Genomic DNA, 57,671 nt, shown 5'->3' on the forward strand with positions numbered 1-57,671 from the left:
GGTTCATCTCCCGTAGTGAATATTGATCCAAATATCTCTTAATGACGCTAAACCTTGTGAAGCTAAGTAATCATTGCCTAATGCAATGTTAATTCCTTTTGTTTTTGAGCTTCTACAAGGGCCTTTACTGGTGATACCACAGGCTATGGCGAGCCGTTCGCTGACACCCAATTTCATTAAACTGCGTACTTTAGTGCGTGCTATTCCTTATAAAGAGCGCCTTGCCGCCAGTAGCACATTCTTATCTTAAGGCGGATCCAGTGTTCTAAATCCACCGTTAGCTGATAAGCGTTGGCTATCAGGTAATAGTGTCCCCAGCCACGTAAATACTGCGTGAGTTTATGTATCTGTAGGGTCATTGAGATCCCCCAGTTGCGGTTAGTGAGCTCCCTGACGTTTGCTTTAAATTTCTTTAATACAACACATGACACACATTAGCCATAAGATGTCATCTGAAACTACTCCCCTTTTTCTAAAGGTGGAAGTGGATTATTTTTATGAAGAGTGCTATTTTGCCCTTTCAGAATTTAGTTATATTTAAACACGTTAATATCATTTAATCCTAAAACATAGCCAACCCACTGGTCTGACCACTAAACTCAAATAAATGTGTATACTTAAATATAACAACTAACCCTACTTTCACGCGCAGCATTGAGTCTCCTGAATATAGGGAGAAAAAGCCGACCTTAGTGTCGGTTTTTTTGTAACTGAAATAAGGAAGTTTGTTTGAAAACTCGTATTTATATTGATGGATACAACTTATATTACGGTTGCTTAAAACGAACACCTCATAAGTGGTTAGATTTGTGTAAGTTATTTTACAATCACATTTTACCAAGCTCTTCTCATCAGCCATATACATATAATGATTTAAGTATTAAGTACTTTACAGCAGATATTGTCGGTAAAGCCGCAATGTCTGAAGATTCTCTTAGAGATCAACAAACTTATCATCGAGCATTACAGTTTAATACGCAAGAAGCTCAACTTGAAATCATTAAGGGATATTACGCAATTAATAAAACACGTGCTTTTAAGGTTGATGAAAACAACTCTAAAAAGCCCCCGAAAGAGTGTGAGTATGTTGATATATGGAAGTTAGAAGAAAAGCAAACTGACGTAAATATTGCTGTTGAGTCATTATTTGATGTAATGACAGACGATAGTTTGGAGCAAGTAGTATTTGTCACAAATGATACTGATTTGTCTCGTGTCCTTGAAAAAATACAGTCCTTAAACAAAGTTAAGATAGGACTTGTTATACCTACAACAGACAGTGTACGGATGCCAAACGAAAAATTAGAGAAGTTTGCCGACTGGACACGAAAGAATATCTTGGAAGAAGAATTAAAAAGCTCTCAACTACCAAGAGCCGTTGAAGGTGGACGTAAACCTACAATTAAACCTATTGGCTGGTACGGGCAACCAGAGATCATAGAAGGTATTTTTGAAATACTATTAACTGTAGAAAAAAACCGCACTAAATGTTGGCGTTGGTTGGAAAAACAACCACCAAAATTTGAAGATCTACCAGATTTATTCGATATGCCAATCAACATGCTTGATGATGCAGCTTCGGCTAGAATTGTGTTGCTCTATGCCCAGAGATATGTCGAAATATCAAAAGCCAGAGTAGTCAAATCTTGACTTCACACATCAAGAATCATCAATGTCCGCTTCTACCACTAACTTGCCGAATGCTTTATCAGCCTTGTATCCCTGCCTCTAACCTCTTTGTGAATAATAAACTTAAAGTTCTTTTTCTATAATGTTTTGCAAGAGGACAAAGAAAATAGCGGTGGCAGCGTTTGTCACTTATGGCTTAAAACTTATCACTTAGAACTAAAAAAGCTAGCGGGGCTGTATCCGCCCTACTAGCTATATCAACAAGCTACAGGATAAAAGTGGCGACTTTTTCATTTAAGTCAGTGGCGCGGTCTTTCAGTACCTTTGCTTGGCTTAAATGCGTTGTTGCTGATGCCGTGATTTCATCAGTGACATCTTTAATTGCGACCGTATTTCGGGTTATCTCATTTGTTACTTGAGTTTGCTCTTCTGCTGCGACTGCAATTTGCCCCGCCATGTCGGAGATCTCATTCACTGCTTGAGTAATTTCTTCTAAAGCTTGTGCTGCGGCATTGACATCGTGAACACTGTTATTAGCTAAACTTTTACTGCTATCCATCAAGCTAACCGCTTTTTTAGTGGTATTTTGCAACGTTTCAATCGTGGTATAAATCTCTGCAGTAGAGTTTTGAGTACGATGTGATAACACGCGAACTTCGTCTGCGACAACAGCAAAACCACGGCCTTGCTCGCCGGCACGCGCCGCTTCAATCGCAGCATTTAATGCCAGTAAATTAGTTTGCTCTGCAATCTCCTGAATCGTCGTTAAAATACTTGAGATTGCTTGTGCATGCAGGCTCAGCTCACTGATCACAACTGTGGTTTCATCAATTTCTGATGCCAATGAGTTAATCGTGGTTCTGGTTTTATCAACTAAGCTTTTCCCCTGAATACTGCTTTGCGCCGACTGCTGGGATGCGGCAGCGGTATTTTCAGCGTTAGCTGCAATTTCATGAGTAGCACTGGACATCTCTGTAACTGCGGTAGCAACCATTGTAACTTCTTGCTGTTGGCGCTGTAGTTCATTAACGCTTGATTGATTGGTTAACAGACTTTTCTCTGCATCTGAGTCTAGATCAGTCGCTAGTTGACGAATATGACTGATCAGCTGATGTTGACTACTTACAAAACTATTAAAGCTATCAGCTAACATGCCGACTTCGTCTTGGCTGTCGACTGTAATACGCTGAGTTAAATCACCATTGCCTGCAGCAATACGAGATAACGCTTGCGACACGCGACTTAGTGGCCCTAGTAACAAACTTAACAACCAAGAAATAGATAATACACTAATGATCAGTGCTAACGTTGCCAGTCCTAACTGGGTGACCATCAAGCTAACTAATGGTGCCTCTAACGTTTGTTTGTCGAGTACAAAAACTAGCTGCCAATCTGTATTGGGGATTTTTTCACTCCAAATTAGCTTATCCCGAGCTTCAGTTTCAAAATAAACAGGCGTAAGTTGGCCTGTTTGGCTACTTGATTCGATTAGTCGGCTGCTTAATTTAGTCTCAATATTGGTGATTTTACCCATCAATTTACTTGAGTCTTTATAGGCGATCACAGTACCGTCTTCATGCATCATGATGGCATAACCGTTTGCCGGTAGAGACATATTGCTAACGCTATCGACAATACTCGCAATTGACACATCACCGCCAACCACACCATTACGCGCTGGATGAGCTATGGTAACGACCAATAGATTAAAGGCAACATCCAAATAAGGCTTGGTAATTATGCTGCTACGAGCTTGCTGTGACTGCTGATACCAAGGACGTGTTCTAGGATCATAACCTGAGCGGTCAATGCTGGGATCAGAGTCCACCATCAGCCCGTCGCGGTTACCAAAATAGGTTAATTGAAAATCGCCAGATACCTGTGCTTGCTGCAATGCATTAAGCGTATCACCTTCGACTTTAGTGGCGACAGAAGCGATCACTCGCTGACGATCGGTTAGCCATGCTTCGATACGCGCGGCTTGCTGTTTACCTGCTTGCCTCACACTATCAACACTGTTTTGCAGTAACAACGCTTTTTGCGTGGAGTAGCTATACCATGACAATAATACAACAACAATTACGAGGGCGAGAACAACCGATAATAATATTTTTTTCTTTAGTGAATATGAATTCATATTGAGTGCTAATACTGACTTTAATTAAATTGAAATACGGATATAAATACAGCTTGGGGTTAGCTTAATTTAGAGTATGAATTGAGAGACAATTCTCAATCTTGTTCTATTTTCGCATACAAGATTTGAATAATAAATTAAAATCAGTGATTTAAGTGAATATAAAAAGAATCATTATTAATTCAATGTAAAACTTAAATTAATAACCTAACGAGTGTAAATAAATAGCACGGTATAAATACTGCACGTATATTTTTATTTAAAATAATTGTAACGCCTAGGGTCTGTTGACCTTTGCGGATTAATATTTGTTCAAACTAGGGGCAATTTAATCGCGGCGCGAGGTTTGTAACCTAGTGGGCTAAGTAAAAATCGAGTAACAAAGAGTTAATTGCCCCTAGGCAGAACCCTTCGGGCAGCGCCTGTTTGGCATTGATGCTGCGTTATAGCCTATTTATGGGGAATAACCACACCACATAGACTCTGCCTTGCCTAAATACCAAACAGACTGCTGCAAATTCAACCTTGAAAGATCAACAGACCCTAGTCATTATATTAAATTAAGCAAAAGTAATAGCCGTGACGACGGAGCAGTCGCCCTGTATGAAATCCATATTATTTTTGCTACTTATGACTTATCGCTTAAAACTTATAGCTTCCCTAAACGCAAAAAGCCCCGCATTTTCATGCAGGGCTTTTAATAATTTTGTAAAACTGTGATTAACTCATTGCAGCTTGTAACTTTTTCATCGCTGTTTTTTCAAGTTGACGAACACGCTCTGCAGATACGCTGTATTTTTCAGCCAGTTCTTGCAGTGTTGCTTTATCGTCTGATAACCAACGAGCACTAACAATGTCTTGTGAACGTTCATCTAGGGTTTTTAACGCACTAAATAAACGTGTATGAGATTGCTCTTGATATTGTTGCTGTTCAACTTCTTCAGCTAAATCATTACTGCCATCAGTTAAGTATTGCACAGGCGAATAGGTACTAGTTGGTGAGTCATCGCTGTCGTCACCGGTTAAATCAAAACCCATGTCTTGGCCGCTCATGCGCGATTCCATTTCACGAACTTCTTTTTCACTCACACCTAGCTCACTCGCTACGGTAGCAACTTCAGCTTGGTTAAACCAACCTAAACGTTTTTTGTTTTTACGAAGATTAAAAAACAATTTACGCTGCGCTTTAGTGGTCGCAACTTTAACAATGCGCCAGTTTTTAAGTACAAATTCGTGTATTTCGGCTTTGATCCAATGCACTGCAAATGAAACCAAACGTACGCCCACTGATGGGTCAAAACGTTTTACTGCTTTCATCAGGCCGATATTGCCTTCTTGAATCAAATCAGCTTGCGGTAGACCGTAACCTGAGTAACCTTTAGCTATATGTGCAACAAAACGAAGGTGAGACATGATGAGTTGCTTTGCAGCGTTAAGATCGCCATCTTCCTGTAAGCGAGTCGCTAACTCTTTTTCTTGCTCAGCACCTAGCATAGGTATAGTGCTTACCGCTTGAAGGTAGCCGTCCATACTTGCGCTTTGCTGTCCAACTGTGAGTGCCATTGCGTATAAATCTTTACTCATTTTTCACCTCAGTGATAAACATTTGAAACCATCTTAGCACTCTTTCACTTAGAGTGCTAACTTCAATGTAAAACTTTTTTTCGATTGAAGCAAGTGGTTTTTTAGTGTTTTTTATTCTACTTTAAACGCCTGAATAAGCGATGAATTCTAGCTTTGCGGTCAGTTGGTTATGATAAAGCAATTCACCACAACCAACTTAATCAATGATTATAAACAATAATTGTTACACTTTATCGGGTTCGATTTCTTTTATATATCGATTAACAGATAAGTAAGAGCCAACAAACCCTAAGCTGGTTGCAAGTAGCACTAACGCGCCAAATTCGCCTAAGCTTAAGCCGATTAAATTAAAGTTAGTTTGATACACTCCAGCGACTTGGGTGACTGCAGATCCAAGCCACCACATCATGAGGGCCACACATATAAAAGCAAACAAACCACCAACAATGCCATACCAAATGCCGGTCCATAAAAATGGCGCATGAATAAAGGTATTGGTTGCACCGACTAGCTTCATCACTTGGATCTCTTCTTTCTTATCCATAATTGATAAGCGAATAGTGTTGCCTATGATCAAAGTTACCGAAGTCAGTAATAACAACGCGATGGTGATCACGCTTTCTTTTAACAGGCTTAATAATGCATTTAAGCGCTCAAGCCAGGCAATATCTAATTTACCAAAATCAACTTCACGCTCTGCTTCAAGCTTTTTTAATAATGCTTGCGCGGCGTTTGGTTGACGATGGCGAGAAGTCGGCGTGACGATAACAACATCTGGCAGAGGATTGCTATCTAAATATTCAAGTGCTTGGCCAAACCCTGATACTTCTTTAAATTCAATGAGCGCATTTTGTTTAGAAATAAAAGTGACATTATCAATTTCAGGGTAGAGTGCTAAGCGTTTAACAAGCGTTTGTGTTTCTTGTTCACTCATAGATTCTTTTACAAATAATGAAATCTCTGCAGCTTCTTCAAAGCCACTGCTGACCTGCTGCACATTTTTAACCACTAAATACAAGGTCGCTGGTAAGGTTAAACTTAAACCCAACACCGCAATGGTCATCATTGACGCCATCGGTGTGCGCCACATTTCGCCTAGGCTATATACACCTTGGCGAAATATATTCAGCACAAAGAAATAGCTGGCTGCAAAAACTGATTTTTTTACTCGTTCATTTTGGCTTTTTCGGCCTTTGAATAACAAACTCATAGTGTTGCCTCTGCCAATGGATCTTGACTCATGCGACCATCTTTTAAGGTTAAGCTACGGTATTTCATTCGCGAGATCAGCCCTAAATCATGGGTGGCAATTAAGACTGTAGTGCCATGATTATTAAATTCTTCAAACAAACGCAAGATATCCATGGAAAGCTCAGGATCTAGATTACCTGTTGGTTCATCTGCAAGTAATAATGGTGGAGAGTTTACAATTGCCCGGGCAATTCCAACTCGCTGTTGTTCACCACCAGAGAGTGTTGAAGGGTGGCATTTTACTTTATCTAGCAAGCCAACTTTATCAAGTGCGCCATGCACACGCTTTTCAATTTGCTTATGATGCGTACCTTCGATAATTAGCGGCAAGGCAACATTATCAAAAATAGTGTGGCGCTCTAATAAACGGTGGTTTTGAAATATGATACCAATATCACGGCGGACATAAGGAATTTGCCGCGATTTTACTGCATTTAAATCAACGCCATTAATAAAAACATGACCCGCCGACGGGCGTTCCATTAAACTAATGAGTTTAAGTAAGGTACTTTTACCAGCACCACTGTGACCTGTTAAAAAAGCCAATTCACCCGGTTTAACATGGAAATTAACTTTTTCCAGTGCTCGGTGACCACCGGGATATGTTTTGCTGACTTGCTGAAAATTTATCATTTTAGTTATCAATCATCCACAGCTGAAAAGGGAGCAAGCTCCCCTTTTAAATTTAAACTTCGCCCTCATCTTGGCTAAATAGCGCATCAATGAAGTCATTACTATTAAATGCACGTAAATCATCAATGCCTTCGCCCACACCAATATAGCGGATCGGAATATTAAATTTATCGGCGACGGCAAAAATAACCCCACCTTTGGCTGTACCATCTAACTTAGACAATGTAATACCGGTAAGGCCAACACACTGATTAAATAAGTTCACTTGGCTAATTGCATTTTGCCCTGTGCCAGCATCGATGGTTAGCATCACTTCATGCGGTGCATCGGGATCAATTTTCTTCATCACCCGGGCTATTTTTTCAAGCTCTTGCATCAAGTTGTCTTTATTTTGCAAGCGACCAGCTGTATCTGCAATTAACACATCAACGTTACGCGCTTTGGCAGCTTGAAATGCATCAAATATCACTGAGGCACTATCAGCACCGGTGTGCTGTGCAATTACTGGGATTTTATTACGCTCACCCCATACTTGTAATTGCTCAACCGCAGCTGCACGGAAAGTATCACCTGCAGCTAACATGACTGATTTACCTTGATCCTGAAATTGCTTAGCAAGTTTACCAATGGTCGTTGTTTTACCAACTCCATTAACACCCACCATTAAAATAACAAATGGTTTTTTATCAGCAGGAATTTCTAATGGCTGTTCTGCCGTTTTAAGCATCGCCGCCATTTCTTGCTTCATTAGCTCATATAATGCATCACCATCCTTTAACTGTTTGCGGTTAGCCGCATCAGTCAAACGATCGATCAGCTTCATGGTGGTATCAACACCTAAGTCGGCTGTTAATAGCTGAGTTTCAAGATCTTCAAATAATTCATCATCAATTTTCTTACCAGTGAAAATCGATGCAAAGCCAGAACCTAAGTTTACTTTGGTTTTTAATAAGCCTTTTTTAAGACGAGCAAAGAACCCTTCTTTCTTAGGCTTTTCAGCTGTTTTTGCTTCCTCGCTGGCAAGCTCGGCTGTTAATCGCTCTTGCTCTAAACGCTCAGCTTCCGCCTCTTCGGCAGCAATGCGTTGTTGCTCTACACGTTCAGCTTCAGCTTGCTCTGCGGCAATACGTTGTTGCTCTACACGCTCAGCTTCGGCCTGCTCTGTGGCAATGCGTTGTTGCTCTGCACGTTCAGCTTCGGCTTGCTCGGCAGCAATACGCTCTCGCTCTACACGTTCAGCTTCGGCTTGCTCTGCAGCAATACGCTCGCGTTCAACACGTTCAGCTTCCGCCTGTTCTGCGGCAATGCGTTGTTGCTCTACACGCTCAGCTTCGGCTTGCTCGGCAGCAATACGCTCTTGCTCTACACGTTCAGCTTCGGCTTGCTCGGCAGCAATACGCTCTTGCTCTACACGTTCAGCTTCGGCTTGCTCGGCAGCAATACGCTCTTGCTCTACACGTTCAGCTTCGGCTTGCTCCGCGGCAATACGCTCTTGCTCTAAACGCTCAGCTTCCGCTTGCTCAGTAACAATACGCTCTTGCTCTAAACGCTCAGCTTCGGCTTGCTCTGCTGCGATACGTTCTTGCTCTAAAAGCATTGCTTCTTCTTGCTGCACTAAACGAGCGGCTTCATCGCGGCGTTGTTGTTCTGCTTGTTCTGTTGCTGCTAATTCAGCATCTGTGATGGCTTGGCGTTCAGCATCACGTGCCTCAGCTTGCTCTACAGCAATACGCTGTTGTTCTAAGCGCTCTGCCTCAGCTTGCTCTGCAACAATGCGCTGTTGTTCTAAGCGCTCTGCTTCAGCTTGCTCTGCAACAATGCGCTGTTGTTCTAAGCGCTCAGCTTCCGCTTGCTCTGCAACAATGCGCTGTTGTTCTAAGCGCTCAGCTTCAGCTTGCTCTGCAACAATGCGCTGTTGTTCTAAGCGCTCAGCTTCCGCTTGCTCTGCAGCAATGCGCTGTTGCTCTGCGCGCTCAGCTTCCGCCTCTTCTGCAGCAATTCGTTGTTGCTCTAAACGCTCAGCTTCAGCTTGCTCTGCGGCAATACGCTGTTGTTCTAAGCGCTCAACTTCCGCTTGTTGGTTATCGGCCTCTTGGGCGGTCTGCTCTACTTGTTGGTTTTTATCTGACTTACCAAAACCAAACCAAGACAGGAATTTATTTTTTTTTGCCATACTTGCTAATAACCACTTATAAAAATCTGATAAACTAACGGTAATACTTTGTGTATTCGCTGCATTGCTTTAAAAGCACAGCCGCTAATAACCACAACATATTGTCTAAGATGCTCATAGTAACACTTTTAGCGCAGTTGAAAAATGACACGCTACTATATGATTGCAATATTATCTGAGCTGGATTCTAGATACCATTTTTTAGTGAGCTAAATGAGAAATAAATCACCACAAAAACAAGTGAGTAATAAAGCCAGCGATGGCGTTATTAGGATCATCAGCGGGCAATTTCGTGGCCGTAAATTACCAGTAAAAGATGTGCAAGGTCTTCGTCCAACCACAGATCGTATCAAAGAAACGGTATTTAACTGGTTAATGCAAGATACTCGCGATACTAAAGTACTCGATTGTTTTGCAGGTTCCGGTGGATTAGGTTTTGAAGCACTCTCTCGTTTAGCTCTCAGTGCACGCTTTTTAGAGATGGATAAACTAGCCGCCAACCAATTACAAACTAATATTGACACGTTAAAACTCACTAATGCTGAAGTAATTTGCACCGACAGTTTGCTTTATTTAAGTAACAATACTCAGCAACAACAGTTTAACTTAGTGTTTATTGATCCACCTTTTCGCCAAGGTTTAGCCCAAAAATGCTGTGACTTACTTACTGAAAATGACTGGCTAAGTAAAAATGCCCTCATTTATGTTGAAGTAGAAAGTGAGATGAGTGCGTTGCAAACGCCTAGCAATTGGCTGTTATTAAAAGAAAAAGCGGCGGGACAAGTATTTTGCCGCCTCTATGAACTACAGTAAAATTAGTAACATAGAAATATTTTTTGTTTCCACTTGGAGCAGACAATATTTATCCTTTACATGTGGTGCGGCTTCGGATTACAATACTGCACCATTTTTGAACCACTTGATCATTGTTTGATCAACTTGAGCAACGCTCATTATTTAGGTAGGTGAATTTTTAATGCCAGTAATTAAAGTAAGAGAGAACGAACCGTTTGACGTAGCACTTCGTCGCTTCAAGCGTTCATGTGAAAAAGCAGGTATCCTTTCAGAAGTTCGTCGTCGCGAGCACTATGAAAAGCCAACAGCTGAGCGTAAGCGTAAAAAAGCTGCAGCGGTTAAGCGTCACATGAAGAAGCTTTCTCGCGATAACGCACGTCGCGTTAAATTATATTGATCAGTATTGGTCTTGTATAAATGAGCCTTTTAATAAAGCTAAAAGATGCGCAAAAAGATGCGATGCGAGCGAAAGACAAATCTCGTCTTAACCCAATTCGTATGGTGCTTGCTGCAATCAAGCAGCGTGAAATTGACGAGCAAATAACACTTGATGATGACGGTATTACCGCAGTATTAGTGAAGCTTGTTAAACAACGCCGTGATTCTTACACTCAGTATACTGATGCTGGCCGTGAAGATTTAGCCGAAATTGAAGCCAATGAGATTACAGCTCTTGAAGAATTCTTACCTCAACAATTGAGTGAAGAAGAAATCATAGCTCTTATTGATGCGGCTATTGCTGATACTAACGCAGCAGGTATGCAAGATATGGGTAAAGTAATGGGTATAATCAAAAGCAAAGCTGAAGGTCGCGCCGATTTAGGTAAGATCTCTGGTTTAATTAAGCAACGATTAACTGCCTAATACTCCCACATACAGATGTATGATTTAAGCAAACCGAGCCATGTGCTCGGTTTCTTCGTTTTTCGCTTTAATAAAAATAGCATTTGTGTTCAAATCTAAATTGTAGAACTAAATTATCTGATATTTCGTTCACCTTATTTTCTATTTATCTCAGGACTACACTTTACTAATGGCTGGAAAGATCCCACGTAATTTTATAGATGATTTACTTGCCAGAACCGATATTGTTGAGCTAATTGACTCCAAAGTTGGCTTAAAAAAAGCGGGCAAAGATTACCAAGCCTGTTGCCCTTTTCATAACGAAAAATCCCCATCATTTACTGTATCTCAAGACAAGCAGTTTTATCATTGCTTTGGTTGTGGTGCGAACGGCAACGCTATTTCATTTGTTATGGAATACGACAAGCTTGAATTTGTTGATGCCATTGAAGAACTTGCAAGCATCCTAAATCTTGATGTACCTCGAGAGCAAGGCACCAGTAATGGTCCAGAGCGTACGGCTGAACAAAAACGCTCAGATTACGATTTAATGCTCCATAGTGCGCGTTTTTATCAACACCAGTTAAAACATCATGCTAATTCAGCAACCGTAATAGACTATGTAAAAGGCCGAGGCCTAAGTGGCGAAACAGTTAAAAAGTTTATGATTGGTTATGCCCCCAGTGAATGGGAAGGCCTTTGCCAACAACTTGGCCGCAATAAAGAACAAAAAGAGCAATTAGTTGAGCTAAAGCTGGCCTCAGAGAAAACCCCAGGCCGCCAATTTGACTTCTTTCGTGATCGCTTAATGTTCCCTATTCGCGATAAACGTGGTCGTGTTGTTGCCTTTGGTGGCCGTGTGATGCAAGCGGATCAAGGACCTAAATATTTAAACTCGCCAGAAACCCGCATCTTCCATAAAGGCTTTGAACTATATGGATTATATGAAGCAAAACAAGCGCATAAAAAGCTCGACCATGTACTCATAGTGGAAGGCTATATGGATGTTGTGGCACTGAGCGAGCAAGGTATTGAATATGCGGTAGCTGCGCTTGGTACTGCCACCACCACTGAACACATGCATACATTGTTTAGAACCACTGACCGGGTAATTTGTTGTTATGATGGTGACCGCGCTGGCCGAGATGCCGCTTGGCGTGCACTCGAAAATGCCCTGCCCTATTTAAATGATGGCAAAGCGCTACTGTTTGTATTTTTACCAGACGGTGAAGATCCCGATTCATTAGTACAAAAAGAAGGCAAAGAAGCGTTTGAACTACGTTTATCTCAAGCCGATGATTTTACTAAAGTGCTATTTAATAAACTCAGCCAAGAGATTGATTTAACTACCGATGCAGGTAAAGCTAAGCTTCTTAGTGCTGTGCTTCCGTTGGTTGAGAAAATCCCTAGTCAGTTTTATCAAGAAAACTTATTAGAGCACTTAGGTCGATTAATAGGCCGCACTAAAGAGCAGTTAAACAATCGCTTAAAAACACCTAAACAGCAGCATGCGATTGAGCGAAAATTTAAAATTACGCCAATGCGTCGCGCAATTGGGTTACTAATTCAGCACCCTAAATTAGCCAATACAGTGCCTTATTTAGCTGATTTAGCACAAATGAATATTGCCGGTATCGCCTTGCTTATTAGGTTGCAACATTGCGCTTTACAAAAAAGTGACATTACTACAGCGCAATTAATTGAATCATTTCGAGAAACACCCGAGTACGAGGCGCTCATTAAGCTCGCTACTTGGCGTCATGAGATCAATGACGACCGTTTAGAGGACGAATTTAAAAATACTTTCAGATTTATTGAAGATCAGTGTTTAAATTATCGACTCGAGACCTTATTAATAAAAGACAAGACCCAAGGACTTACGAGTGAAGAAAGACTAGAATGTTTAGCCCTTACTCAAGCGTTAAAAGGGTCGAAAAGACACTAACAGCTAGTCAAAAATGAATTATGCTGTTATACTGTGCTATTCACTGCGTCAAATAATACTTAGCTTGGCTTAATAAATAAGCAAGCTGGCGCCTGTTGTATCAACTTATCAGAGTGGAAGAAACAATCTCTATGGATCCAACTCCTCAGTCACAATTAAAACTTCTGATTCAAAAAGGTAAAGAGCAAGGTTACTTAACTTTTGCAGAAGTTAATGATCACCTTCCACAAGATATTATCGATTCAGATCAAGTAGAAGATATCATTAGTATGATCAATGATATGGGTATCAAGGTTAGCGAAAACGCGCCTGATGCCGATGAATTGATGATGCAAGAAACAACAACAGATGAAGACGCAGCGGAAGCTGCAGCCGCTGCGCTTGCTACTGTAGATAAAGAAATCGGCCGTACAACGGATCCGGTTCGTATGTACATGCGTGAAATGGGTACTGTTGAATTGCTTACCCGTGAAGGCGAAATTGTTATCGCTAAGCGTATTGAAGAAGGGATCAACCAAGTACAAATCTCGGTTGCAGAATACCCTGAAGCAATTACATACCTACTTGAGCAATGGGATAAGTTTGAAGCAGAAGAAATGCGCTTAAGCGACATTATCTCTGGTTTCTTCGATCCTAATGAAGATGCTGCGCCAATCTCTGCTACCCATATCGGTTCTGAATTAAGCGAAAAAGAACTTGATGATGAAGATGACGATGATACTGATAGCGATGATGAAGACGAAGAAGAAGTAGATACTGGCCCAGATCCTGAAGAGGCTCGTGTACACTTTGAAAACCTTCGCGATCTTTACAATAAAGCACGCGACACGTTTGATAGTAAAGGCCGTTCACATCCAGAATCGCAAGCTGCGATTTTTGAGATTGGTGAGCTGTTTAAAACCTTTAAACTAGTGCCGAAACAGTTTGATCGTATGGTTAACAACATGCGTGAAATGATGGACAGAGTTCGTGTTCAAGAACGTATCGTCATGAAACAAGCTGTACAAATCGCTAAGCTACCGAAGAAAACTTTTGTTAAGCACTTTGCTAATAATGAAACTGATGCTGCATGGATTGATCTTGAGATTGCTGCGAATGAAAAACATTCTGCAAAATTAGAAGAAATCAAACCAGAAATCATCCGCTGTATTAATAAACTATGTGTAATCGAAGAAAGCACAGGTTTAAGCATTGAGCGTATTAAAGACATCAACCGTCGTATGAGCATTGGTGAAGCAAAAGCGCGCCGTGCGAAAAAAGAAATGGTTGAAGCTAACTTACGTCTTGTGATCTCAATTGCGAAAAAATACACCAACCGTGGTTTACAATTTTTGGACTTAATCCAAGAAGGTAACATTGGTTTGATGAAAGCTGTTGATAAGTTTGAATATCGCCGTGGTTATAAGTTTTCAACTTATGCTACGTGGTGGATCCGTCAAGCAATCACCCGCTCTATCGCCGACCAAGCGCGTACAATCCGTATTCCGGTGCATATGATTGAAACGATTAATAAACTTAATCGTATTTCTCGTCAAATGCTGCAAGAAATGGGTCGTGAGCCAAATCCAGAAGAATTAGCAGAACGCATGATGATGCCTGAGGATAAAATCCGTAAGGTACTTAAGATTGCTAAAGAGCCAATTTCAATGGAAACGCCAATCGGTGATGATGAAGATTCGCACTTAGGTGACTTTATCGAAGATACCACTATTGATTCGCCAATCGACTCGGCAACAATGGAATCTCTTCGTGGCGCTACCAATGATGTGCTTGCTGGCTTAACAGCCCGCGAAGCTAAAGTATTACGTATGCGTTTTGGTATCGATATGAATACCGACCATACCCTAGAAGAAGTAGGTAAGCAGTTTGACGTAACGCGTGAGCGTATTCGTCAAATCGAAGCGAAGGCACTACGTAAATTACGCCACCCTTCACGCTCTGACTTATTGAAAAGCTTCTTAGATGCTAAGTAATTAGCAAATACAGATTTAAATTTAAAAGGCCGCTGTAGCGGCCTTTTTTCTATTTACAGGAAATAATTATGGCTTGGATCCAAATCCGTATCAATGCTAATGCTGCAACCGCAGATGCAGTAAGTGATCTATTAATGGAGGCAGGTAGTGCGTCTGTTACCTTTATTGATGCTAAAGACACCCCTATTTACGAACCAAAAATCGGCACTGTGGTGTTTTGGGCTGACACGACTGTAATTGGTTTATTCGAAGCTAACCACGATATGAATGCGGTGATAGCTCTATTACAGCGCCATGATGAGTTAAAAGACACCTTAGTGTACAAAATAGAGCAACTTGAAGACAAAGACTGGGAACGTGAATGGATGGATAACTTCCACCCAATTCAGTTTGGTGAAAAACTATGGATCTGCCCAAGCTGGCGTGATATTCCCGATCCTGATGCCGTCAATGTACTGCTTGACCCTGGCCTTGCTTTTGGCACTGGCACTCATGCTACCACCGCTTTGTGCTTAAAATGGCTTGAAAGCCAAGATTTGACCGGTAAAACTGTGGTCGACTTTGGTTGTGGCTCTGGAATTCTAGGTATCGCAGCTATCAAACTTGGCGCTGAGCGCATGATCGGCATCGATATAGACCCTCAAGCCCTTGAAGCAAGCTTAGATAACGCACAGCGTAACGGCGTTGCCGATAAACTCGAAGTATACCTGCCAGAAAATCAGCCTGAGTTTAGCGCCGATATCGTGGTGGCCAATATTTTAGCTGCGCCACTGCGTGAATTACACAGTGTGATATTAGGCTTGTTAAAACCAGGTGGTAAAATTGCCATGTCGGGAATTTTAGAAGAACAAGCGCAGTCGGTAGCAGATGTTTATGCCCCTTTTTTAGCGCTTGATGATATCGCTGTTGAAGGTGAATGGACACGAGTAAGTGGCATAAAAAAAGCTTAACTTACTGGGATCGGCAATTTAGAGTATTAACGTAAAACCTTCAGGTAAAGCCTGTAATTAACAGGCTTTACCTATTATTTACACGCCAAAAAACAGAATGATTTCTTACCACAAATTACTTCTGTATAAAATTCACACAAATAAAGCCATTCGTCAAACTGTTATCAAATGTCAATACGCAAAAGTCAAAAAAAAGTCACTTTTGTTCAATTTATAGCCTTTGATTTTTGCAAAAAAAACCGTAAACTTAGCGCCCCTTGAAAAGAGGCCTATTGAATACAGTGCGTATCGGAACATACCAATTAGAGAACAATGTAATTGTAGCGCCAATGGCGGGAATTACTGATAGACCATTTAGACAACTTTGTCGCCGCTTAGGTGCGGGGCTTGCCGTGTCTGAAATGCTCTCGTCGAATCCTTTGGTATGGAAAACCGAGAAATCGATGAACCGTATGGATCATAGTGGTGAATCGGGAATACGTGCGGTGCAAATCGCAGGAGCTGATCCCGAGCTTATGGCTCAGGCTGCACAATTCAATGTAACTAATGGTGCACAGATCATAGATATAAATATGGGGTGCCCAGCAAAGAAAGTGAACAAGAAACTCGCAGGCTCAGCCCTATTACAGTTTCCTGATTTAGTGGAAGAGATTATTGATGCAGTGGTTAGCGCTGTTGATGTACCTGTAACACTAAAAATCCGTACAGGATGGGATCAGGACAACCGTAACGGTGTCGAGATTGCGAGAATAGCTGAACGTTATGGCATAGCTTCATTGGCCGTACATGGGCGTACACGCGCATGTATGTACAAAGGTGAAGCTGAATACGCCACTATTAGGGATATTAAACGTTCAGTGTCGATACCTGTCGTTGCAAATGGAGATATAACGTCTCCTGAAAAAGCAAAACAGGTTTTGGACTATACGGGTGCAGATGCCATTATGATTGGTCGAGCCGCCCAAGGTCGCCCTTGGATTTTTAGGGAGATAGACCACTATTTGCGAACCGGTGAACATTTACCTGTGCCTCCAATTGAGGAAGTACGTGGTATTTTGATGGAACACTTAGTGAACCTTCATGCGTTTTACGGCGAACCAATGGGAGCGCGCATCGCTCGCAAACATGTATCTTGGTATTTGCAAACCCATGACAGTGACGGTCAGTTTAGGCGAGTATTTAATGCTCTCGATAATCCACAGGCACAAATCGAGACATTAGAGCAATACTTTAAAACACTAGCAGCTAACTAAGAAAGAAAGAGATATAAACAATGTTCGAACAAAACGTGACTTCTCCATTTATCACTAACCCTCATGTTCAGTCACACGAGAAACCGCAGCCATTACGCGATGCAGTGAAGAAAGCTGTTCATCACTATTTAAAACAGCTTAACGGTCAAGATGTGCAAGACGTTTACGACCTTGTTCTTTCAGAGCTAGAAGCACCATTACTTGAAGAAGTAATGACTTACACACGTGGCAACCAAACACGTGCGGCAATCTTACTAGGTATCAACCGCGGTACTTTACGTAAGAAACTAAAGAAATACGGCATGAACTAATACCGTGTTGTGATTTATCACAACATTCGTTTGAAAAAGCACCTTCGGGTGCTTTTTTTATATCTTTAAAAATCCTCAAAAAAGCGTCTAATTGCAAAATCCTCACTCTGTATACCCAAATGACTTGTGTATAAATATCGTTTTTTAAGCGATATTCAGTTAAAATAGCGCCTTTCTAAGCTAGCTCAAACACTGAGGTAATCAAACTACAATGGATACACATCGTCCAATTCGTCGCGCACTACTAAGTGTGTCAGATAAAACCGGTATTGTTGAATTTGCTCGCGCTCTTGAATCACAAGGCGTAGACATCTTATCAACTGGCGGTACTTGTAAATTACTTGCTGATAACGGCATTAAAGTCACTGAAGTATCTGACCACACAGGTCACCCTGAGATCATGGATGGTCGCGTAAAAACTCTTCACCCAAAAATTCATGGCGGCATTTTAGCGCGTCGTGGTCAAGATGAAGATGTAATGGACGCTCATAACATCTCAGCTATCGATATCGTTGTAGTTAACTTATACCCCTTTGCGAATACAGTCGCTCAAGAAAACTGCAGCCTTGAAGATGCCATTGAGAACATTGATATCGGCGGCCCAACGATGGTGCGTGCTGCGGCCAAAAACCACAAAGACGTGACTATTGTAGTAAACGCCAAAGATTACGACCGCGTGATCAGCGAAATGCAAAGCAACAATGGTTCAACTACATACAAAACACGTTTTGATCTTGCCATTGCAGCTTACGAGCACACCGCGCAGTACGATGGCATGATTGCTAACTACTTCGGTAAGATGGTTGCTGATTACACTGATGAAGCAGCTGAGGAAACTAAATTCCCACGCACTATCAATATGCAGTTTACTAAAAAACAAGACATGCGCTACGGTGAAAATTCACACCAAGATGCAGCTTTTTATGTTGAAAACGACGTTCAAGAAGCGTCTGTTGCAACTGCCATACAACTGCAAGGTAAAGCACTTTCTTTCAATAATATTGCTGATACAGATGCAGCTCTTGAATGTGTGAAAGAATTTGATGTACCAGCCTGTGTTATTGTTAAACATGCTAACCCTTGTGGCGTTTCAATCGGTGACAACATCCTTGAAGCCTATGATCGCGCATTCAAAACCGATCCTACGTCAGCATTTGGTGGCATCATCGCCTTTAACCAAGAGCTTGATGCTGATACCGCTGAAGCGATTGTGTCTCGTCAATTCGTTGAAGTGATCATTGCGCCTAAAGTATCAGAAGCTGCGGCACAAATTATTTCGGCTAAGCAAAATGTACGCTTACTAGAGTGTGGCCAATGGTCAGGCAAAGCGACAGGTCATGACATCAAACGCGTTAATGGCGGTGTACTCATCCAAGACCGTGATTTAGGTATGGTAACGCAAGGCGACTTAACGGTTGTGTCTAAGCGCCAGCCTACTGAGCAAGAACTTAAAGACTTATTATTCTGCTGGAAAGTGGCTAAATTTGTTAAATCAAACGCCATTGTTTATGCCCGTGACGGTATGACCATTGGTGTAGGCGCAGGCCAAATGAGCCGCGTTTACTCAGCTAAAATTGCCGGAATTAAAGCCGCTGATGAAAACCTTGAAGTTAAAGGTTCAGTAATGGCATCTGATGCGTTCTTCCCATTCCGTGATGGTATTGATGCAGCTGCAGAGGCTGGTATTACTGCGGTAATCCAACCAGGTGGTTCAATGCGCGATGAAGAAGTTATCGCTGCCGCTGACGAAGCTGGTATGGCAATGGTGTTTACTGGCATGCGTCACTTCCGCCATTAATCACACAAAGAGCTAACTGCATCAGTTAGCTCTTTTTGTTTGCTACAAATTCACGTATTCTGCTTATTCTATAACCTATTCTAAAAATATAATGTGAAGGAACAGACGATGAAATTTGCACTAAAATCTCTACTTGTTGCCACCCTTGCGATGACATCAACTATGGCTATTAGCCATGAGCATGGCCATGATTCAGCATTAAATAATGCAGTTAAATCAAGCGAGCGCAGCAGTGATCGCGATCAATACCGCCACCCTGTCGAAACATTAGAGTTTTTTGGTTTTAAACCAACTATGACTGTTGTTGAGATTGCGCCTGGCGGCGGCTGGTACAGTGAAATTTTAGCGCCAGCACTGAAAGAGCAAGGCACTTATTATGCCGCGCATTTCCCTGCTGACTCATCGGTGGGTTATTACCAACGAGCTCTAGCTGGCTTTAAAAAGAAAATTGCTGAAGATGAGCGATTCAATAAAGTAAAGCTGACTGAATTCGCCCCTTCAACACATTTAGACATTGCCCCGGCGAGCAGCGCAGACATGGTGTTAACCTTCCGCAATGTACATAATTGGTATATGAGCAAAGATAAAGACGCCGCAGCTAATGCATTTAAGTCTTTTTACAAAGCACTTAAACCAGGTGGTACTTTAGGTGTGGTTGAGCATCGCCTACCTGAAGCGCAAGCTGATGAAATGCAAAAGTCATCAGGTTATATGAAGCAAAGCGTGGTAATCGAACTTGCTAAACAAGCAGGCTTTGAACTTGCAGCAAGCAGTGACATAAATGCAAACTCACTTGATACAGCCGATCACCCACAGGGTGTATGGACCCTTCCACCAAGCCTTAAACTTGGCGAGCAAGATGCCGCTAAATATAAAGCTATTGGTGAAAGCGACCGCATGACGCTGAAATTTAAAAAACCGCTTTAAATAGGATATTCGCCATGAATGTATTAGTCATTGGCAGCGGCGGCCGCGAACACGCACTTGCGTTCAAAGCCGCTCAAAATACAAAAGTAAACACTGTTTATGTTGCACCAGGTAATGCCGGTACAGCGCTTGAACCCAAGCTTGAGAATGTTGCCATTAACGTTGAAGATCTCGATGGCCTACTTAGCTTTGCACAAAACAATAATGTTGAGCTAACCATTGTTGGACCTGAAGTACCATTAGTACTTGGCGTGGTAGATAAATTCCGTGAACACGGTTTAGCTATCTTTGGCCCAACAGCAGGCGCTGCGCAACTAGAAGGCTCTAAGTCATTCACTAAAGACTTTTTAGCCCGTCATGCTATCCCAACTGCGGATTATCAAACGTTTGAACAAATCGACCCTGCGCTTGCTTATTTAAAAGAAAAAGGCGCGCCGATTGTAATCAAAGCTGATGGTCTTGCCGCAGGTAAAGGCGTCATTGTTGCCATGACTGAAGTTGAGGCTGAAGATGCTATTCGCGATATGCTAGCCGGTAACGCTTTTGGTGAAGCTGGCAGCCGCGTGGTAATCGAAGAGTTCTTAGAAGGTGAAGAAGCCTCATTTATCGTGATGGTTGATGGTAAAAACGTATTACCTTTTGCTACCAGCCAAGACCACAAACGCGCTTATAATGGCGATCAAGGTCCGAACACTGGCGGTATGGGGGCATACTCACCAGCGCCAGTGGTAACCGATGAAATTCATCAGCGCATTATGAACGAAGTGATCTACCCAACAGTAGAAGGTATGGCAAGCGAAGGCCATCCTTACACTGGCTTCCTCTATGCTGGTTTGATGATCGATGACTCTGGGACCCCTAAAGTAATCGAATACAATTGCCGTTTTGGTGATCCTGAAACACAACCTATGATGCTTCGTTTACAGTCTGACTTAGTTGAACTGATTGAAGCAGCTAATCGTGTTGAACTTGATAAAACGACGATTGAGTTTGACTCACGCGCAGCAGTGGGTGTGGTACTTGCAGCTAAAGGCTACCCTGATAACTACCCAAAAGGTGATGCAATCAGTGGCTTGAAAGTAACCTACCCAGAAGGCGAAAAAGTCTTCCATGCGGGTACTAAGCAAGACGGCGATAACGTAGTGACTGCCGGTGGCCGAGTATTATGTGCAACGGCGCTAGGTAACACAGTTACCGAAGCGCAGCAACGTGCCTACCAACTAGTTGATGAAATTAGCTGGCAAGGTATGGAATACCGTACAGATATTGCTTATCGCGCTATTGCTCGCGAAAAATAGGTCTAACCAGCAGCTATTAATAATAAGCGCAGTTTATCTGCGCTTTTTTAGTGCTACACTAAAACCGTGATGTATTACATATAAGTAGCACCTTGGAACAACAGCCATTTAAATACCATATTATTGCATTGTTTATTTTGAGCATACTATTGTTCATCGTATATACGTTTGCGAATCATTTAGCCACCCCTACTCGCTATACAATCAATAAAACAGCTGCGGTTTATTTAGCGCAAAGCTATCGCATAGATCCATCAAAATCATTAACACTTACAGCATTTTTAGACGAATCTAATTCACGTATTGCAGAGCCCTTTGACACCATTCCATGGGGGCTAAAATCTCAAAACTATTGGCTGCTGATGAAGTTAGACAATAGGACAGCAGTATCAAAAGAGCTTTACGCCCACTTTGATAATCCGATGATTGATTATTTGACTGTTTATCAACTCGATAACCAAGGCCAGTTAATTAACACCTTTAATTTAGGCGATCGGCAAACAGGATTAAGCTTATTTGAATACAGTGTACCGCATATAGAATTTACTGTTGCCGCACAAAACCAGAGTTTTTTGGTCATAAAAATAGACACTACAGGGATCAGTAAAACCCCAATTAACTTATATGGCGAGGCTGAATTTAAAGATTTACTCCGTGCACAAACCGCTATCTGGGGCATTTTTGTTGGCGTACTAATCATGGCGGCTTTATATAATTTAGTACTGTATTTTGGTATTCGTGATCGGGTTTATCTTATTTATATTGGCTACATACTGTCAGCGTTGATCCTAATGGGCTCGGTATTAGGCTTTGGTTTTTACTTATGGCCAGTATCCTTACAAAAGCTTTTTAACCTCCATATAGTGGTAAGTAATTACGCCATCGCATTTTTTACGCTGTCATTTTGTACTATGTTTTTACGTTATCATAAAGATAAATGCTGGCGCTATAAACTAAGCCTAATACTATTGGGCTTAATGTTCGTTTTAGGGTTCGCCAGCTTTTTCATTGTTGAATATATTTCTTCGCAAATATTTTTTGCTGTGTTGGTATTACTCTATATTGTTTGTATTATTTTAATTTACAACAAACTACTTAGCGGCTTTCGTTGGGCTAAGTTTTATATGATCTCGTGGATCCCACTGATCATTGGCGCTGCAATCCAACCTTTAGAACTAACAGGCGTATTAGAATATAGCTTCACCACCCGCCATGCTTTTTTGGTTGCGATTCTTTGTGAAGTCATCTTAATGGCTATGGCGCTTGCCGATAGAGTGCGCTATCAACGAGAAAAGGCGTTGTACCACGCCACTCATACAGAACAAACCAAGTTATTAAACAGTGCTATGCTAAAACAAGCCTATATGACTTTACAGCTCAATCAGCGCACAGCAAGCTTATGCTTAATTAGAATTACTGATTTTCATTCTCTCAGTCATATTTTAAATCAAACTCAAAGCTGTCAGCTCGTTGTTGCTATAGCTAAATCTCTTGAGCTGCAACTGAGTAAAGAGCGCGAGTTTATCAATTTAGATAACAATTTAGATACCTATCCGCGGATTGCCGATTTGAGCAACGGTGTGCTAGCATTCATTTCAATTAAAACTCAAAGTGCGCAATCACTGCATGATAAATTAACCAAAATCCGCAAAAGCTTACCGAAGCATCATCCAGTGCAAGGGTTTGATTTACAGTTAAACTACGCAATGGGTTATTGTATCCTAGATGGTGAAAGTGGCTTTGATACATGGTTGCAAAATGGCTATTTTTCATTAACCGAAGCGCCACAAACAAGCTATCCAAATAATCACTCAAAAGTAATGCCTGTCACTATGAACATTAGCTTAGCGGCTACATTTCAAAATGCCTTAAAAACTAACCAGTTAACTATTTATCATCAGCCACAAATAGATTTACGCAGCGGCCAAACGATTGGCAGTGAAGCCTTATTGCGCTGGCCTAATGCTCCTTATGAACAAATCAATATTGAAGCTTTAATTCTATTAGCTGAACGTACTGGTCTTATCAATGAACTTACATTATGGGTGCTCGATCAGGCTTGCCAAGATATCGCTAAGTTTAATCACGCAGGTTTTTTTAAGCATAAAGTAAGCGTTAATTTAAGTGCTAAAAACTTAATGATCCATAATTTAATTGAGAAAATTGAAAACACTTTACTCAAACATAACGTTCCTGCTAAACAACTTAAATTTGAACTTACTGAGTCAGCTTTAATTGCAAACCAACAGCAAATGATTAGCTTAGTTGAACAATTAACCCGCCTTGGTATTGAAGTGATTTTAGATGATTTTGGCACTGGCTATTCGTCACTAAATTGTTTTGTTAGCTACAACTTTTCAACCTTAAAAGTAGATAAATCATTTATTATAGGTCTCCCTACTCACAGTGCTAATCGAGTAATTGTTAAGGCTGCGATAGAAATGGCGCATAGTTTGGGTTTAAAAGTTACCGTCGAGGGAGTTGAAGATGTCACAACACAACAACTTTTAAAGGCCTTGGGGGCAGACTACGGGCAAGGCTACTATTACTCCAAAGCCATCGCTGTGGATGACTATTTGCTGTGGTTAGCTGAAAATAAACAAGCTAATTAAGTAAAATTGCCACATGTTTAAGGATTACTGATAGAATCCTCTTTTTCACATCTTTAGGGGCGTAAAGATGCAAGGCACTATCAAAAAATTAAAATCATCGCTAACACAACCGATTCAGTATCATTTGCCTGTGGGTGATGAGTTGGTCGATCTTAATGCCTATATTGGCAAGCAACTTACACTGACTTTTAATGGCGCTATTGTATGTTCTAGCTGCGGTAAAAAAACCAAAAAAAGTTACTCGCAAGGTCATTGTTTTGTATGTATGCGTAAGCTTGCTAGCTGCGATATGTGCATTATGAAACCTGAAACATGTCACTTTGACCAAGGTACTTGTCGTGAGCCACAGTGGGGCGAAGAAAACTGTATGATCCCACATTATGTCTATCTTGCGAACACGTCAGGGCTGAAAGTGGGGATCACCCGTCATACACAAATTCCAACCCGCTGGATTGACCAAGGTGCAACGCAAGCACTGCCAATATTCAAAGTACAAACGCGCTTACAATCAGGATTAGTTGAAGTTGCCTTAGCACAATTTATTGCCGATAAAACCAATTGGCGTAATATGCTCAAAGGACAAAGCGATGTCCTTGATTTAAAAGCTGCTGCGGCAGAACTTATTCCACAAATTGCCGATAAACTAAATGAACTTGCAGAGCTCTTTGGTGCTACAGCGATAGAACAACTTGATGAAGAAGTGGTTGAATTAGAGTTTCCAGTTACTACCTACCCAACCAAAATCAGTTCATTTAATTTTGATAAAGAACCGGTCGTCAGTGGTATTTTAAACGGTATTAAAGGCCAGTACTTGATCTTTGATACTGGCGTTATCAACATTCGTAAATTTACTTCTTACGATATCACCGTAGGTTGATTTTGCAGCTGATAAAATTCAAACCATTGCCGCTGCGTTAACGGGCGGCAATAGTAATAGCCTTGGATCACATCGCAGCCTAAATCCAATAAGTAACTATACTGGGCAAGCTTTTCAACCCCTTCAGCGATAACTTGTAAATTAAGACTATTCGCCATTGCCACTATCGCGGCAACAATCTCACTATTACCGTATTCATCGGGTACTTTAGCAATAAAGCTGGCATCTATCTTTAATGTATCTATGGGTAATTTTGTAAGGTAACTCAGTGCCGAATAGCCGGTACCAAAGTCATCTAGCGCAATCTGTATGCCCATTTTTTTAAGTTGCCACAACTCTCTTTTCGCCTGACTAAACGAGCTAATAAAACTACTTTCAGTTAACTCTATTTCAAGACAATTTCCCGATAAATTATAGCGCTGGAGCATTTTTTCAACGTTACTTGATAAACTTCCCTGACTAAGATGGCAAGCTGAGATATTAATTGCCAACCGACCAGCCGTTATTCCTTGTTGTTGCCATAATGCCAATTGCATGCCTGCATTATTGAGCACCCAGAGATCCAGCTTTACAATTAGACCGAGTTCTTCCGCCAATGGAATAAACTGTGCAGGCGATATTATGCCAAGCGCGGGATCTTGCCAACGTAAGAGTGCTTCAACACCTTTGATAGCTTTACTTCTTAAACACTGTTTAGGCTGAAAATATAGTTCAAATTCATCATTTTCGAGCGCATATTGAAACCGGCTCATCATCGCCAAGCGCTCTAAAGAGCGTGCATTCATCGATGCTTTAAATAACTGAAATGAGTTTCTACCCACTTCTTTAGAGCGATACATGGCAATATCAGCATGTTTTAGTAAAGTTTCACTATCGAGACCATCATCAGGATAGACCGCTGCACCGATTGATGCTGTCGCGCCTACCTCAAGCCCTTCGAGCTGAAAAGGAGTGTTTAAGTTATTTAAAATTTGATCGGCTAAACTAATCACAGCGCTAATGTCTTCAATCTCGCACAGCACCACAAATTCGTCGCCACCTAAACGTGCTAAAGTATCACCTTCACATAATACGTTTTGCAGCCGTATTGCCACCATTTTTAATAACTCATCCCCAGCGCTATGCCCTAAGCTATCATTGATTTCCTTAAACCGATCTAGGTCAATAAACATCACTGCTAACATGTCATTATTACGATGTGCAGCAGCTAATGCCATAGTTAACCTGTCATTAAATAAGCGCCTATTAGGCAAGCCAGTTAGCTCATCAAAATAAGCTAACTGAACGATTTTGTCTTCTGCAGTTTTACGTTCAGTGATATCGCTAAAAATCGCCGCATACACTAGCTCATCATCATTTGGCTCGCGGATAGCAATAATAGTTAGCCATTCAACATACAAATCACCATTTTTTTTACGATTGCATATTTCCCCTTGCCACACACCAGTTTGGGTAATGGATTGCCACATTTTTACGTAGAAATTTTTACCGTGCTTTCCGGAGCTTAGAATTCTAGGGTGTTTGCCGACCACTTCATATTCTTGATAGCCAGTAAGGGCGGTAAAAGCAGGATTAACTTGCATGATCACACCATCTTGTTGGGTGATCATAATGCCATCAAGTGACGCATCAATTATTTTATTCGCGAGATACAAATTACGCTGTGAATGCTGAAGATCCATATCACGTTGTTCAAGTACTTTTTCAAGATCACTGCAATAAGCGCTTTCTATTTCATTAACAAGATGCTCAATGGCGAGCACCCCTTTAATCTCCAAATCGTCACTGACCACTAAATGGCGTACATTGTTAGTAGACATTAACCGATATGCATCGAATAAACTGCTTTTTGAGCTTACCCGATACAAGGGCCGACTTGCAAAACTCCAACATGACGCATTACTATCGGGTTCGACGATCAAATGCAGTAAATCTCGCTGGGTGATAATGCCATGTTCGTCTTGCTGCTGGTTATACACTAAAATAACTTGGGCGGTTCGCTCGCGCATCATTTCAACGCCTTCACTGAGCGTCAAATAACTAGGTACCACTAATACATCTTTATGATATTGCTCTTTGATTGGTCTAAATTGTAAATAGTGATCAAGCCCTTGATTACGTACAATATCACTAATACTAATAACGCCGCATGGTAGCTCATCATCATCCACAACTAATAAATGACGAACACTGTGTTGATAAAAAATAAGCGCGGCATCACACAGTAATTGCTGACAGGAGATTTTCAATACCGGGCTACTCATTACGCTTTGAATTTCAATATGTTTAAGGTTGCTGTCAGTAAAATCTAGTTTAATGCAATCTGCTTCAGTCCAAATACCAACGATTTCTTGCCGTTTTTTTATAAAAATTGCACTTATATTATGAACCTGCATCAACCGTACAGCATCAACTAAAGAGGTATCGGTGGAACAACATACTAATTTCCTTGAAAAGATATCTGATACCTGTTGAGGGTGGCGAGTTTGTTTCATAATATTCGTCCTTAGTATAATACGAACTATAATTATATTATTATATTGCTCGCGCTATTTGATACAGGACAATAAATACATGCATACTTACTTCCCTTACTTGATATGTAGTGACAACGAGCTAGAAATTATTAATGAACAACGGGATTTAAATGACTATCTACACAGTTTAACCGCTGAACAACAGCAACACTGTGTGATATTGAATAAACAAGGCGAATATTTTGATTTAGCATTTAACCTTGCAACACCGCTGACTAACATAGAGTTAGCTCGCAGAGTAACGCAGCACTTAGCACAAGAAGGACACTGCTGCTTAACTAAAATAACCAGCCTAACAGCTTCCCAAGCATTTGATCTATTAGGAATAAAATAGCACGTTTAGTTGCATCAGCCGTTTTATCCATGAGTTTAGTCGCCTGTGGTGGCAGCGATAACAATAAAGAACAGCAAACCCCACCAGCGACTTCTACACCGGTAACCTAGTAATTACAGTTTATTTATTACAAATAAAGAAAAAGCTTACTATCATGAACACGCCTTTAATATTGATTTAACGCATATCGTTTACAGTGATAAAAATGATATTATAAACATCTCGTTATACTCAGCTCAGTAAGGCATATAGCAATGAGTACACCTAATTTATCAAGACGCATGCGCAGGCTTCGCCACAGTGACGCAATGCGACAGTTAGTACGCGAATTTGATTTTAATATTGGCGATCTTATCCATCCTATTTTTATCGAAGAGTCGTTAACTGAAAGTCTAGAAATATCCACTATGCCTGGTATACAGCGCATTCCTGAACATGCATTAGCCCAAGAAATTACTGAACTGCATAGATTAGGAATTCAGTATGTTATGCCTTTTGGCATATCGCATCATAAAGACAGTGTTGGCAGTGATACATGGCACGATGATGGTTTACTGGCACGTATGATTAAAACAATCAAACAAACATGCCCCGAGATGATGGTAATACCCGACATTTGTTTTTGTGAATATACAGATCATGGACACTGTGGCGTTGTTGAAGATAATCAAGTTTGTAACGACGAAACTGTTGCTAATCTTGTAAAGCAGAGTGTGTGCGCAGCAAAAGCAGGTGCCGATATGCTAGCCCCATCTGCGATGATGGATGGTCAAGTTAAAGCTATTCGAGAAGGCCTTGATAATGCAGGGTTTGAACATGTTGCCATTTTAGCTCACGCCATTAAATTTGCTTCATCTTTCTATGGTCCATTTAGAGCTGCTGTTGATTGTGAATTAAGCGGTGATCGCAAAGGCTATCAAATGGATTACGCAAATATTCGTCAAGCGCTTCAAGAAGCCCTTCTTGATGAACAAGAAGGCGCTGATATTCTAATGGTGAAACCAGGCACGCCCTATCTTGATGTCCTTAGCAGCTTGAGAGAGAAAACAAACTTACCTTTAGCTGCCTACCAAGTTGGTGGTGAGTATGCCGCTATTAAATTTGCAGCTTTAGCAGGTGCCCTTGATGAAAAAAAAGTGGTATTTGAAACACTGACCGGCTTCAAACGTGCAGGCGCTGACTTAATAGTGAGTTATTATACAAAACAAGTTGCACAGTGGTTAAAAGAATAACCGTTGTCACTTTTTGGGCATGTAACATTTTAGAACACGCTAACCCTATATTGGCTTAGTTTAAACCTACGTAAATATCTTAACGTGTTACATGCGCAAAAATTAAAAAACAAAACTTGATCTCGTAAATCATAATTTGTCTTGTTTTATAGAGTGGGGATAAGTAATGTTTGCTGTGTTTTTACAAATATTGCTCATAGATAACCGATAAAAAGAGTCAATAATCACCACAACTTTGAATAATCAAGGAAGTACTATGTTCAAAAAATTTACTAGTAAGCTTTTCGGTGAAGATAAACAAATAACCATCAAAGATTTATTAATAGTTGCTTGCCAAGGCTATAACCATACGCAAACAGGCTTAGCCGCTAAGGTTGCTCATTACTTAGTAACAGGAGAAGGAGCTGATTGTCTTAACATATTAAATCAACTACCTAATTCGCGCCATTCGCAACTGCCAGGCCACTACTCGGTAAATAATAATGGCGAGTATGATAGACGCTCTTTAGTAGCCATGCAGCATGTTTTAAAGTCAGCTACAGGCCATCAAAACGACTTTTTACATCATTTAGGTTTAGTAACAGAGGCGATTGCAAAGCATCACTATTTAAATCATATGGAGTCTAAACTAACAGGCTGGTTTGCCTTCTTACTGTTTTATTTTAACCAACACACTGATTTTGAATATGACACCAAGGCAACTCAATTCCCTAGTCGTGATGAACTGCTTACGCTGCTAGAAACGTATGACCAACCCCTATGGTATATTGATGCCTATATTCTTGAGCGCTCCTATGCACAAAGAGGCCTTATCTATCCAGATCATTTGCTAGCAAATAGTGATTGGATAACGATTTGTTCAACACCTGAAAAATGCCAACAACTACAAAAAATCGACGCCAGCGGTCGTAATACGCTTTGCCAGTTTCTACTTAAGCAGCCGGTAATTCCAACTTCGTTATTACCGTTTTTAGCACAGCTTAGCGCTGATAAGTCCAATCAAGTACGTCTGTCAGCGAACAGTGTGATCCGTAAAATCGATGATGCACAATGCCTTGAGTTTTTCTCTGAACATTATGAAAAGGCTAATGCAAGCACACGAACTCACTGGATAAGCAGTGTGGTTGAGTGTAGTAATGCATTAACATTACTTGAAACATGGCAAGCCACTGAAAAAACAGCATCAGTACACACTAAACTTACACTCGCCATTGAGCAATATCAGTTAAAGCAGCAAAGCGACAACTTTGATTGGCAGTTGCCTGCATACACAAACGTGAACTTTCACGGTGAGTTTCCAGCGCATTGGGTTGAAGACTGCATGCACAGCTTAGAAAAGCTAATTGCGCGTTCTGAACGATATATAAAAAACAGCAAGCCCGAAGCACCCGGCAGCTACTGGGCAAAGGCGATAGAGCGTGAAAAAGAAGAGCTTGCGGTATATAAAACGATCACTAAAGATGATGTTGTTCAAGCTTTAAACGCTCTAGAACAAGGTCAAAAGCTTGGTAATGACATCTTTTATGACATTATCGATGAAGCTAAATTACTCAAACAGCCAAACATTGCAATAGCACATTTTTTTCAACTGCAGAAAATTGGCAGATGGCACATTAATAATCTGTTAAATGCAGCCAATACGAGCAAATTACTGCAAGAGAATCTTAGCGATGTTCGCCAATTACTGCCTTTACTAGCAGAATTTAATTTTAGCGTTTGTGACTTAACGAACATACTTGTAAGTTCCCATGGTGAAGAGTTGGGTACTCGCCCATTGGCGTTAGAATCAATTGATGTGTGGCCCTTATTCGCCGAGTACCCAGAAACAATAGATTACGCACTTGATGGCCTATACACAAAGCTCATCCAGCAAGGAGATGACACAAAGCCAACGATTATCGATCGCCTCGACTCCAAGGATAACTATGATAACTATATGGTTATCAACCAGACACTGGCTTTATTAGCTGATTTTCCTAAACTTCCTCCCCATTGGTTACAACGCATCTATCAATTAGCGTTTGATAGTCGAAAATCAGTGCGCTTCACGGCACAAGCGACCGCACAAAAGCATGGCATCGTTGTTGAGCGAGTCAGCAAAGAATTACTATCAAGCGGCAATGATACTCGCAGTATTGCAGCAAAATGGCTGCAAACACTGGCGCTCAGTGATGCCCAACCAGCACTACAACAAGCAATTAGAAAAGAAAAAGATACCGCAATTCGTGCGCAAATGTTAGATGCCTTGCAGCAATGTGGCGGCGATATTAGTGAATTTACCTCACCAACCGCATTGGCTGAAGAAGCAGCAGCAGGGCTTCAAAAAGCAGTGCCTAAAAATATGCTTTGGCTGCAACGAGATAGGCTACCTAGCTGTAAATTTGTTAATGGTGAAGCAGTCGACACTGATATTATTTATTGGTGGTGTGTGCTCGCCGTTAAACTAAAACAGCCTGAAGGCAGTAACTTGCTACATTTGTATTTATCACTGCTTGATGATAATAGCCAAGCACAACTCGCTCACTGTTTATTATCAGCATTTATCACCCAAGATACACTTTGCCCCACCGAGCAACAAGCGCATGAATACGCCCAAGCTCATAAGCAGCAAGAATTTGATATGTATCAACGTTGGGCTCAAAGTGAATGGGGGAAACAGTACAAAACGCATACTTTGGAAGATGCATATAATGCGTGTTACAAACAGAAAAAGTCAGAGCTATTAGGTAGTGCTATTAAAGAAAAAGGTTTGCTCGCCTTAATTATTGGCGGTAAACCGAATGAGCTTTTAGCCCTACTACAACCCTACATGAAGCAGTATTATGTACGTCGTGCGCAGATTGAAGCAATATTGAGTGCTATCGCCAATATTAATGATCCGATAATTATTCAATTTATGCTGTCGTTATCGCGACGTTACCGCACCAAATCAATCCAAGAGTTAACACGTCAGTTAGTTGATAAAATTGCCCAGCGAAACGGCTGGACGACCGATGAACTAGGCGATCGTACTATTCAAACTGCAGGCTTTGAAAACACGCAAGGGCCAACACCTTTTAATTTAGGTCAGCGTACGCTGCAACTCCAGCTAAGCGATGATCTTAAATTTCAACTACTCAACGAAGAAGGCAAGGTGCTTAAGTCACTGCCGCAAGCGCGTAAAGATGATGACGATGCAGCCATCAGCGAAACTAAAAAATGGTTTAGCAGCTGTAAAAAAGAGCTAAAACAGGTAATAACGCAACAAACTAGTCGTCTATATGAGTCTATGGTTACTGAGCGTCATTGGCCTGCAAGCGACTGGCAAGAATATTTACATCAGCATCCTATCATGTTTCGTTTACTGCAACGTACGCTTTGGCAAGTACAGCTTGATGATGGTTGGCACAGTTTTCGCCCCACAGAAGATGGCGCACTCATTGATACAGAAGATGATGAAATTGAATTACCAGCCCAGGCCACTATCCGCTTGCTAAGTGGTAATCAACTCAATAGTGAAGCAAGCCAAGCTTGGCAGGCCCACTTAAAAGATTACAAAATTAAACCGCTGTTTGAGCAACTCAAGTCGCTTGAAGTAAATATAACTGCAGAACAGTTAGCATTGGATCATCATAAAGGCTTGATGACTGATACCTTCACACTACGCAGCTTATTGACCAAAAAAGACTACAAGCAAGGCGACCCTGAAGACGCAGGATTTTTTGATCATTACTATAAACTGTTTGATCAATTAGGACTTAGAGTTCAATTTGACTTCAGTGGTAACTGTGTCCCCGAAGAGAATGTTTCTGCAGCTATTTATAGCATCACAGTATGGCAATTTAATCCAAAAGCACGTGGCTGGAACCGCTATGATGCATTACCGCTTACTCAAGTCCCTGCTAATCTGCGTAACGCTATCGCCTTGGATTACGAAGAGGTGGCGAAAAAGTGTCATGCAGATCCACTGTGGCAGCAAAAGCTACCTTTTAATTAGCCGCTATAACAGTAAATGCTGGCCACATTAACGATGGCCAGCGTTTAGAAATCAAGATGATCTATCTAGCAAGGACGTTTTATGCTTAATACGTTAAACACGCCTCCGAACACAGACATTGCTGAACTATTAACTCTTGCCTGTAAAGGCTATGAAATAGCAGAATCAGGTCTCGCTCATAACGTTACACATTACTTATTACATGGGGGAAATCCCCGTTGTTTAACTACTTTAGCACAGCTTCCCGATACAAAAAGTAAACAGGCACCTGGTTGCTATGACTGGGAAGCAGCAGAAGCGATGTGGCAAGTACTCATGTCTACTCAAAGCCAGCAACTGGACTTTTTGCATCGCTTAGGTTTAGTCGTTGCTTGTTTTAACGAGCCCTATTTTGATGCGTTTAGCCATGTACTTTCGAGCTTTGATAACTGGTTTGCCTATCTTCTAAACTTCCTGAACAGACAATTTAAAACGCATACAGCGTCATCTGTAGAGCAATTACCCAATCGACACACACTGCTGGAATTATTAAGAGTATATCAATTACCTAGCTGGTATATTGATGCTTTTATATTAGAGCGTAATAACAAGTATGTTCCAGCAGAGTATGCCCAATATTTACTCGCACATACCAACTGGCTAAGTGTCAGCAACAAGCCTGATTTCGACCAACAGCTACAACAACTTCATAGCGAAGGTCGTTACATTTTCTGTTGTCAACTGACAAAGTACTGTGAACTACCCAACACCTTACTACCGCTAGTAATGACATTAGCGGATGATTCCACCAACAAAGTACGTCAGGCGGCGGCGCTTGCCTTCACACGCCTTGATACAGCAATGTGGGTCAACTACCTTAAAAAACACTATCAAAGTGCTAACACCACCACCCAAGCCCATTGGATTAAGCTTATTAGCCGTTATGATGCAGCGCAACCACTTTTAACTCAATGGCTAAGTGAAACAAAAAGTAACGTGTTGCAGCAACAGATCACACAAGCACAGCATGAATATCAGCTGATACAAAAAAGTCAGTATTTTGATTGGCCACTGCCAAGCCTCCCCCCCCTTTCTATCAGCCATGATTTTCCAGAGCGTTGGCTTGATGTTTGCCAGCAAGTGTTAAGCACTGAAATAGCCAAAGCGGAACAAGAAATTGCAACGGCGCAGCAAGCACTTTTGGATTATCCGCAAAATTGTCACCAAAGGCAGCAACGTTTGGCATCTGATCGTGACGACTTACAAGGGCTGCGCTCACTTACGCCAGAACAACTTGCCCAAGCGCTTGCGCAACTACAGCAACGCCAAATACAAACACAGCCCGGCTACGATATTATTTATAGGCTAGTTGATAATAAATACGCAGCCCAAATTATTGGCGAAGCTAAACTGATGAACCAAAGTGATGCTCAACTAGTGCACTTTTTCCTATTAGCTACTGGTTTATTTTATGGGCTTTCAACGGTACTCGAAGAGCCTCACCCTAGTAAATTGATCCAACGTGATATCAAAGATATACGCCAGTTACAGCCAGTACTGCACCCTTTTGGTATTAGCCCTAGCGATTTAACTAATTACATCCTTGATATTAGACATGAACCTAGTGGCAGCCTCCCGATAGCTTTAGAGTCATTTGAAATATGGCCGCTATTTGCGCACTATCCACAAACGATGACGCTAGCACTTGATGGCCAACTGAGCAGCGCAACATTTAGTTCAAGTACCGACTCATGGATCATTGAGTCACTTCTCAATGATCGTATCGATAGCACGCGCATTACTGAACAAGCCTTGGCTTTATTAGCTGATTTTCCAGCGATACCCCCCTATTGGCTCGAACGCATATATCAACTCGCCTTTGATAATCGCAAACAAGTGCGCAAGTTAGCGCAATACGCCGTGCAGCAGCATGAATTGCTCATTGAAAAAATAACGACAGGTTTAGCATCAAGCAATAAAGAAACCCGCAGCCTCACTGCACAGTGGTTAACTCACCTGCAACACCCTGATGCGAAGCCCGCACTGCAAGACGCGATCACCACAGAAAAAGATACCACTACTCGTAACCAATTATTGGATGCGCTACAACAATGCGGCGGTGATATTAGCTATTTCATCACCCCCGCTATTTTAGCTGAAGAAGCAGCTACAGGGCTCAAAAAAGCAGCCCCTAAACATATGGCCTGGCTACAACAAGCGATGTTACCCACCTGCCACTTTCGTCATGGCGACCCTGTGGAGCCAAGCATTATCTATTGGTGGTGTGTGTTAGCCGTAAAGCTTAAACAACCCCAAGGGAGCAACCTATTAAGGTTATATTTATCACTACTCGATGATGACAGTCAGGCTCGCCTAGGCCACTTTTTATTATCAGCTTTTATAAGTCAAGATACGCTTGCCCCTTCTGATCAACAGGCGCATGACTATGCGCAAGCGAATAAGCAACGCGAGTACAACAGGTACCAAGATTTAGCGCAATATGATTGGGGCCAAGAATACGCTACACGCACATTACTCGATGCTTACAATGCATGTTACAACTTATATAAATCTCAATTGCATGGCTCGGCTATTAAAGAAAAAGGCTTACTGGCATTAATCAATGGTGGTAATCCCCAAGCGTTGCTAGCACTGATCCAGCCGTATATGAAAAAACACTATCTGCGCCGTACACAAATAGAGGCGATGATCAGCGCTCTTGCCCACATTAACGATACGGTGATTATTCAATTTATGCTGTCGATAGCCCGCCAACATCGTACCCAATCAATACAAGCGTTGGCGCGCGAGTTAGTTGGCCAAATTGCAAAGCGTAACAGCTGGACGACTGATGAATTGGCAGATCGCACCATCCAAACCGCGGGCTTAGAGCATATACAAGATCCAACACCGTTTAGCTTTGGCAATCGCGCTTTACAACTGCAACTGAGCGACTCACTTAAGCTGCAATTACTAAACGAAGAAGGCAAGGTGATTAAATCGCTGCCACAACCACGCAAAGAGGATAGCGAAGAGCAGATCAACCAAACTAAAAAATGGTTTAGTGGTTGTAAAAAAGAGCTAAAGCAAGTGATTGAACAACAACATGCCCGCCTATATGCTGCCATGATCACCGAGCGTCACTGGCCTGTTGATGAGTGGCATGAATATTTACACCAACATCCGGTGATGTTTCGCTTACTACAACGCACCTTATGGCAAGTACAACTTGATAATGATTGGCATACCTTTCGCCCGACTGAAGATGGTAGTTTAGTCGATGTAAATGATGAAGAGGTTACGCTAACATCGGGTGCAAGTATCCGTTTGCTCAGTGCTAATCAGCTTGATAAAGCCGCCCTTAAAGCATGGCAGCTACACTTAAAAGATTACAAAATAAAGCCACTTTTTGAGCAGCTCAAATCCGCTGATATTAGTGTTACACCTAAGCAAATTTCATTGGAGCATCATTTGGGCCTTATGAGTGATGCTTTTACTCTGCGCGGTTTACTCACCAAACTCGGTTATCAACGCGGTGAAACAGAAGATGGGGCGTTTTTTAATTACTACGAAAAATCATTTGAGCAGGTAGGACTTCGCATTCAATTTGAGTTTAGTGGTAACTATTTACCAGAGGAAAATGAACCCGTTGCCATTTATGGCTGCAAAATATTGCAGCAAATTCAAGGTTCTCGCACGCGTAATCGCTATAAAACGATACCACTTGCGCAAGCGCCAGCAAATCTACTCAACGCTATCGCACTGGATTATCAACATGTTGCAAAAAAATGCCATGCAGATCCTAATTGGCTATCAAAATTACCGTGGTAACAAAGTTATTTATACTTCGTTGTTTGCCCTGACTCTGGCAAAGAACGCTATATACAGTCAGAACTGTAGTAAAGGACGTACCTAATGAATGAACAGATTATTCGTGCTCGCGCCGAACAACGCTATCAAGTTGAATTAGCACAGCTCATTGCCACTGATAGTGGTGCTCGCCCGAGCGGCTGGCAGCTTTCAGCAAGTGCCGTAAAACGCTTTATTTGTGGCGATAAACAGCACAATATCAGCCGTAAATATTATGGTGATGATGCACTTGTTGAACGTGCGATTGTCAGCCTAATGGGCAACAATGGCCTGATGATGGTTGGCGAACCAGGTACTGCAAAATCAATGTTGTCAGAGCTACTCGCGGCGGCGATAAGTGGCACCAGCGAGTTATTGATCCAAGGTACTGCGGGGACGACTGAGGAGCAAGTTAAATATAGTTGGAATTTTGCCATGCTGCTAGCCAATGGCCCAAGCTTTGATGCGCTACTAAAAAGTCCTATTTATACTGCTATGGAGCAAGGTAAATTAGTTCGTATTGAAGAGATCACTCGCTGCCCGCAGGAAATCCAAGATGTGCTTATTTCCTTAATGTCGGAAAAAACACTCACCATCCCAGAGCTGGGGATCGCCATTCAAGCCAAACCGGGATTTAATGTAATTGCCACCGCCAACTTACTCGATCGCGGCGTAAATGAGATGTCGAGCGCCCTTAAACGTCGCTTTAATTTTGAAACAGTGCCAGTACTTAATGATGTAAAACTAGAGCAAGAGCTTATTTTATCTCAGGTCAATGCCCGCTTTATTAACGAAGCACAGCAACCACAAATTAATGAAGAGTTAGTACAGTTATTAGTACAGGTATTTCATGACTTGCGTAACAACCTTGGTGCACAATCTTTAGATGCTACTTTATCAACTGCCGAAGCGGTCAATATTGTGCATTCTTGTGCCTTACATAGCCTCTATTGGCATCAACCCATGAGTGCTGAGCAGTTAGTACAACAGATGCACGGCATCTTGATTAAAGATAAACCCGATGACATTAAAAAATTGGCTCACTATCTTGATGCTGTTGTACGTGAACGCAAAGAGTGGCGTGCTTTTTTTGATGCAGGTAAAGCGTTGTGGATGAAATAACACCAGATAACAACGGCTTTAGCCAAGCATTAGCAAAGCTCAGCCAACGTTATTTACATGATGAAAAAGTACGTTGGTTACCTGTGCGTCATCACAGCCCTGCTTGTGCGCATTTTGCTTTAGCTCAATTAAACGCTTGGCAACCAGATGTTGTATTGATTGAAGCACCGCACAGTTTTGGGCAACACCTTGGCCTATTGCAAAACAAGCATGTGGTGCCACCGATTGCAGTTTATCAACAGCAAAGCTATTTTCCTTTCGCTGAAAATAGCCCTGAGTGGCAAGCACTGCGCTGGGCTGGCGACAACCACGTGCCAGTACAATTTATTGACTTAGACAGCACTGACGAGCAGCAAGAAGAACCACTTGATCGCTACAGCGATGCCCGTATTTTAAGCTCAAGCTATAGTCGTCAGCTACAACAAACCATGGGTTGCCGTGATGCCGATGAGCTTTGGCTGCGCTTATTTGAGCTACAAAATTTTGAAAGTGCGAATGATTTTTTTGAGCAAGTATTACTATTTTGTGCTGCTAGCCGCCTTTATTATGATCAAAAAAGTTTGCAGCAACTAGGCGATCTAGACCGCGAGAAACAAATGCGTGCCTGCATTCGCACAGCTAGTCATGATTATCAACGCATCGCGGTAATGACCGGCGGTTTCCATACCAGTGCACTGTTTGATTACGAGCAAGAATCAACTTCTATTCGTAAAAGTACTGAGGATAGTTTTGTGATCCGTTACAGCGATTCTTTACTTGATGCTCATCAAGGCTACCAAGCGGGAATGCCCTACCCTGCGTTTTGCCGTTGGCTGTTTGAACAACGTTCATTATCAGCCAGTGATTGGCTACTGTATTTATTAGCACAAATGCCTAAGTTAACGCTTATAGCTAAACAAAATGTTTTTGAGCACTTAAGTCAGCTCTGTCAGTTGCGGGGAATTGTGCGCGCTGGTTGCTATGATCTACTCGATTCTTTAGGAAGTTGCCAGTTTAAACAACAAAGTAGCTCGCGCGACTATCGACCTTGGCAGCAGCTGTTGCGTGGCGAAAACATGGGACAACTACCAGCAAATCAACGTAATTTGCCATTAGTCGACGATGTATTAGCCCATTGCAAACATGTACAGCTGACAATTGGTACAGTTAATCGTAGCCATTTTTCTTTATATGAATTAACCGAGCGGCAACGCCAGCGCCGCCAACTATTGAGCCAATTACTATTTTTAGACATCGGCTTTTGCCAATACGAACAAAGCATGCATGCCTTTTATAATATTCATACAGCCGCAAAGCATGAGAGCTGGCGCTACCATTGGACCCCTTCAGTAGAAGTGGCATTAATTGAATTAAGTACTTTAGGCGGCACTCTCAAAACAGTTGTACAGCATCGCTTGGCGCAACAAAGTGAAAGCGATTTGCCACAAATGCTTGATAAATTAATACTGTCACTTCAATTAGGCGTGCAATATCAATTTAACTCAGTTGCAATAACCCGTGAAATAAACGATTGCAGTACCATAAAAATACTATCAGATAGCTTCATTAAGTTATATCGCACCAGTAAGCACCCGCTTTTTAATGACTACCACCAGCAACTCAACGCATTAATTACACCGTTGTGGCGTCAATTAAGCTTTCACTTGCCCTCGTTAAATCAACTACCTGAAGATGAAGCGCAACAAGTACTGTTGTCATTACAAGCTATTGCACGCCAACAAATGGATGTACTTAAACAACCTTGGCGTGAGCGTTTACACTGGCTAATAGAACACAATGAACACACCCCTACCCTTTGGTTTGCGCTTAAAGCGTTGGCTGTAGACTTAGATGAGTTAGACCCTGCCTCTTTATTAAATGAACTACAACGCTATAGCGGCGACCGTTTCACTATTTTGCGCACACTGCTGACGGTTGTACCCCATTGGCTCAATCATCAAAACGGGCTATTGTCATTACTCAATCACAGTATTGAGCAACTCGATGATGAGCAGTTTGTTGAGCAGTTACCACAATTACGTGGGCTATTTTGCGATAAAGATGCACGGGAAATTGATGGTATTAGCCAGCAACTCGGTACACTTAATCAATGGCAACAGCAATTAAATTGGCTCAATGAAGATATCAGCGAGCATGATGTAAACCAAGCAATGTTATTAGATAAACAATTACAACAGCAACTGCTTGAACAAGGATTAAGTGCATGGACTACTCGCTAAAACAGCGCTGGCGTTTAGTATTAGGGCGCTATGCTGAATCACTCGATACCAGTTTATCAAGTGAGCAAAATCAACAAGACCAAGTCCTTGAGCAACTTTATCAACAGGGTTTAAAAGAGCGAGGTTTTCAAATATCGGGGGGCTTAGAAGCAAGCCAGCCATCGGTAGTACAGTGGCTCGATAACGCTGAAAAGCTGTTTCCTAAAAGTGTTAATGACACCTTGCAACATCAAGCATTAGAGCGCTTTAATCTTAAGCAGCTATTAGAAGAACCACGAGTACTACAAAATATTTCACCCTCTATGGGGTTGTTAAAGCAATTAATGAGTATTTCAGCGCATACCAACCCTAAATTACAGCAGCAAGTGCAACAAATCATTACAACTGTAGTAGAGGATTTGCTAAAGCAATTACGACCACTGTTTAATAACAAGCTCAATGGTAAGCTAAATCGCCAAGCGCACAGTCCACAAAAACGACTTGCTAACTTAGATTGGCAAACAAGTATTCGCAAGAACCTTAAACACTTTGATGGCAAACGCGTGCTATTTGAGCGCATTTACTTTCATGCTCGCCAGCAACCACAATTGCCTTGGCACGTTGTTTTATGTATCGACCAATCAGGCTCTATGTCCAGTTCTATGGTGTATTCAGCGGTGATCGCTGGTATTTTAAAACAACTCCCCTGTATAAAACTCTCGCTGGTGGTGTTTGATACACAAGTTGTTGATCTTTCCGAGCAAGCTGATGATCCCGTAAAAGTATTGCTCTCGACTCAACTTGGTGGTGGCACTTTAATTGCTAAAGCATGGCAATACTGTGAGCAGCTAATCGAGACTCCTTCGCGTACCATTATTGCTACCGTGTCTGATTTTTGTGAAGGTGGCCCTGAGCAAGCAATGTTTCAACAAGCTCAGCATCTTATTGATAGTGGGGTGACAATGTTAGGCATGACCGCATTGAGCCCAGAATCAATGCCTTTTTATGATACTAACGCAACAGCCAAACTTAGCCGTATGAAAATGCAGATTGCTTCATTAACGCCTGACCACTTTGCAAGTTGGCTAGCATCCACGATGGGATTACAAAAATGAGCAGCATGAGCATAAAACAATAATGGATATCAGTATTTTTGAAACCCTCGCCAGTGCGGGGTTAGTCCGCCGAGCACAAAAAGCGCTCGATAAATCCAGCCCACATATAAGTGGCGCTTCGCCAATTCAGTTTACATTCGAAGGCCAGCAAGGTGTACTGGATTTACATAATCCTAATAATAGCCAATGTGATTGCGCCGCAAATGGTATTTGTAAGCATATCATTGCAGCCAGCATATTTGCTTGGCAACAATCGCCAGTATCTGCAGCAACGATTGAAGAAAATGAAGTGCCGCAAATCGATACTAATACGTTATTAGCCAGTGCTGGCAAAGTAAAAATACGCCAGCTTTATCGTCAAGTTCAGCGTCGTTGGCAAGCTGACATCGTGCAACAAGGCGCGCAGGTTTGCATTACTATCAAGGAGCACACGCTCCATTTTACTAACGTAACCACAATTAATGATATTATCTGCAATGAAGATAGCCAAGCATACGCACTACTGGGCGTTTACTTGTGGCTTGAGCAACAAGGTGAAATGCTGCAATGGCCCGACTGGTTGCAACTAGAACAAGAGCACCAAAAAACACTATTAAACCAAACACAAACGCAGCTTAAGCAGGCATGCTACGCTGAACTCATTATGCTTGCAGGAGTACCCTTAGCGCAACTGCGCAGTGAATCACTGCTCACTATTGAATTACTGCAGATCCCGATGGAAAAGGCAGGCTTTAACATTGCACCACTAAAACGTTTATGCGGCACACTCGCACGCTATCTTAGTGGTGAACATCTGCGAGACAAACGCACTGTTTTGCTTGAACTAGCACACGTTTTGGTGATGCTTGAACGCCAAGAGCAAACACAAACGCAAGATGCTGAACATATTTGTCCTCCACAGCAGTTGTTATGTTTAGGCGGTTATCCGTGGCGTCGTAGCAGTGGCGCACATGGATTGACGTTGGTTTTACAAGACGAATACGGCCGCTTTATTACGCTTGCCGAAAGTCGCACAACAACCGAGCAAACACTTAACTATAGCCAAATCTGGCAAGCAAACCAATTACTTGAAGGTGCGCCTTCTGGCAGCAATTGGTTTGGGCAAACACAACGTATTTCAAACGCTCAGCTCAATGGCTGGCAGCGGCTTCGCCAACTTAAAAAGACCTATGTTGAACCAAGCGAACAATCACTAAATCCACAATTCATCGATGATATAACACTGATTGATTGGCAAAACGACTATGTATGTTTTGCGCCAAGTTATAGTCATCAACACACATTTGATGAAGCCACGCAATGTATGCGGCTTAGCTATCAAGATAAACAGCACAATACGATCTTTTTTAGCTTGCCTTATAGCGAGCTGGCACACCATGCGATCAATAATATGATGCTATTTAAGCAGCAATTGCCACAGCTCATTGTGGCTCGTATTGAGCGCGATAGCACGCAGTGGCAGTTACGTCCGATTACTGTAAAACTGGATCGTTGGATTAATCTCTATTTTGATGATTTAACCGACAACAAAACAACTAATATATTTAGCAACTGGCTTGCAAAACAATCTCCACAGCCGCAACTGTCATCGCCAAGACGAGATAAAGTACAGCAATTTTTGCTAAAAGTGCTCGATGAATTAGCGCAAAGCCATAGCATGCCTCAGCAATCACACAGTGAAATGGCGCAAAAATTAGGACTGCGCACGTTGAGCCATTTTTTAAGTAACTCTGGGCCAGAACATCGTTTAAAAGCAGCTTACTGCGCCGAGCAGCTACTACAGTTAAGCAGTCTTAAACCTGTAAAGTTTAATGAGCTGCAAAACTAAGTGCTGATTAAAGTTCAGCTATATTATGCATTTTTTTAGGGAGTATTATTGAGTATAACAGTAAGCACTTTCGCGCTGCCAAAACGGTACGCATGCTTGTAATTGGAGTCGGGAGATCCGCATGGGTTTTGCCCCTACACGATTAAAACTGAGTAATGGTGAGCAGATCATCGCTAACGGGGAGCTTAATTTTATCGATATAAACCAAGTTGATGCAACGCAAACAAACGTAGGCAAGTTACCCAAGAGTATGAATAAACTTCCTTCTGTTTAATCATTTTCAACAGCAAATTACCTCGTTCATCGCAACGCCCTAACAGGTCCTATATTTTTCTAAACTTAGCGCGTTGCAACAATCTCACCGCGAAAATAATAATGATATTTATCGTAAGCATCCGAATGAGTTTGTTCATCATATTGAGTGACTTTAAAGCTGTCAGCATCGACTTGTGTCATCGGCTTTGCCGACTTATATTGAGTTACGTAATAAACAGTCTCACCACTGCGATAGTAGTCGCGTTGAAAAATTTCAAAATTGCTGGGATCAGCCCCCATCAATACATGACTATCTTCACCATTTAAGTAAAAAATATGCTGATTATCGCTAGCAAAGTTCTCGTCTAATCGTGTAAAACTAGCGGTATCTACATCAATGTCAGTTAAGATGGCTATATTTGCGTAAAAGATATGTTGCTGGTCTTTACCGTAACTATCATCGATAGGTTTAAATGACTGCGCATCTATTTCAGGCACTGGCTCATCGTTATGGTAAATGACTTGTCGGCCTTTCCTTCCAGAGATATTCCAAAAGCTATAAGAATAGGCCTTATAACTTTTAGGATCAGCTCCTGCAACAATACGCTCGCCTTTAACCACTTGCGAATCATTAATCCAATAAAGATCAGTACCAATAATCTTAGCCTTTAGATTATCAGAGTTAACACCGCTAATAGCGTTACCACAATAGTAAAGGTGCTGTTTATCTTTGGCGTATAATGCAGCGTCATAGGTATTCAAATTGGCTAAACTGTAAGTAGTAAAGCTTTCAGCGTCAGCGTTTTCTATTAACTTAGCATTAAAGTAAACACGCTGTTCGACCACACAGTAGCCACCATTGGCAATACCTCGAAGCAGATTACTGATCATACCCGTATAGCCAAATATCACAAAGAAAAACCCAATAACAACAGCACTTATCAGCGCCATTTTATAACTATCAATACCAAAATAACTGCCGCCAAATAAACCAATAAGCAAAAATAATGGTACTGGAAAACTTAATATGAGTATGGCAGAGAACACTTTTTGCTTATTATTCATCGCGCCAGGGGCACCAAACATCATCGGCGACATCATCATCATGCTTCCCCAAAAGCACAGTGCCAACGTGACTAAGATATTAATTACTACAGACATTATCTTCCTTGTTTAATTAGTGGTATTGGTATCATACAACAACCAATATTTTTACTTAATTGTAGAATGAATATAAAGCTACTCTTCTGCTTGTGTAAACACTCTAATATGCTCTACGGCGCTGCGCCCTAGCGCTGATAAATTATACCCGCCTTCTAAATAAGAGATAATCCCTCTACAGCCAGTACTTTTTACCATGTCACACAGCTGTTGTGTCAACCAAGCATAATCGGCCTCAACAAATTTGAGACTTGCCATATCATCTTCAAAATGCGCATCAAATCCTGCGCTAATAAACAATAACTCTGGCTTAAACTCTGTTAATTTAGGCAACCACTGTTGGTTATACAACGTTTTTAAATCATTGCCATCGCTAGCTATGGGCAACGGTGAATTAACCAATGTATCGTTATTTTCAACGGCGGTATTAGGGTAAAAAGGATGCTGAAATAATGAGCAAAGCAACACATTATCATCATCGATAAAAATGTCTTGCGTGCCATTACCGTGGTGAACATCAAAATCGACAATCGCAATGCGCTTAATCCCTTTACTTTGCGCGTACTTCACCGAAATTGCTAAGTTATTAAACACACAAAAGCCGGCAGAGGTTGTACGGTTTGCATGATGACCCGGTGGCCGTACGGAGCAAAATGCGGCATCGAGGTTATCCGCTAATATTTCATCGACGGCTAATAGCCCTGCCCCTACCGCCCGCTCAATTGCCAAAAATGACTCTGGGCATAACCAAGTGTCGCCATCAAGTGATACTAAACCTTGTTCCGGGAGGGTGTTTTCCACCAGCGATACAAGGGCCTCATCATGGGCTAATAAGTAATGCTCACGTAATGCTTTAGGCGCTTGCTTTTGCTGCACGGCAATATCCAAGCCACTGGCCAAAAGACGATCGGTAATAGCATCTAAGCGCTCAGGACACTCTGGATGATCCGCGATCATTTTGTGTTTACGGCAAAAAGGATGAGAAATAATCGCAGTACGCATAAATGCTCCAAATGAGTTAACGACTGTAACTATAACAAAGCCACCCTTTGGTGGCTTTGCGACTTTGGTTTACTATTTAGCTTGCAAATGAAGATTTCTAAAATCAAAACTGAAATCAGTCACCGCTGTTGATACTGCACGCATTGTCGCTTCATTCACACGATTGTTAGTGCTCATATCAAAGCTAATATACGCATCAGCTTCGAGTAGCTTTTCATCCCACTTGACGATAAATGTGTTGCCCGTGTAATGCTCAAGCTGCCCTTTTAAACGTTTAGTATGCGTGAAATCAATACGTAGCTTACCGTCCAGCTCTTCAATAATAACATCACCATACCAATCATCATGCAAAGTGCCGGTGTAGCTAATATTTGGTAACTGTGGTTGATAGTCTGCAGGAGCGTCCGGCTTAGCATTAGCATACGCTTTTTGCTTACCTTCAAAATGCTTTTTAGCCAACTCTGCTACCCAGTCTTTATCTTCAAGTTCAAGGGCGTCTTCAAGCACTTCATGAGTAATAGCAGAGAGCGCACCGAATGCTTGCTGATTAGATAAAATAACAATCCCGAGGTTTTTCTCAGGCAATAACGTCACCTGCGATACCATTCCTAAAATACCACCACCATGGCCTAATTTTTTAATACCGTGGTAGTCTTCAATGCTCCAACCTAAACCATAACCTCTAAATTGCTGATGATAAGCCTCATAAGCGCTTTTTGACGCCAGTGAGGTAATATGTGGATGCCACATTTGCTCTTGTTGTTTTTCACTAAACAACTGCTCGCCATTTGGCATTTTACCATGGGCTAATTGTGTACGTAGCCATTGGCTCATATCATTCACACTGGATGCAATCGCGCCGGCACCACGAAAATCCTCTAAGTAATTAACGAAAAATGGATGTAATTGACCATCCATAGGAATATGACCCGTTGCCCAGTTATTATTACTTTTTGGAATACGCGAAAAACCAGCGCGTGAGTTATCCATGTGCAAAGGCTGGAGAATATTCTTTTCAATATAATCATTCCAGCTCATACCTGAGACCCGCGCGACTACCTCGCCAGCGGTCACAAACATCAAGTTGTTATAAGCGTATGTGCTGCGAAAGCTACTAGCTGGTTTTAAATATTTAAGGCCTGCGAGAATTTCTTCGATTGATTTATCGGTGTCAGGCCAAATCATTAAATCCCCTTGGCCTAACCCTAAACCACTACGGTGACTTAATAAATCACGGATCGTCATTTCGCGGGTTACATAAGGGTCGTATAAACGAAATTCAGGAAGGTGATCAATTACCTTGTCATCCCAACTAAGCTTTTCTTCATCAACTAATTTTGCCAATGCCGCAACCGTAAATGCTTTAGTATTTGATGCAATACCAAATAAGGTGTCTTTATTCACCTTGCTACCAGTATCTAAGTTACTAACACCAAAGCCTTTAGCAAAAATAACCTTATCGTTTTCAACAATCGCCACGGCCATACCCGGCACATCAAAGCGCGCCATTGAATTTTCAATCACTTGATTGATGTGCTTGGTATCAATATCGGCATAGCTATTAAATGCACAGCCTGCTAATAAGGTGGCCGCAATCGCTAGTTTAGTTAATTTCATAACAATCCTTGGAGTTATCATTTTAGTTTTTATTTTTGATGTACAGCAAACTCAATGGCTGCACGCGCACTGTCACTATCTTGGCAGGTTGGCCGAGACTTTATGGCATCACTGTACGCATTTGGCACACCAGCTTCAAGCGCACCGCGATGAACGTGCTGCATATACCAATCGTAAGGCAGTATCTGCGCATCAGTGGTGTTGGCAATATAACAATGCGCCGCTACTTGTTGCCCATCAAGTAATGTTACTTGAATATCCACGCAGTCATAACGGGGCCCTTCGATGGCGTCTAAAATCGTTTTTTCTGCGTCATTGAGTTGATATACCACGCCATATACTTGCGCGTTCTTATCATTTGATGGGCGTACATTGCCTTTTCCTGAGCCATCAGTACTTACCATATCAAAGGTTAACTCGTAACCGGCTAGTATTGCCGTACCAATACGAGTAGCGTTTGGTAAACGCGCCAACAAACGACTCGACGACATATTTGAACCAAACGAAAAATTATATACAGCCATATTCACCTACTACAGATTTCTGTTAAAACAATACTTACACTACAATTCTTATTGCTAGAGCGATCAAAATCACGCCAATACCACGGTCAAACCAATAGCCACTTTTTTGAAAAAAACCGCGAACACTAGGCTTTGATAGCACCAAGGATAGAAACGAAAACCACGCCCACGTTGCCAATGCCATATACAGCCCATAACCTGCTTGCACAATTAATGGCGTTGACTGGCTGATCACTAAAGTAAACAACGACATAAAAAATAACGTGGCTTTTGGGTTTAACGCATTGGTTAAAAAGCCGCGACGAAATGCAATCCAACTGGATTCAACACCTTGAGATTGAAGAACAGTTTCTTGCTGCGCTGGCGCCGGTCTAGCACTTCTAAGCGCTTGCACACCAATGTAGGCCAAGTATGCACCCGCTAAATATTTTAATGCCATAAATACGTTTGGCGATTGCGTTAATAAAACCGCAACCCCGAGTAAGCAATAACTAACATGTAATAAAATAGCCAGGCCTACCCCAAAGCTGGTCCACAATGCATTACGACGCCCCTGCTGAACACTTTGTTTAAGCACAATGGCAAAATCTGGGCCAGGGCTTGCTACAGCAAAAAAGTGTGCCAGTGCAATCAATAAAAACTCATCTAAATAAGCCACGATTACCCCGCTTTTTTATCATCAAGCGCTAACAACAACGGACTAGCAGTACTATTAACTAAGGCTTTTATTTCTTTTTGCGCCTTTTTGAATTGGCTGCGTAAGTGCGGCTTTAAATGCTTTTTAGAATCTTTATAGCCTTTAAAGTGGCAAATAAGGGCATGCATAAATAAGGTTTGCGGTTCACTAAGTGCAGCTTGCCTGTTCGCATAGGGGTTGTAACACGAGCCACAGCCCCCTTTAAACTGATACACCGTATTGCTCATCATTACCCCAAAACCTAAAAAACATGCCACGGCATCGGCGGCTTGTGGTAAAAACTCTTTACCGCCTGGTGGTAACACGCCCACATGGTGGATCATAATTGTCGCTAAAGTACCGGCAAAGCTGGCCACTAAATCTTGTGGCTGATTAATTTGATTTGGATTAAATGACACATTAACCGTATGGCTTGGCGGCACAATTAATTGGCTATTATCACCACGTAACTGATTACTAAAAGCAAAATGAGGAAATACTTGCGGCTGCAATTGCTGTGGAGCCACCAGCGTAATTGGCCAAGCTTGCAGCCCCGCATAGCCAACCACTCGCTCAAACACTTTACTGGCCATTTCTTCAATGCTTGAAACCGCATCGGGAAAGCATTGGTGGTTTGGCAAAACTAATTGCGAGTTATTAATGAAATAATCGCTGTCAAAATTTTCCACCGCCCACACAAAAGTATCAATCAGCCATTGCTGCTCTTGTTCATCTAATAAAGGTTTGCTTTTAAATAACGCTAACATAGTTTGCTCTTTTGCTTATTCTTGCTCTTGTGCCCATGCCCATGCTTGGGTGTTATACAATGGCACAGTGGATAACGCATGATGATGACTGCCGGTTGACTCTTTAGTTGAATACGACAGATATAACAGAGTTCGCATTTGCGCATCATAAATTCGACGCACTTTTAATGATTTAAATAAAATACTTTTTGATGATTTAAATACCACCTCACCCGACTTACTACGGTCAATCGCTTGTAATTGGTCGGCAGTAATTGGTCCAGTTTGGCGACACGAAATAGACATATCAGAAGGATCAGCAAAATCTAAGTTCGCTTCGATATGGCTAATATGACAGGTTACGCCTTTTACTAGAGGGTCTTGTTGCGAGTTAACTTTAATATCTTTAGTGGTAAATAATCCCAAACTAACTGATGCAACATCATCAGAGCAGCCCGCTAAGGTGATCAATAAACCTGTCAATACGCCTATCATTATAGGTTTCATATATTACTTGCTCCATGTAGGGGTAAACGATTCGTGGCTTACATTTAATATTCAGCTATGTTTCAATACTAACTTAAATTAATCACAACAACGAGCACGACACCATGAAAAAAGTATTTGTTTTACGGTGCTTACTGTTAGTAAGTCAGAGTGCGTTAGCTGGTTATTCACTGAGTCTTTATACTGGCTTGTAACAATCGTCAATAATGCCAGTAACGTTTCATGTGCATTACCAACAGACGAAAACAAGCAATGCTTGTGGCATTTTGATGGTGATATACTCAATCAGTTTCAAACCAGCTTAGGTTTCACATATCGTTTTTAGGGGATCAAATAGATAACATGCCACATATCATCATTGAACATTCTGAAGATTTACCGGTATTACCGCAGGTATTGGTTGAAAAAATTCATCAAGCAACGTTTAACAGTGGCTTGTTTGAATTAGCAACGATCAAAACTCGCGCTATAGCCTATACACATTATCAATTGGGCGATGGTAAGGAAGGTTTTATCCATATTAGCGCACACATTATGCAAGGACGTACGATTAAACAAAAGCAACAACTCAGCGAGCAGTTGTTAGACTGTTTAAAAATATACTGCCGAGAATCAGACAGCTTAAGCGTTAACGTTCACGATATGGAACACGAAATTTACCGAAAGTGTTAAATATTTAAAGTAAATTTCAATCTCTAATCAATTTGCAATAACAGCACCATCTTCGAAAGAAGGTGGTCTTAAATTTATTGGTCGCGTCAGATAAAAGTGAATAAGTCTTAACTTGATCTGTCAGATTCGATTAACAGGACTCAATCAAATCTGACAGTCGCATATGTGCCATTTGCAGTCATTCATGATCAACTCGTTTCTGCCCCTTTCCGCGTTTGCGCAATAAAACCGAGAATAATGTAATCTGAGAATTGCCTAACTTTTCCTAATGGTTGTAGTATCTATTGATTCGCAACAACAGTGGAACCAACGCAGTGAGAGCACCATTTCAGGTTCTGATATTTCCATATAAATTTAAAATTTCAGAACCTATCTTCTTGATTGCTTGCCGTACAGACAATGGTGAATGGCAGGCAATTTCTGGTGGTGGAGAAGATCAAGAGTCTTTGTTCGATGCCGCAAAAAGAGAATTGTATGAAGAGACGTCGTTAACAGGTAGTGACTGGGTTCAACTTGATTCTATGTGCATGTTACCTAGAGTGTTTTATTCTGGTCATGAAAAATGGAGCGATCACCCTTATGTGATACCAGAATACTCATTCTCAGTGCAGGTTTCGGGGGAGCCACAGTTATCTTCGGAACACACTGAATTCCGTTGGTGTAACGCAACTGAGGCGAGCGAACTTCTCAAGTATGATTCAAATCGAATAGCTTTATGGGAGTTAAGCGAACGACTTAAAGCCCATCAAATGAAGAATTAAAATCGAATCTGTCCATCTTCGTTTCAGCCCCTTTGTTCGTTAGTGCTTTTGCTCATACATATCCTATCAATACGAGTTTCCCCTACTGAAATTTATCAGGAAGGGGGATACATCACTAATCCTAGCCTGCTTTCTATACAAATCGATATGCAACTTGTATGATTATTGTTCGTATTATAAAGGAGGAAGATTTTAAAATGACACATTTAAGTGATGATGAGCGTACAAAGTACTACCTTGTTGATATTGAAACTAAAAATAAACCCGCAAACGCGGGCTTATTTACACACGGTAATTGGAGCAATACCGAGGGGATATTGATGGTCTAATTACCAAACGATTCGGCTCGTGCTTCACGTTTTACTTGCTATTCCACCAGCGACTTAAGCATCCACACATCACAGCTATTATGCAAGGTGTCAGCTAACGGCGCATCTAAGTGGTCAAAGCCTAAGTTTTCGTATAGACGAACTGCCACTTTCATTGAGGTTAATGTGTCTAAGTAACAGCTTTGATAACCTTGAGTACGAGCATAGTCTAAACACGCGATGGCCATTCTTTTACCTAGTCCATGCCCTCGTCCTTCAGGCAAAATGAACAGTTTTTTCAGCTCACACACATCTGGGCTGCTATTAAATGACGCTAAACCACAACCGCCGACAACTTTCCCATCCAATAGGGCCACCAAATAGAGGCTTTTACTTTCGTTTCCATAATGCTGACTCATGCAGAGCACTTCTGGGTCAGACGGCCCATACCCTTCACCAACGGCCCCAAACTCTGCTCCAACTTGCTCGATGATTTGTCTAACATTTTCATCATACTGAGCGGTTAACGGTTCAACGACACAAGACATACTACCCTTCCAATTCTAATTGATACTCTCCGAGTAACTCGGCTGTTCTATTTTGTTAAAGCCATCATAGCCAACTCAAGAACATTTCCATAATTGATAAAACGACACACAAGTGTGAATTTTTTTCATGCCTGTGCTGATTTACCTTGGTTTGCTGTGCTATAACGGTTCAATAACTAAAAAGATGGCGACCAAAACCAGTGAATAATTACAAATTGCTGCCCGCATTGGACTCATTGCTCACGACCCGAAATTTGACCGACTCAGCGCGAGCGCTCAATGTCACCCAGTCGTCCATGAGTAAAACGTTAGGCCAGATCCGTGAGGCCTTCCAAGATCCGATTTTGATCCGAGAAGGGAATCAATACCTCCTAACCGAACGGGCCAAAAGCCTTAAACAGCAATTGCCGCAACTACTAAGGCAAATTGATTCACTTTATCTTTCGGCAGAATTCGATCCTACACAGTGCCAACGCCAATTTTCGCTGGCGTTAACCCCATTTTTTGCACCGGAAATATTGCCGTTACTGTGTGAAAAGCTAGAAGAACAAACACCCAACGCCAATATCAGTTGCGTGTTATGGCAAGAAGAACAGCTTAAAGAACTCGCTGCGCAAGAGATTGACTTAGTCGCCGTCACGGCGGAAGAGATCCCAGAAAATCTCTATGGAAAAGAAATCGGCCAAGATCACTACGTCATCGTGTGTCGAGACCAACATCCATTTCGTCATCGTTCAATATCGGTTGAAGACTATTTGAATGCCAAACATATTTTGGTCAACGGCATTAGCGAACGCCACCGCCAAGTGGATCTCGCCACATCGTCTCACTCGATAGAGCGACGTGTTTTTGCCAAACTGCCTTCTTTTCCATCAGCCCTAGAAACCCTATGTCGAACCGACAGCATCATTACCGCACCACGCCACTTAGTTGAACAATATGCCAAGCAGCGTGCTCTTTGCATAAAGCCACTGCCATTTGATTTGCCTGCGCATAAATACTATTTACTTTGGCACGCAAAGCATCATCACGATCCCGCTCATCAATGGTTTCGAACCTTCTTAGAACCCGAGTTCAAAGCCCACTTAGCAAAGCGATAAGATAAAGTAACCGCACTAACTTTATGTCCAAAACCTTCATAGGCTGAGTTTTTGCCCATAGCACTTTCTAACTCGAAAGTGCCCCAAAGTTGCTTAGGCCTTTTACTCATTCCCATCCTGTTAATGAGTTTTTCCCCTACTGAAACTTATCCATTCTTCTAGTACTGTTCGTTGTGAGTCCCCATGTTGTATTACGGGGGTAAGTTCCTACTTCGTACGGCTTTGTTGCATAAATCGATGGAACTAAATCAAGAAACTACGATCTGATCGGCTACACCCATCAATCATCGTAGCCTCATGCCTAAACCTCGTTACAACACAACTAACTGGAAGCAGTACAATAACTCCTTGATCAACAGAGGTTCACTGACGTTCTGGATTGACGAGGAGGCCATAACTGAGTGGAAACAACCAAAACAGGAAAGACGTGGCAGACCAAGGATGTTTAGTGATCTCGCTATCACGACGGCTCTCATGGTAAAGCGCATCTTTTCCTTACCATTAAGGGCGCTACAAGGCTTTATCGACTCTGTTTTTAGATTGGCGAACGTCCCATTGGTTTGCCCTCACTATACCTGTATAAGTCGCCGAGCTAAGGATGTTGAGGTTAATTTCAAAACCTCAACACGAGGCGCTATCCAACACCTAGCCATCGATGCAACTGGTCTCAAGGTACACGGTGAGGGTGAATGGAAAGTGAAAAAACATGGAACCGATGACAAGCGTCGAGTCTGGCGTAAACACCATCTTGCGGTTGATACAGATACACACGAAATTATCGCCGCTGAGCTAACACTATCAGGTGTGACAGATGCGGAAGTACTCCCCAATCTACTCAAGCAAACACGCCGAACTATCAAGGAAATCTCGGGAGATGGTGCATACGATACAAGAGTGTGTCACAGGGCGATTAGGGTTAAGAAAGCGATACCTCTAATCAGGGTGCAGCTTTCTGGGAAAAAGGGCATCCACGCAATATGGCAGTTGGCTGCCAAAAGCTCTATGGCTCGAACAAAAAATGGAAACAGAAGTATGGATACCATAAGCGTTCATTGTCGGAGACCGCTATGTATCGTGTAAAACAACTACTAGGAGCTTCACTCAAGCTTCGAAATTACAACGCACAAGTTGGTGAGACCTACGCCATGATCAAAGCACTCAACAAGCTAACTGGGATAGGTATGCCCGAAACTCAGTATATTGTTTAAAATACGCACGATTTAGCTAGCATTCGCTCTTACGCTGAATTAGGCAACAAATCCGAGATAAACCTAACTCTCTACCTGCTGCTAACCCTTTATTCTTAACGATACAGGCAAACATCGTCATATTAGAAAACTTGTCCACGGCCTCTCCTTTAGCTTTATTATTCCGGCTGAAGTGAAAAGTGAATTCGAATATTACCTAATTGTCACATTCACTCAATTTAATATACTAGCTTCATAAAAACGACATTAGAGAAACAAGTTATGACAGCGGAGAAAACGTCTTACGTCGTATTAGGTGGCACATCAGGCATTGGGGCAACAACTAGAGAGTGAAGGCTCCATCGTATACGTTTCCAGTCGCAAAACAGGATTAGACATCAGTGAAGAACAATCGGTGTACCACTACTTCGAAACCATCGGTACCTTCGACCACCTAATCATAACAGCAGGCTCTTATGCGCCAGCAGGCAAAGTTGTAGATGTTGACGTCTCCCAAGCGAAACAGGCCTATGTTCCAGCCTAATTATATCTGGAAATCAGTACATTTGTATTTCGTAATAACTTTGTGGCACAACCAAACCTTTTTGCTAGTCGTATGCGAAGAGCCTCATAAAAACAACTTAAGGAGTTATAGTATGAAGTTTTCTATTAAAAAAGTTACCATAGCTATACTGTTGTCTTCAGCATGTATTAATGCTTTTGCATCAAATAGTTGGACTCAAGATGAAATAATCGTAAAGCCTAAAGGAGCAGACATCTTTGGAAATGTAATGCCAAATGAGATGTCATACAAATTCTCCTACAATAGTGACGAACTATCTGCTGTCAATATGCTATTCAAAAGCACTGATAGTGGAAACGATGGAGATACTATCTACAATTCAATTGTTGGTTCTCATTATTTTAAGTATGAAAATGTTAATGGGAGAAAACGTTTAAAGGCCATAATGCTATTTAGCCAAGGGCGTGAACGTGTAACCGGTACCAAAGATCAGATTGCAGAAACATACTCACTTAGTGCCAAAGCAGAGTCACCCACATTCCCAATGTCAGGAAAATGGGTTCTTGTCGTCGCTGAAAGAGATGAACATGGTCGCGCCACAGTAGTTAATAAGTTCAGGATTGGCACTAAACTTATATCTATGATACATAAAAATCAACAGCGTATTGATGCAATGCATGCTACCGCTAGCATTCTCGGTAGTCTCTATAACACCATCGCTGCTGCCTTATCACCTCTTGATGGTATTGATTTTGATGACCCCTCTATTGGTTCTCCAATCGGTACATTTGTTATCACTTATACCGATCAAGAAAACACAAACTTCCAAGAGGTAAAAACATATGCCATAAGTTCTGGACAATGCTCTGCATGTCCTGCACCACCAGTTAAAAAACCACTCCAGAACTACTCATATACACCAAAAATTAGTTATGTTTGGGATTATCATAGCAATGGTGATATTACTACAACCTTCAACTATATTTCGATAGACGCATATCAAAAACTGACAATCCCATTTTATCAACAGGAATTAAACGTGGAAGATAACAATCCAGATTCAGGACGCATTGGAAGAATTATGGAATATGCGAACAACGTCTATAACCTATCCCACAATGCACAACCAACGCCTATGTATGAATATATATTGAAGGATGAGTCACGCGAATCTGTCACTGTGGACGAATATCTATTTGGTCTCTCTATGATGGGAATCGGAGTACCACAAGAAGAAACTAGTGATATTAACTTCAACAGTATTATAAGTTCAAGTCCAGACTCAGGTTCTAGCCATAGCGATAATCTAATCACTAATTGGTTAGTAGAATACTATGATAAACGCTTTAATGGCTTGGGTTCATTAGTATCAAAAATGGGTTCATTTGGCGGCTAATTTGGTTCTGTCGCAAAGTTGACGACGCAAAGCGATATTTTGATAATGCAACGTTACAATAACGGAGCATTATTAATATGGGACTTAACTTTTCAGGTCGACATTATCCATCGGATATTATCATGATGTATCTGCGTTATTACCTTCATGGTAAGGAATTTCAATATTCCTTAACCTGAGCTCGGGATAAAAAATGAACTAAAAGCCCACCTTGCGATCAGATCCTTCGACTAAAAACGATTTGAACACAAACATGGTGGGCTTTATGGATAAGCTAGTTGATGTTTTTTGTGATGTCGATGATTTTTGTTCAGTTTTCATTCCTGAGTGGGAGAAGCTTCAACTAGCTGATGGGACTAGCAAAGCGTAAACGTGCTTCTCGAATGTCGACAAGCGAAATTATGACCATAGTTATCTGCTTTCATCAGTCAAATCACCGTGATTTCAAGAACTTCTACACTGGTTTTGTTGCAAGATACTGGCGTAACTATTTCCCTAATCTATTGAGTTACACTCGCTTTCTGGAATTGATGCCAACAGTACTTGTTCCACTTTGTAGCTACTTCAGCTCATTAAAAGGAAAGCCAACAGGGATAGCTTTTGTCGATTCAACATCAATAAAAGTTTGTCATAACATTAGGATACCAAGACATCGTGTTTTGATGGTGTTGCGAAACGCGGTAAAGGGACAATAGGTTGGTTTTTCGGTTTTAAGCTACACATTATTATCATCCTGGTGTGAAAGAACAAATTGTAGATATGGCCATGAATAACGCAGGTCTACGTGATACTGCCAGAGTGCTGAAAGTGGGATTTAATACCGTATTGAGAACACTAAAAAACTCCAACCAAGACAAGTAACTACAGTCCCGTTTGATAATGCTAGAATTGAGCTTATCTGTGAGGTCGATGAGCAATGATCATTTGTTCAAAACAAAAAGAACCAACGTTGGCTTTGGTATGCTTGGGAACCAAGGTTTAATCGGATCATCGCCCATACTTTTGGTCGTCGCAGTGAAGAAACATTTCAAGCTCTATTGATGCTCCTAAAACCATTTACAATCAACTTCTTCTGTACTGATGACTTCAAGGTTTACGCCTCAAACCTTCCAGCAGAAAAGCACATTACCGGGAAGTTTTTTACTCAACGTATAGAACGGCAAAATCTAACATTGAGAACGCGATTAAAACGGCTAAATCGCAAAACCATTGGTTTCTCTAAATCTGAAGAAATACATGACAAGGTAATTGGCACATTTATTGAGCGTGAGTTTTACAAATGTTAGTTCAACAAGTTGGCGTCATGACCAGAAAAAGAGTATGCGCCCCATGATCCCACGGGGCGATATTGTTAGTGTTTGAAGTTCCAAGACAGGAGTGCATCGATATCAGGTTCAGCTTTCGCTAACTCCTGCATGCACTTGACCATGTAGTCGTAAAGGATAAGGCCGTTGGCTTTCGCTGTCTCGACGATACTGTAAAGCATCGCGCTCGCTTCCGCTCCATTGGGATTGGTCGAGAAGAGCCAG

Annotated in this window: 43 protein-coding genes and 5 pseudogenes (1 of these 48 running past the window's edge); 32 read left to right on the plus strand and 16 right to left on the minus strand. The window is 41.6% G+C overall.

Annotated elements, in window-relative coordinates:
• Window positions 1–3: 3 nt before the first annotated feature.
• Window positions 4–416, minus strand: a pseudogene (locus H5201_RS23175) (group II intron maturase-specific domain-containing protein); the annotation flags it as partial.
• A gap of 313 nt (window positions 417–729) precedes the next feature.
• Between H5201_RS23175 and H5201_RS10905 the strand changes: the two are divergent.
• The gene (locus H5201_RS10905) at window positions 730–1,650 is read left to right on the plus strand and encodes an NYN domain-containing protein (RefSeq protein ID WP_182784578.1); all 921 of its coding nucleotides are present in this window, start codon (window positions 730–732) and stop codon (window positions 1,648–1,650) included.
• A 244-nt stretch (window positions 1,651–1,894) separates the two neighbouring features.
• On the opposite strand, the gene H5201_RS10910 is transcribed toward H5201_RS10905, so the two are convergent.
• The 5 genes from H5201_RS10910 to ftsY all read right to left on the minus strand — a co-directional run bounded on the left by H5201_RS10910 (window position 1,895) and on the right by ftsY (window position 9,407).
• Window positions 1,895–3,766 (minus strand): methyl-accepting chemotaxis protein, encoded by a 1,872-nt coding sequence (locus tag H5201_RS10910; protein WP_182739747.1) that lies wholly within the window; start codon window positions 3,764–3,766, stop codon window positions 1,895–1,897.
• A gap of 720 nt (window positions 3,767–4,486) precedes the next feature.
• Complete coding sequence (gene rpoH, locus H5201_RS10915) at window positions 4,487–5,350, minus strand: RNA polymerase sigma factor RpoH (protein ID WP_182784580.1); 864 nt, start codon at window positions 5,348–5,350, stop codon at window positions 4,487–4,489.
• Between the two features lie 223 nt (window positions 5,351–5,573).
• Window positions 5,574–6,560, minus strand: coding sequence for a permease-like cell division protein FtsX (gene ftsX, locus H5201_RS10920; RefSeq protein WP_182784582.1), 987 nt, complete (start codon window positions 6,558–6,560; stop codon window positions 5,574–5,576).
• The gene (gene ftsE, locus H5201_RS10925) at window positions 6,557–7,234 is read right to left on the minus strand and encodes a cell division ATP-binding protein FtsE (protein WP_064665448.1); all 678 of its coding nucleotides are present in this window, start codon (window positions 7,232–7,234) and stop codon (window positions 6,557–6,559) included. The genes ftsX and ftsE overlap by 4 nt, the downstream gene beginning before the upstream one ends.
• 52 nt (window positions 7,235–7,286) lie before the next feature.
• Window positions 7,287–9,407 (minus strand): signal recognition particle-docking protein FtsY, encoded by a 2,121-nt coding sequence (gene ftsY, locus H5201_RS10930; RefSeq protein ID WP_182784584.1) that lies wholly within the window; start codon window positions 9,405–9,407, stop codon window positions 7,287–7,289.
• Between the two features lie 213 nt (window positions 9,408–9,620).
• On the opposite strand from ftsY, the gene rsmD reads away from it, so the two are divergent.
• The 13 genes from rsmD (at window position 9,621) to H5201_RS10995 (ending at window position 24,989) form a co-directional block, all read left to right on the plus strand.
• Window positions 9,621–10,220: a 16S rRNA (guanine(966)-N(2))-methyltransferase RsmD gene (gene rsmD, locus H5201_RS10935; protein ID WP_182717206.1), complete on the plus strand. Its 600-nt coding sequence runs from the start codon at window positions 9,621–9,623 to the stop codon at window positions 10,218–10,220.
• A 163-nt stretch (window positions 10,221–10,383) separates the two neighbouring features.
• Entirely contained in the window at window positions 10,384–10,599 is a 216-nt protein-coding gene (rpsU, locus tag H5201_RS10940) for a 30S ribosomal protein S21 (protein WP_002957797.1), read from the plus strand.
• Between the two features lie 20 nt (window positions 10,600–10,619).
• Window positions 10,620–11,066, plus strand: coding sequence for a GatB/YqeY domain-containing protein (locus H5201_RS10945; RefSeq protein ID WP_145234803.1), 447 nt, complete (start codon window positions 10,620–10,622; stop codon window positions 11,064–11,066).
• A gap of 169 nt (window positions 11,067–11,235) precedes the next feature.
• Complete coding sequence (gene dnaG, locus H5201_RS10950) at window positions 11,236–12,990, plus strand: DNA primase (RefSeq protein ID WP_182784586.1); 1,755 nt, start codon at window positions 11,236–11,238, stop codon at window positions 12,988–12,990.
• A 131-nt stretch (window positions 12,991–13,121) separates the two neighbouring features.
• On the plus strand, window positions 13,122–14,963 hold the full coding sequence (gene rpoD, locus H5201_RS10955; protein ID WP_145234798.1) for an RNA polymerase sigma factor RpoD: 1,842 nt from the start codon (window positions 13,122–13,124) through the stop codon (window positions 14,961–14,963).
• A gap of 68 nt (window positions 14,964–15,031) precedes the next feature.
• Window positions 15,032–15,913: a 50S ribosomal protein L11 methyltransferase gene (prmA, locus tag H5201_RS10960; protein ID WP_149983109.1), complete on the plus strand. Its 882-nt coding sequence runs from the start codon at window positions 15,032–15,034 to the stop codon at window positions 15,911–15,913.
• Window positions 15,914–16,194: 281 nt separating this feature from the next.
• Window positions 16,195–17,166, plus strand: coding sequence for a tRNA dihydrouridine synthase DusB (gene dusB, locus H5201_RS10965; protein WP_179959235.1), 972 nt, complete (start codon window positions 16,195–16,197; stop codon window positions 17,164–17,166).
• A 20-nt stretch (window positions 17,167–17,186) separates the two neighbouring features.
• Window positions 17,187–17,477, plus strand: coding sequence for a DNA-binding transcriptional regulator Fis (gene fis / locus H5201_RS10970; protein WP_002957804.1), 291 nt, complete (start codon window positions 17,187–17,189; stop codon window positions 17,475–17,477).
• A 211-nt stretch (window positions 17,478–17,688) separates the two neighbouring features.
• The gene (gene purH, locus H5201_RS10975; protein ID WP_182717208.1) at window positions 17,689–19,275 is read left to right on the plus strand and encodes a bifunctional phosphoribosylaminoimidazolecarboxamide formyltransferase/IMP cyclohydrolase; all 1,587 of its coding nucleotides are present in this window, start codon (window positions 17,689–17,691) and stop codon (window positions 19,273–19,275) included.
• Between the two features lie 108 nt (window positions 19,276–19,383).
• Window positions 19,384–20,202 carry a class I SAM-dependent methyltransferase gene (locus tag H5201_RS10980; RefSeq protein ID WP_182717209.1) on the plus strand — a complete coding sequence of 273 codons (819 nt, stop codon included), beginning with the start codon at window positions 19,384–19,386 and terminating at the stop codon, window positions 20,200–20,202.
• A 14-nt stretch (window positions 20,203–20,216) separates the two neighbouring features.
• Window positions 20,217–21,500, plus strand: a complete 1,284-nt coding sequence (gene purD, locus H5201_RS10985) for a phosphoribosylamine--glycine ligase (RefSeq protein WP_149983113.1) — start codon at window positions 20,217–20,219, stop codon at window positions 21,498–21,500.
• Window positions 21,501–21,592: 92 nt separating this feature from the next.
• Entirely contained in the window at window positions 21,593–24,112 is a 2,520-nt protein-coding gene (locus H5201_RS10990; protein ID WP_182784588.1) for an EAL domain-containing protein, read from the plus strand.
• 67 nt (window positions 24,113–24,179) lie between these two features.
• Window positions 24,180–24,989 carry a DUF2797 domain-containing protein gene (locus H5201_RS10995; RefSeq protein WP_149983115.1) on the plus strand — a complete coding sequence of 270 codons (810 nt, stop codon included), beginning with the start codon at window positions 24,180–24,182 and terminating at the stop codon, window positions 24,987–24,989.
• Here H5201_RS10995 and H5201_RS11000 read toward each other — a convergent pair.
• A complete protein-coding gene (locus H5201_RS11000; RefSeq protein ID WP_182784591.1) occupies window positions 24,968–27,484 on the minus strand; it encodes an EAL domain-containing protein in 2,517 nt (838 codons plus the stop codon). The genes H5201_RS10995 and H5201_RS11000 overlap by 22 nt on opposite strands.
• Before the next feature lie 79 nt (window positions 27,485–27,563).
• Between H5201_RS11000 and H5201_RS11005 the strand changes: the two genes are divergently transcribed.
• The 9 genes from H5201_RS11005 to H5201_RS11045 all read left to right on the plus strand — a co-directional run bounded on the left by H5201_RS11005 (window position 27,564) and on the right by H5201_RS11045 (window position 43,433).
• Window positions 27,564–27,860 carry a DUF4144 family protein gene (locus H5201_RS11005; protein WP_182717213.1) on the plus strand — a complete coding sequence of 99 codons (297 nt, stop codon included), beginning with the start codon at window positions 27,564–27,566 and terminating at the stop codon, window positions 27,858–27,860.
• Between the two features lie 254 nt (window positions 27,861–28,114).
• A complete protein-coding gene (hemB, locus tag H5201_RS11010) occupies window positions 28,115–29,092 on the plus strand; it encodes a porphobilinogen synthase (protein WP_182717214.1) in 978 nt (325 codons plus the stop codon).
• A gap of 256 nt (window positions 29,093–29,348) precedes the next feature.
• The gene (locus H5201_RS11015; RefSeq protein ID WP_182784593.1) at window positions 29,349–33,068 is read left to right on the plus strand and encodes a DUF4132 domain-containing protein; all 3,720 of its coding nucleotides are present in this window, start codon (window positions 29,349–29,351) and stop codon (window positions 33,066–33,068) included.
• 81 nt (window positions 33,069–33,149) lie between these two features.
• A complete protein-coding gene (locus H5201_RS11020; RefSeq protein ID WP_182784595.1) occupies window positions 33,150–36,878 on the plus strand; it encodes a DUF4132 domain-containing protein in 3,729 nt (1,242 codons plus the stop codon).
• An 84-nt stretch (window positions 36,879–36,962) separates the two neighbouring features.
• On the plus strand, window positions 36,963–38,018 hold the full coding sequence (locus H5201_RS11025; RefSeq protein WP_182784597.1) for an AAA family ATPase: 1,056 nt from the start codon (window positions 36,963–36,965) through the stop codon (window positions 38,016–38,018).
• On the plus strand, window positions 38,006–40,237 hold the full coding sequence (locus H5201_RS11030; protein WP_182784599.1) for a DUF5682 family protein: 2,232 nt from the start codon (window positions 38,006–38,008) through the stop codon (window positions 40,235–40,237). Before H5201_RS11025 ends, H5201_RS11030 begins: the two co-directional genes overlap by 13 nt.
• Window positions 40,222–41,331, plus strand: coding sequence for a VWA domain-containing protein (locus tag H5201_RS11035; protein WP_182717219.1), 1,110 nt, complete (start codon window positions 40,222–40,224; stop codon window positions 41,329–41,331). The genes H5201_RS11030 and H5201_RS11035 overlap by 16 nt, the downstream gene beginning before the upstream one ends.
• A gap of 22 nt (window positions 41,332–41,353) precedes the next feature.
• The gene (locus H5201_RS11040) at window positions 41,354–43,159 is read left to right on the plus strand and encodes a hypothetical protein (protein ID WP_182717220.1); all 1,806 of its coding nucleotides are present in this window, start codon (window positions 41,354–41,356) and stop codon (window positions 43,157–43,159) included.
• 121 nt (window positions 43,160–43,280) lie between these two features.
• Window positions 43,281–43,433 (plus strand): hypothetical protein, encoded by a 153-nt coding sequence (locus H5201_RS11045; protein WP_179959234.1) that lies wholly within the window; start codon window positions 43,281–43,283, stop codon window positions 43,431–43,433.
• Window positions 43,434–43,498: 65 nt separating this feature from the next.
• Here H5201_RS11045 and H5201_RS11050 read toward each other — a convergent pair whose 3' ends face one another.
• From H5201_RS11050 to H5201_RS11080, 7 genes are all read right to left on the minus strand, one after another.
• Entirely contained in the window at window positions 43,499–44,575 is a 1,077-nt protein-coding gene (locus H5201_RS11050) for a DKNYY domain-containing protein (RefSeq protein WP_182784600.1), read from the minus strand.
• A 78-nt stretch (window positions 44,576–44,653) separates the two neighbouring features.
• Complete coding sequence (locus tag H5201_RS11055; RefSeq protein ID WP_182784602.1) at window positions 44,654–45,577, minus strand: histone deacetylase family protein; 924 nt, start codon at window positions 45,575–45,577, stop codon at window positions 44,654–44,656.
• 72 nt (window positions 45,578–45,649) lie between these two features.
• Window positions 45,650–47,194 (minus strand): serine hydrolase, encoded by a 1,545-nt coding sequence (locus tag H5201_RS11060; protein ID WP_182784604.1) that lies wholly within the window; start codon window positions 47,192–47,194, stop codon window positions 45,650–45,652.
• A 29-nt stretch (window positions 47,195–47,223) separates the two neighbouring features.
• Window positions 47,224–47,718 (minus strand): gamma-glutamylcyclotransferase family protein, encoded by a 495-nt coding sequence (locus tag H5201_RS11065; protein ID WP_145234768.1) that lies wholly within the window; start codon window positions 47,716–47,718, stop codon window positions 47,224–47,226.
• Between the two features lie 34 nt (window positions 47,719–47,752).
• Window positions 47,753–48,376, minus strand: a complete 624-nt coding sequence (locus tag H5201_RS11070; protein WP_182739846.1) for a LysE family transporter — start codon at window positions 48,374–48,376, stop codon at window positions 47,753–47,755.
• A 2-nt stretch (window positions 48,377–48,378) separates the two neighbouring features.
• Entirely contained in the window at window positions 48,379–49,161 is a 783-nt protein-coding gene (locus H5201_RS11075) for a hypothetical protein (protein WP_182784606.1), read from the minus strand.
• A 15-nt stretch (window positions 49,162–49,176) separates the two neighbouring features.
• Window positions 49,177–49,647, minus strand: coding sequence for a CreA family protein (locus tag H5201_RS11080; RefSeq protein WP_182784608.1), 471 nt, complete (start codon window positions 49,645–49,647; stop codon window positions 49,177–49,179).
• Window positions 49,648–49,989: 342 nt separating this feature from the next.
• Here H5201_RS11080 and H5201_RS11085 point away from each other — a divergent pair, with 342 nt between their 5' ends.
• From H5201_RS11085 to H5201_RS23180, 3 genes are all read left to right on the plus strand, one after another.
• Window positions 49,990–50,319, plus strand: a complete 330-nt coding sequence (locus H5201_RS11085; protein WP_149983139.1) for a 5-carboxymethyl-2-hydroxymuconate Delta-isomerase — start codon at window positions 49,990–49,992, stop codon at window positions 50,317–50,319.
• A gap of 314 nt (window positions 50,320–50,633) precedes the next feature.
• A complete protein-coding gene (locus tag H5201_RS11090) occupies window positions 50,634–51,080 on the plus strand; it encodes an NUDIX pyrophosphatase (protein ID WP_114867254.1) in 447 nt (148 codons plus the stop codon).
• Between the two features lie 197 nt (window positions 51,081–51,277).
• Entirely contained in the window at window positions 51,278–51,409 is a 132-nt protein-coding gene (locus H5201_RS23180; protein WP_259398433.1) for a hypothetical protein, read from the plus strand.
• A 38-nt stretch (window positions 51,410–51,447) separates the two neighbouring features.
• Here the strand turns inward: H5201_RS23180 and H5201_RS11095 are convergent, their stop codons facing one another.
• Window positions 51,448–51,936, minus strand: coding sequence for a GNAT family N-acetyltransferase (locus H5201_RS11095; RefSeq protein WP_064626658.1), 489 nt, complete (start codon window positions 51,934–51,936; stop codon window positions 51,448–51,450).
• A 200-nt stretch (window positions 51,937–52,136) separates the two neighbouring features.
• On the opposite strand from H5201_RS11095, the gene H5201_RS11100 reads away from it, so the two are divergent.
• The 6 genes and pseudogenes from H5201_RS11100 to H5201_RS11125 all read left to right on the plus strand — a co-directional run.
• Window positions 52,137–53,036: a LysR family transcriptional regulator gene (locus tag H5201_RS11100; protein ID WP_182717227.1), complete on the plus strand. Its 900-nt coding sequence runs from the start codon at window positions 52,137–52,139 to the stop codon at window positions 53,034–53,036.
• 297 nt (window positions 53,037–53,333) lie between these two features.
• Window positions 53,334–54,244 (plus strand): annotated as a pseudogene (locus H5201_RS11105) (IS5 family transposase).
• Between the two features lie 310 nt (window positions 54,245–54,554).
• Window positions 54,555–54,767 (plus strand): hypothetical protein, encoded by a 213-nt coding sequence (locus H5201_RS11110; RefSeq protein ID WP_220497167.1) that lies wholly within the window; start codon window positions 54,555–54,557, stop codon window positions 54,765–54,767.
• A gap of 112 nt (window positions 54,768–54,879) precedes the next feature.
• Window positions 54,880–56,142: a hypothetical protein gene (locus H5201_RS11115; RefSeq protein ID WP_038898430.1), complete on the plus strand. Its 1,263-nt coding sequence runs from the start codon at window positions 54,880–54,882 to the stop codon at window positions 56,140–56,142.
• A gap of 265 nt (window positions 56,143–56,407) precedes the next feature.
• A pseudogene (locus H5201_RS11120) lies at window positions 56,408–56,872 on the plus strand (transposase); the annotation flags it as partial.
• A 2-nt stretch (window positions 56,873–56,874) separates the two neighbouring features.
• Window positions 56,875–57,428, plus strand: a pseudogene (locus tag H5201_RS11125) (IS1 family transposase); the annotation flags it as partial.
• A 65-nt stretch (window positions 57,429–57,493) separates the two neighbouring features.
• Here the strand turns inward: H5201_RS11125 and tnpC are convergent.
• Window positions 57,494–57,671 (minus strand): annotated as a pseudogene (gene tnpC, locus H5201_RS11130) (IS66 family transposase) (its annotated part continues 554 nt past the right edge of the window); the annotation flags it as partial.

Source organism: Pseudoalteromonas sp. SG43-6, assembly GCF_014164365.1.
In the GTDB taxonomy this organism is placed as follows: domain Bacteria; phylum Pseudomonadota; class Gammaproteobacteria; order Enterobacterales; family Alteromonadaceae; genus Pseudoalteromonas; species Pseudoalteromonas rhizosphaerae.

Bases quoted from the DNA above. Each gene is read 5' to 3' on its own strand.
- H5201_RS10910 (WP_182739747.1), bottom strand. From the start codon at position 3,766: ATGAATTCATATTCACTAAAGAAAAAAATATTATTATCGGTTGTTCTC.
- rpoH (WP_182784580.1), bottom strand. From the start codon at position 5,350: ATGAGTAAAGATTTATACGCAATGGCACTCACAGTTGGACAGCAAAGC.
- ftsX (WP_182784582.1), bottom strand. From the start codon at position 6,560: ATGAGTTTGTTATTCAAAGGCCGAAAAAGCCAAAATGAACGAGTAAAA.
- ftsE (WP_064665448.1), bottom strand. From the start codon at position 7,234: ATGATAAATTTTCAGCAAGTCAGCAAAACATATCCCGGTGGTCACCGA.
- ftsY (WP_182784584.1), bottom strand. From the start codon at position 9,407: ATGGCAAAAAAAAATAAATTCCTGTCTTGGTTTGGTTTTGGTAAGTCA.
- rsmD (WP_182717206.1), top strand. From the start codon at position 9,621: ATGAGAAATAAATCACCACAAAAACAAGTGAGTAATAAAGCCAGCGAT.
- rpsU (WP_002957797.1), top strand. From the start codon at position 10,384: ATGCCAGTAATTAAAGTAAGAGAGAACGAACCGTTTGACGTAGCACTT.
- H5201_RS10945 (WP_145234803.1), top strand. From the start codon at position 10,620: ATGAGCCTTTTAATAAAGCTAAAAGATGCGCAAAAAGATGCGATGCGA.
- dnaG (WP_182784586.1), top strand. From the start codon at position 11,236: ATGGCTGGAAAGATCCCACGTAATTTTATAGATGATTTACTTGCCAGA.
- rpoD (WP_145234798.1), top strand. From the start codon at position 13,122: ATGGATCCAACTCCTCAGTCACAATTAAAACTTCTGATTCAAAAAGGT.
- prmA (WP_149983109.1), top strand. From the start codon at position 15,032: ATGGCTTGGATCCAAATCCGTATCAATGCTAATGCTGCAACCGCAGAT.
- fis (WP_002957804.1), top strand. From the start codon at position 17,187: ATGTTCGAACAAAACGTGACTTCTCCATTTATCACTAACCCTCATGTT.
- purH (WP_182717208.1), top strand. From the start codon at position 17,689: ATGGATACACATCGTCCAATTCGTCGCGCACTACTAAGTGTGTCAGAT.
- H5201_RS10980 (WP_182717209.1), top strand. From the start codon at position 19,384: ATGAAATTTGCACTAAAATCTCTACTTGTTGCCACCCTTGCGATGACA.
- purD (WP_149983113.1), top strand. From the start codon at position 20,217: ATGAATGTATTAGTCATTGGCAGCGGCGGCCGCGAACACGCACTTGCG.
- H5201_RS10995 (WP_149983115.1), top strand. From the start codon at position 24,180: ATGCAAGGCACTATCAAAAAATTAAAATCATCGCTAACACAACCGATT.
- H5201_RS11000 (WP_182784591.1), bottom strand. From the start codon at position 27,484: ATGAAACAAACTCGCCACCCTCAACAGGTATCAGATATCTTTTCAAGG.
- H5201_RS11005 (WP_182717213.1), top strand. From the start codon at position 27,564: ATGCATACTTACTTCCCTTACTTGATATGTAGTGACAACGAGCTAGAA.
- hemB (WP_182717214.1), top strand. From the start codon at position 28,115: ATGAGTACACCTAATTTATCAAGACGCATGCGCAGGCTTCGCCACAGT.
- H5201_RS11015 (WP_182784593.1), top strand. From the start codon at position 29,349: ATGTTCAAAAAATTTACTAGTAAGCTTTTCGGTGAAGATAAACAAATA.
- H5201_RS11020 (WP_182784595.1), top strand. From the start codon at position 33,150: ATGCTTAATACGTTAAACACGCCTCCGAACACAGACATTGCTGAACTA.
- H5201_RS11025 (WP_182784597.1), top strand. From the start codon at position 36,963: ATGAATGAACAGATTATTCGTGCTCGCGCCGAACAACGCTATCAAGTT.
- H5201_RS11035 (WP_182717219.1), top strand. From the start codon at position 40,222: ATGGACTACTCGCTAAAACAGCGCTGGCGTTTAGTATTAGGGCGCTAT.
- H5201_RS11040 (WP_182717220.1), top strand. From the start codon at position 41,354: ATGGATATCAGTATTTTTGAAACCCTCGCCAGTGCGGGGTTAGTCCGC.
- H5201_RS11045 (WP_179959234.1), top strand. From the start codon at position 43,281: ATGGGTTTTGCCCCTACACGATTAAAACTGAGTAATGGTGAGCAGATC.
- H5201_RS11050 (WP_182784600.1), bottom strand. From the start codon at position 44,575: ATGTCTGTAGTAATTAATATCTTAGTCACGTTGGCACTGTGCTTTTGG.
- H5201_RS11055 (WP_182784602.1), bottom strand. From the start codon at position 45,577: ATGCGTACTGCGATTATTTCTCATCCTTTTTGCCGTAAACACAAAATG.
- H5201_RS11060 (WP_182784604.1), bottom strand. From the start codon at position 47,194: ATGAAATTAACTAAACTAGCGATTGCGGCCACCTTATTAGCAGGCTGT.
- H5201_RS11065 (WP_145234768.1), bottom strand. From the start codon at position 47,718: ATGGCTGTATATAATTTTTCGTTTGGTTCAAATATGTCGTCGAGTCGT.
- H5201_RS11075 (WP_182784606.1), bottom strand. From the start codon at position 49,161: ATGTTAGCGTTATTTAAAAGCAAACCTTTATTAGATGAACAAGAGCAG.
- H5201_RS11080 (WP_182784608.1), bottom strand. From the start codon at position 49,647: ATGAAACCTATAATGATAGGCGTATTGACAGGTTTATTGATCACCTTA.
- H5201_RS11085 (WP_149983139.1), top strand. From the start codon at position 49,990: ATGCCACATATCATCATTGAACATTCTGAAGATTTACCGGTATTACCG.
- H5201_RS23180 (WP_259398433.1), top strand. From the start codon at position 51,278: ATGACACATTTAAGTGATGATGAGCGTACAAAGTACTACCTTGTTGAT.
- H5201_RS11095 (WP_064626658.1), bottom strand. From the start codon at position 51,936: ATGTCTTGTGTCGTTGAACCGTTAACCGCTCAGTATGATGAAAATGTT.
- H5201_RS11115 (WP_038898430.1), top strand. From the start codon at position 54,880: ATGAAGTTTTCTATTAAAAAAGTTACCATAGCTATACTGTTGTCTTCA.